The sequence below is a fragment of the Streptomyces roseifaciens genome, from assembly GCF_001445655.1.
GTDB classification, from domain to species: Bacteria; Actinomycetota; Actinomycetes; order Streptomycetales; family Streptomycetaceae; genus Streptomyces; species Streptomyces aureoversilis.
The window spans coordinates 1-57,384 of the sequence record NZ_LNBE01000008.1; the positions used below are offsets into that span (position 1 = coordinate 1).

Genomic DNA, 57,384 nt, shown 5'->3' on the forward strand with positions numbered 1-57,384 from the left:
CTTTCCTCCGGGCGCTTCCCTTCGTTGTGTTTCACACTCTATCAGGAGTTTTTCCGCTCTCCCGCCACCCTGTTTTCCGTAGCCATAAAGACATACGGGCACAGCAGTGGAACCGAGAAAGGATCACTTCCGATAGGTGCCGCCCTCACCTCGCCGGCAGTTGTCTGCGGGCCTCGGTCGTGGGCAGGGATCTGACAGTACATGCCCTCCTCATGCGAGGCAAATCGATTACGCACCGCACACGCCAAGGCCCCGATCACTCGTGCGGAACCGTCAGTTCCTATGACTTAGGCTTCCGACCAGTGCGCCGTCCAGGACAGGTAGTGACGGCGCGTGACCAATCTCCATCTGGGAGGCTTCCCATGACCACCGTGACGTCCCCGATTGCCGGACGCGCCATCGGACTCGCGGCAGTGCCCGATCCGGTCTTCTCCGGCGCGATGGTGGGACCCGGTACCGCTGTCGACCCCGTACGTGAGCCCCACGCCGCGGTCTCCCCCGTCGACGGCGTCATTGTCTCGCTGCACCCGCACGCCTTCGTCGTCGTCGACGCCGAGGGCCACGGTGTACTGACGCACCTCGGCATCGACACCGTCCAGCTCAATGGCGAGGGCTTCGAGCTGCTCGTCAACAAGGGCGACACCGTGACGCGCGGCCAGGATGTCGTGCGCTGGAACCCGGTCGCCGTCGAAGAGGCCGGCAAGTCGCCGATCTGCCCGATCGTCGCGCTGGAGGCCACCGCCGACTCGCTCGGCGACGTCCGCGAGGACGGCGACGTCAAGGCCGGCGACCAGCTCTTCAGCTGGAAGTAGCCGATACCGCTCCCTATGAAGGGGAGCGGCACGTACGACATCCACCGCGGCGGCCCGAGCCGCCGCATCAACCGGAGACGGGTGAAATGGAGACAACGCTGCGAGGCGTCGGCGTGAGCCACGGTGTGGCCATCGGCGAGGTCCGGCACATGGGCACGGCGGTTCTGGAGCCGCCGGCCAAGCAGATTCCGACGGACGAGGCGCCGCGCGAGCAGAGCCGCGCGCGCCAGGCCGTGGAAGCTGTGGCCGCCGACCTCATCGCGCGCGGCAACCTGGCCGGTGGCGAGGCCCAGCACGTGCTGGAGGCCCAGGCCATGATGGCCCAGGACCCCGAGCTGATGGCCGACGTCGAACGGCGCATCACCGTCGGCAGCACCGCGGAGCGCGCGGTGTACGACGCCTTCGCCGCCTACCGCGCGCTGCTCGCCAACGCCGGCGAGTACCTGGCCGGCCGCGTGGCCGACCTGGACGACGTGCGCAACCGCATCGTCGCGCGCCTGCTGGGCGTGCCGATGCCGGGCGTGCCGGACAGCGACGAGCCCTACGTGCTGATCGCCCGGGACCTCGCTCCCGCCGACACCGCCCTGCTCGACCCGACCCTGGTACTGGGCTTCGTGACCGAGGAGGGCGGGCCGACCAGCCACAGCGCCATCCTGGCGCGTGCGCTCGGGGTGCCGGCGGTCGTGGCGCTGCCGGGTGCGGGTGAGCTTGCCGAGGGCACGGTGGTGGCCGTGGACGGCAGCACGGGCGACATCTTCGTCGACCCGAGCCCGGAGAAGCGCGCGGAGCTGATCAAGACGGCCGAGGAGCGCAAGGCCGCGCTGTCGGCGTCGTCCGGCCCGGGTGCCACGTCGGACGGGCACAAGGTGCCGCTGCTGGCGAACGTCGGCGGTCCGGGGGACGTGCCGGCGGCCGTCGAGGCGGGCGCCGAGGGCGTCGGTCTGTTCCGTACCGAGTTCCTGTTCCTGGACGACAGCAAGAAGGCGCCGTCCGAGGCCAAGCAGGTCGAGGCGTACCGCAAGGTGCTGGAGGCGTTCCCCGAGGGCCGTGTGGTCGTGCGGGTGCTGGACGCGGGCGCGGACAAGCCGCTGGAGTTCCTGACGCCGGCCGACGAGCCCAACCCGGCGCTGGGCGTGCGGGGTCTGCGCACCCTGCTCGACCACCCGGACGTGCTGCGCACGCAGCTCACCGCGCTGGCCAAGGCCGCCCAGGGGCTGCCGGTCTACCTCGAGGTCATGGCCCCGATGGTGGCCGACCGCACGGACGCCAAGGCGTTCGCGGACGCGTGCCGCGAGGCCGGGCTGCAGGCGAAGTTCGGGGCGATGGTGGAGATCCCCTCCGCCGCGCTGCGGGCCCGCTCGATCCTGCAGGAGGTCGAGTTCCTTTCGCTGGGCACCAACGACCTGGCGCAGTACACCTTCGCCGCCGACCGTCAGGTCGGTGCGGTGTCGCGGCTGCAGGACCCGTGGCAGCCGGCGCTGCTCGACCTGGTCGCCGCTTCCGCCGAGGCCGCCAAGGCCGAGGGCAAGAGCTGCGGCGTGTGCGGTGAGGCCGCGTCCGACCCGCTGCTGGCCTGTGTGCTGACCGGTCTGGGCGTGACGAGCCTGTCCATGGGTGCGGCGTCGATTCCGTACGTCCGCGCGACCCTGGCCAAGCACACGCTGGCCCAGTGCGAGCGCGCTGCCGCTGCGGCCCGCGCGACGGACTCCGCCGAGGAGGCCCGTCTGGCCGCGCAGGCGGTGCTGTCCGGCGAGTGAGCCGGGCCGTCACCGTCGCGGTGATGTGAGCTGAGAGGTGAAGGGTGTCCCGCCGGGTGGCGGGGCACCCTTCACTCGTTTCCTGCCCGGCGGCCGTCGGCCCGCTCAGACTTCCAGTTGCTCAGTCCTCCAAGGGCAGCCCGGCGCAGTAGTCGACGTCGGGCTCGGGTGGTACGGGCTCGCCGGAGCGGGCGTCGGTGCAGTAGGCGGCGAAGACTTCCGCTTCGGTCAGCGGGTGAAGCCGACCGCCGTCCTTGAGGTTCCAGCCGCGGACGGTGTCGCGGTGATCGGGCCGGATGCTGCGCATGACCACTCCGCCCGGCCGTTCCGTGGCGATGCCCGCCGCGAGGACGGTGCAGAAGAGGAGGGCGGCCGCCTCGCCGAGGTGGAGCAGGCCGTCGTCACGGCTCTCCGTGTGCAGCACGGCCACGAGCGGAGTCCGCCCTTCGGCCGGGATACTGCAGACGAGGTGGTGGGTGCCGGGTCCCGCCGCCTCGATGATCCTCCGCAGGAGGGCGGTGGCCCTGGCGAAGGCGGCGCGGCCGATGTCCTCACCGCAGGAGTCGCAGTCGCCGCGGGTGAGCAGGCCCGAGGCGTACTCCCACGTCGCCTGCTGTTCCGCCTCGGCGACGAGCCGGGGCAGCAGGCGGGCGAGGGGCTCGCCCTCGTAGGCGACCTTGGTGCCGGCGGCTGCGACCTCCGCGGTGTAGCGCGTGCGGCTGGCCGGGGCGTCGGGGTCGAGGTGGGATTCGGTGCAGAACTCCGCGTAGGCGACGGGGTCGAAGAGGGCGACGCTCGTGTGCGTGCCGCGGGCGGCCAAGTCACGCAGCAGGCCCTCCACCTGCCGGATGTAGGTGGCGTGGTCGTCGAAGGTGAAGCTCGTGTAGCCCTGCATGGCCGCGAAGTCGTCCGCTCCGGCCAGGACGGCCACGGTGCTGGGGACTTCGCGGCGCAGCAGGCGCCGTGCGCTGGGCTTGCGCCGCGCGGTGAGCGATCTCTTCCTGCCGTCCCGCTGCTTGGTGTGCGGGCGCTTGCCGCCCGCCGGTCGCTTCCCCTCCTCCGTCAGGCGTTTCCCCGTCAGACGTTTCCCCGACAGGCGGTTCCCCGTCGGTCGCTCGCCCGTCAGCCGTTTCCCCGTGGGCCGCTTCCCGCCTGCCCGCCGTCCTCCGCCGTCACGTGAGTGCGCCATTTCCTCTCCCCCTGAGCGCGTGCGATCAATGCTCACTCACCGTAACGGGAGGCACTGACAATGCGGTCTCGCCCTCGTCGCGGGTGAGTCTGCGCTGGGCGAGGCACATGACGGCGAGTCCGGCGCCGAAGCCGAGCCAGCCGAGGGGTCCGGCCGCGATGGTGCCGGTCACGGCCACGGGGCCGATGCTGCGCTGGACCGCCGATGAGAGGCCGTGGACGCCGAGGTAGGCGCCCTGGGCGGTGGGCGGTGCGAGGGTGACGGACAGTTCCCAGGAGACGGTGGCGTGGAGCATCTCGGCGACGGTGAAGGCGGTCGCGGCCAGGGTCAGGGCGGTGACGGCGATCCAGCGGGTGTCGGTGGCCGATACGGCGAGGGCCGCTCCGCCTGCGAAGAAGGCCGCGGCCAGGGGGAACAGTGAGGTCCGCGCCTTCTCGGAGGTGGTCCCGAAGCGGGCGAAGGGGACCTGGAAGCACACCACGAGCACGTTGTTGAGGACGAGGAGGAGGGGGACGATGCCGTGCGGGACGGGTGTGGCCGTGACGGCCCACAGGGCGAGGCCGACCTTGAAGACGGAGTCGTCGAGGCAGAGGAAGGCTTCGGTGGCGGTGTAGGCGAGGTAACGGCGGTCGCGCCAGGGGTTGGTGACGCGGGCGGCCCCGGCTTCCGCGGCCGCTCGGTCCTTTGCGGCTCCGGCCGCCGGGCCGCCCGCCGTCACCACGCGCGAGGCCGACGGCGGTTCGCCGCAGCGCAGGGTGAGCAGGGCGACGGCGACGAAGGACAGGGCGTCGCCGACGAGCAGCCAGCGGTAGACGGCGGTGGTGCCGACGGCGAGGGCTCCGGCCGCCGCGAGGCCGCCGACGGCCCAGCCCACGTTGGAGACGGTGCGGTTGACAGCCTGGTAGCGGCTGCGGTCGGGGCCGGCGATGCGGGTCGCGTAGAGCCTGGTGAGGACGGAGGAGGCTCGGTCGCCGAGGCTGCCGACCGCGGTGAAGGCGAGCAGCAGCCGCAGGTCCGTGGTCGTGAGGAGGGCGAGCGAGGCGACGGCGCGGAGGGCCTGGACGCCGGCGAGCAGGGTCCGCAGGGGGAGGCGGTCTGCGAGGAGGCCGCCGAGGGGCGGGCCGGCGATGCCGATGGCGCCGGAGACGCCGAGCAGCAGGCCGATCTGGGCGGTGCCGAGCCCGGCGACGTAGGTGAAGTACAGGACGGCCGTGGCGCCCCAGAGGCCGGAGCCCGTCCTGTCGACGAAGGTGACGGCGAGCATGCGGCGGCCGTCCGGTCCCCCCAGTATCTGCATGTGGTGATCCCCCTTGACCCGAATATTGTATTGATACATACTCAGTTCTGTGGTGACACAATATGAGATCACTGGTACGAACGCCAAGGGGATTGCCGCGTCCATCGAGCGCGGCGTGGCCGACGGCGTGCTCGCTCCCGGCAGTTCGCTCCCCCCGGTGCGCACGCTCGCCGAGCGCCTCGGCGTGAGCCCGGGGACGGTCGCCACCACGTACAAGGAGCTGCGCCGCCGGGGCATCGTCGTCACCCGCGGGCGCGGCGGGACCGTCGTCGCCGAGGCCCCCGCCGTCGCCTCCCGGCGCCCGCCGAAGGTGCCCGAAGGGCTGCGCGACCTGGCCGGCGGCCACCCCGATCCGGCGTTCCTGCCCGAGCTGGTGCCGCCCGTGCAGGTGGCCCAGGGCGCGCGCTCGCACCGGGCGGCGCCGCGGCTGGCCCGGCTGGAGGAGCTCACCCGCGCCTGGTACGAGCGCGACGGCGTCCCGTCCGCGCACGTGACCTTCGCGCACAGCGCGCTCGACTGCGTGGCCCGGCTGCTCTCCACCGAACTGCGGCCCGGTGACGCGGTGGCGATGGAGGACCCCGGCTACCACCACCTGCTCGACCTCGTGCCGGCGCTGGGCCTGCGGATCGTTCCGGTCGGGGTGGACGACGAGGGTATGCGGCCGGAGGAGCTGCGGGCCGCGGTGCGCGGAGGCGTACGGGCCGTCATCTGCAGCCCGCGGGCGCAGAATCCGTACGGCGGGTGCTTCTCCGCCGCCCGGCGCGACGCGCTGGCCGCGGTGCTCGCGGAGGCGCCGGAAGTACTGGTCGTCGAGAACGACTACACCGCGGAGATCTGCGGCGCCCCCCTGCACAGCCTGACCGCCGGGGGCCGGCTCGCCCGCTGGGCCCAGGTCCGCACCGTCACCAAGCACCTGGGGCCGGACCTGCGGTGGGCCGCGCTGGCCTGCGACGCGACGACGCTGGCGCGGCACGACGGGCGGCTGCTGCTGACCTCGGGCTGGGTCAGCCACGTGCTGCAGGAGGCCGTGGCCGGGCTGCTCGCCGACCCCGGGGCGCGGGCGCTGGTCGACGAGGCCCGCGCCGCGTACGCCGTGCGGCGCGAGGCGCTCATCGGGGAGCTGGCCCGGCGGGGGATCTCCGCGCACGGGGGTGGCGGGCTGAACGTGTGGGTGCCGGTGCGGGACGAAGCCGCCGTCGTCAACGGGTTGCGGTCCTGTGGGTGGTGGGTGGCTGCGGGGGCGCGGTTTCGGATCGGGACCGCGCCGGGGGTGCGGATCACTACGGCGGATCTGCGACCGTCCGAGGCGGGGCGGCTTGCCGCGGACTTTGCTTCTGTACTGGGTGAGGCTCAGGAGACGTACGGGGGGTAGGGCGGTTTTTCTCCCCTACCCGCCCCTTCCCGTAACTGGGGGCTCCGCCCCCACCCCCCCGTATCGCGCTGAACGCGCTCGTCCTCGAACGCCGGACGGGCTGAAATGGTGCTCGGACGAGCCGGTGAGTGGCCGGACTAGCGCTTTCGGCCCAGGTCCTCGTAGAACTTCAGCAGGTCCGCGTTGTCCACCGAGCCCGGGTTCACCGCCTTCTCCAGTGGCGTGCCCTGGAGGAGGCGCTTGACCGGGACCTCGATGCGCTTGCCGGTGAGGGTGTGCGGGACCGCCGGGACCTCGATGACCTCGTCGGGGACGTGGCGGGGCGAGAGGTTCTCGCGGATGGTGCGCTTGATGCGGTCGAGCAGGCCGTCGTCCAGTTGCGCGCCCGGCGCGAGGTGGACGAAGAGGGGCATCCAGTAGCCGCCGTCCGGCTGTTCGACGCCGATGACGAGGGACTCGCGGATCTCGGGGAGGCGTTCGACGACCTCGTAGATGTCGGCGGAGCCCATGCGGACGCCCTGCCGGTTGAGGGTGGAGTCGGAGCGGCCGTGGATGACGACGCTGCCGTGCGGGGTGAGGGTGATCCAGTCGCCGTGGCGCCAGACGCCGGGGAACATCTCGAAGTAGCTCTCGCGGTAGCGGGTGTCTTCGGGGTCGTTCCAGAAGTGGATGGGCATCGACGGCATGGGGTTGGTGACGACGAGCTCGCCGACCTCGCCGACGACGGGCTTGCCGTGCGGGTCCCAGGCCTGCAGGTCGGTGCCGAGGCAGGGGGCCTGGAGCTCGCCGATGTGGACGGGCAGGGTCGGTACGGCGCCCGCGAAGCAGCTGCAGACGTCCGTGCCGCCGCTCACCGAGGCGATCCACATGTCTTCCGCGACCTCGTCGTGGATCCAGCGGAAGCCGTCCGGCGGCAGCGGCGAGCCCGTCGTGGCGACGCACTTCACGCGCGAGAGGTCGAAGTCCCGGCCGGGGCGGACCTCCGCCTTGCGGCAGGCCATGACGTAGGCGGCCGAGGTGCCGTAGAGGGTCGCGCCGGTGCGTTCGGCGACGCGCCACTGGGCGGCGGTGTCGGGGTGGCCGGGGCTGCCGTCGTAGAGGACGACGGTGGAGCCCACCAGGAGGCCGGAGACGAGGAAGTTCCACATCATCCAGCCGGTGGAGGTGTACCAGAAGAAGCGGTCGCCGGGGCCGAGGTCGCAGTGCAGGGAGAGCTGCTTTAGGTGTTCGAGGAGGATGCCGCCCTGGGACTGGACGATGGCCTTGGGCAGGCCGGTGGTGCCGGAGGAGTACAGCACCCACAGCGGGTGGTCGAAGGGGACCTGTTCGAAGACGGGTTCCACGTCCTCGGCCACCAGTGCGTCCCACTCCAGGGCGCCTTCGGGGGCCGGGGTGCCCAGCAGCGGGATGTGGACGACGGCGCGCAGGGTGGGCAGGCCTGTGCGGAGTTCGGCGACGGTGCCGGTGCGCTCGTGTTCCTTGCCGCCGTAGCGGTAGCCGTCGACGGTGAACAGGACGACGGGTTCGACCTGCTGGAAGCGGTCCAGGACGCTGCGGGCACCGAAGTCGGGCGCGCAGGAGGTCCACACGGCGCCGACGGCCGCGGTGGCGAGGAGGGCGACGACGGCCTGCGGGACGTTGGGCAGGTAGCCGGAGATGCGGTCGCCGGGGCGCACGCCCAGGCGGCGCAGCGCGGCGGCGAGCGAGCCGACCTGGCGGCGCAGCTCGGTCCAGGTGACCGGGCTCGGGTCGTGGATCTCGTCGACGGCGAGCAGGGCCGGTTCGCCGGCCCGTGCGGGGTCCTCGGCGGCGCGCAGCGCGTGCTCGGCGTAGTTGAGGGTCGCGCCGGGGAACCAGGTGGCGCCGGGCATCGATCGGTCGGCGAGGACGCGCTCGTAGGGGTGGGAGAAACGGACGTCGCACCATTCGGCGAGGGCCTGCCAGAAGGTCTCGAGCTCGCCGACGGACCAGCGGTGCAGGGCGGCGTAGCTCGCGGCGGGGTCGCCGGGGACCGCGGCCGGGGCGCCGTGGCGCTCCGCAGCCCACGCCTGGAAGCGGGTGACCTGGGCGCGGGCGACGCGGTCGGCGCCGGGGGTCCACAGGGGCTCCGGCGTTTCGGCGGGCTGCGGTGCGGTGGTCATCTGGCGGCTCCCGGGCTTCTGCGCGTCGTGGGCATCGCGTGGTGGCATCGTCCTCGTGCGCCGCGCGCACGGCGGGGTGTGCGCGTGCCACGGCTGACCAGGACGATGCCACGTGATCGACTCCCGCACCAGAGCCGATGGCACAGTGCGGCGCGCATCGCACCGGCCGCGGGTGGGGGCCGTGCCCCGTCCGTCTCACGCGTGCCGGGTTCCTCCGGCACCCCGCCCTTGTCCCTGCGGGGGTGAACGGCGTCTGAACGGCGGGCGCCGGCGATCGTGCGGGTGGCAGTCTGAGCAGCATGGATGCGCATGATCTGCTGCGGTTAGTGAGGACGGTCCGTACGGCGCGGGGGGTACGGTCCCTGCGGTCGGCGCTGCGGCGGCGGAGCGCGGACAGAGCGGGGCTGCCGCGGCCGGGTGCGGAGCGGGCGCGGGTGCCGGGTGCGGCGCAGGGGGCGGATCCGCTGCCGGGCGGCGGGGTGGTGCGCTTCGCGCGGTCGTCCCTGCGCGTGCGGGTGGCGGCGGGCGGCGCGGTGTTCTGCGGCTGGGACGGGGCCGGGCCGGAGCCGTCGTACGCCCTGAACGGGCCGGGGCCCGAGGTCGACGAGCGGGCGGTGCTGGAGCCGGACACCGACGGCGGCTGGCGGGTGGTGTCGGAGCGCGTGCTGGTGGTGGTGGGCCGGCACGGGACGGTGGAGGTGCGGACGCCCGGGGGCGTGCTGCTGCGGCGTGATCTGCCGCCGCGCTGGTGGGAGCCGGTGGATGCGGAGGGGCGTGAGCGGCCGGGGGCCGGTGAGGCGCGGTGGGCGCTGCGGTCGGAGGTGGCGGCGGATGCGCGCTTCTTCGGGCTGGGCGGCCGGTCGGCGGGCCCGCGGCTGCGGGACGGCTCGTACCGGCTGTGGAACACCGACCCGGACGGTGCCTTCGTGCCGGGTGACGATCCGCTGTACATCACGATGCCGGTGCAGCTGGTGGTGGCGGACGCGGGCACGCACCTGGTGTTCCACGACGACTCGTGGGACGGGCGGGTGACGCTGGCGGAGGGCGAGGAGGGCGCGGGCTCGGGCCACGACCGGCCGGGCCGCTGCGAGGTGCGGATGGACGGCGGGCCGCTGCGCTACTGGGTGCTGGTGGGGACGCCGGCGCGGGTGCTGCACGGCTGGGCGTCCCTGACGGGGGCCGCCGCGCTGCCGCCCGCGTGGGCGCTCGGTCACCATCACGCGCGCTGGGGGTTCGGCAGTGAGCGCGAGGTGCGGCGGGTGGTGGAGGGGTACGCCGAGCGCGGGCTGCCGCTGTCCGCCCTGCACCTGGACATCGACCACTACCGGGGGCACCGCGTCTTCACGGTGGACCGGGAGCGGTTCCCCGATCTGCCGGGGCTGGCGGCGGAGCTGCGGGAGAGGGGGGTGCGGCTGGTGTCGATCGTGGATCCGGCGGTGAAGGCGGAGCCGGGTCAGTGGGTGTTCGACAGCGGGGCGGCGGCCGATGCGTTCGTACGGGATGCGCGGGGGCGCCGGGTGCGGGGGGAGGTGTGGCCGGGCGAGTCGGTCTACCCCGACTTCACCGATCCGCGGGTGCGCAAGTGGTGGGGCGGGCTCTACGGGGAGCGGCTGGCGCAGGGGTTCTCGGGCGTGTGGCACGACATGAACGAGCCGGTGTCGTTCGCTCCGTTCGGGGATCCGTCGCTGCCGCTGTCGGCGCGGCACTCGCTGGAGGGCCGCGGCGGCGACCACCGGGAGGCTCACAACGTCTACGGCCTGGCCATGGCCCGGGCCGGCTACGAGGCGCTGTGCGAGCTGCGGCCGGGTGAGCGCCCGTTCCTCTTCTCGCGCTCGGGCTGGGCGGGCATGCAGCGCTACGGCGGTACGTGGTCGGGCGATGTGGCCACGGGCTGGCCGGGGCTGCGGGCGTCGCTGTCGCTGGTGCTGGGGCTGGGGCTGTGCGGGGTGCCGTACTCGGGCCCGGACGTCGGGGGCTTCTCCGGGTTCCCTTCGCCCGAGCTGTACGTGCGCTGGTTCCAGCTGGGCTCCTATCTGCCGCTGTTCCGCACGCATTCGGCGATCACGGCGGGGCGCCGGGAGCCGTGGGAGTTCGGCGGGGAGGCGCTGGAGCACGCCGGAGCGGCGCTGCGGGAGCGGATGCGGCTGCTGCCGTACTTCGTGACGCTCGCGCACCTGGCGCGGCGCACGGGGGCGCCCTACGTGCGTCCGGTGTGGTGGCGTTCGCCGGAGGACCGTGCGCTGCGGGACTGCGAGGACGCGTTCCTGCTGGGCGATTCGCTGCTGGTGGCGCCGGTGCTGGAGCAGGGGGCGGACCGGCGGGCGGTGCGGCTGCCGCGCGGGCTGTGGTACGACACGGCGACGGGCAAGGCGTACGAGGGGCCGGGGCAGGTGCTGCTGGACGCGCCGCTGTCGCGGATCCCGGTGCTGGCGCGGGCGGGTTCGGTGATTCCGGTGCAGAGGACCGCGGAGAGCGCTTCCGGTCCGTCCGGGCCATCCGGGCTCTCGGGGCTCGCCGGGCTCTCCGGTCCGGTGGAACTGGAGGTGTGGGCTCCGGCTCCGGGCCGCACGGGCGGCGGTGTGCTGGTCCCGGACGGGGGTGACGGGTGGGAGCCGCAGGAGGCCGTGCGGTTCACCACGCGCCGGCGGGACGGTGCGGTGGTCGTGGAGCAGGAGGGTGCGGAGGAGGTGGGGTATCCGGTCCGCGTGCGGGGAGAGGGCGCGTGATGCAGCGAAGGGGAGCGCAGTGAAGTGAGAGGGCGGGCGCCCTTCCCCGGGGGCCCGCCCGGCTGCTATCCGGTTGGCATGAGCAGACCCCGATTCCGGGCCGTCCTGCGGGCCTTCGTCCTGCCCGCCGCGGCCCTCCTGACACTCCTGTCCCTTCCGGCCGCCGCGCCGCCGGCGCAGGCCGCCTCCCCGGAGCCGCGCCCGCCCCGCGGGTTCGTGGCCCTCGCCGACGTGGATCCGACGATCCTGCAGGAGATGCGGTACGTGACCGTGCACAACTTCACGGCCCACCGCGTCGACGGCTACCTGCGCCCCATGTGCGTCCTGACGCGGGAGGCCGCCGACGCCCTGCACCGGGCGCAGCGCTCGCTGCTGCGCCGGGGCTACGGGCTGAAGGTGTACGACTGCTACCGGCCGCAGCGGGCGGTGAACGACTTCGTGGAGTGGGCGAAGGACCTCGCGGACACCCGGATGAAGGCGGAGTTCTACCCGCGCGTGGAGAAGACCCGGCTGTTCGAGGACGGGTACATCGCGGCGAAGTCCGGGCACAGCCGGGGCAGCACGCTGGACGTGACGATAGTGAAGCTGCCGGCCTGGCCGACGCGGCCGTACGTGCCCGGGGAGCCGCTCGTGCCGTGCTACGCGCCGCGGGGGCAGCGCTTCCCCGACAACTCCGTGGACATGGGCACGGGCTTCGACTGCTTCGACACCCTGTCGCACACCCTGGACCCGCGGATCACGGGCGTGCAGCGGGCGAACCGGCTGCTGCTGAAGTCGGCGCTGGAGCGGGAGGGGTTCGTCAATCTGCCGGAGGAGTGGTGGCACTACACCTTCAAGCCGGAGCCGTTCCCCGACACGTACTTCGACTTCCCCGTGCTGCGCCGCCCGGCGCCGTGATGCTCCGCGCCGTGATGCTCCGCACCTGAGTACCCAGGACCGTGATGCTCCGGGCTGCTTGACGCTCCGTCACGGCGGGAGAACACTTCCCGTCCTGACAGGTCCGGACAGGTTCCGAGGTCAGGAGACGCCATGACGGGTCCGTACGTCGCCGCGATCGACCAGGGCACCACCTCCAGCCGCTGCATCGTCTTCGACCGGGACGGCCGGCCCGTCGGCGCGGACCAGCGCGAGCACCGGCAGATCTTCCCCAAGCCGGGCTGGGTGGAGCACGACGCCGCCGAGATCTGGGCGAAGGTGCAGGCGGTGGTGGCGGGTGCGCTGGCCGCGGCGGGCCTGGAGGCCGGCGGGCTGAGCGGCCTGGGCATCACCAACCAGCGCGAGACGACGGTCCTGTGGGACCGCTCGACGGGCAAGCCGGTGCACAACGCCGTCGTCTGGCAGGACACCCGCACGGATGGACTCTGCCGCGAGCTGGGCGGCACGGACGGGCAGGACCGGTTCCGGGCGGCGACGGGCCTGCCGCTGGCGAGCTACTTCTCCGGCCCCAAGGTCGCCTGGCTGCTGGAGCACGTGCCGGGGCTGCGGCGGCGTGCCGAGAACGGCGAGATAGCGTTCGGCACGGTCGACTCCTGGCTGATCTGGAACCTGACGGGCGGTCCGGACGGCGGGGTGCACGTCACGGACGTGACGAACGCGTCGCGCACCCTGCTGATGGATCTCGGCACGCTCCAGTGGGACGCCGGGATCCTGGCCGCGATGGGCGTCCCCGAGGCGGTGCTGCCGGAGATCCGGTCCTCCTGCGAGGTGTACGGGAGGGCCGTGGGGCCGCTGGCCGGGGTGCCGGTGGCGGCGGCGCTCGGCGACCAGCAGGCCGCGGTGTTCGGGCAGACCTGCTACGGGGTGGGCGAGGCCAAGAACACCTACGGCACGGGCAGCTTCCTGCTGCTGAACACCGGGACGCGGCCCGTGCCGTCCAAGAACGGCCTGCTGACGACGGTGGGCTACCGGCTGGGCGGCGAGCCGGCCGTCTACTGCCTGGAGGGGTCGATCGCCGTCACGGGCGCGCTCGTGCAGTGGTTCCGCGACCAGCTGGGGCTGATCCGCTCGGCCGACGAGATCGAGGCGCTGGCGGCGAGCGTCCCCGACAACGGCGGCGCGTACATCGTGCCCGCCTTCTCCGGCCTGTACGCGCCGTACTGGCGCTCGGACGCCCGCGGCGTGATCACCGGGCTGACCGGCTACGTGAAGCGGGCGCACCTGGCCCGGGCGGTGCTGGAGGCCACGAGCTGGCAGACGCGGGAGGTGGTGGACGCGATGTTCCAGGACTCCGGCGTGCGGATCAGCTCGCTGAAGGTGGACGGCGGGATGACGGCCAACGGGCTGCTGATGCAGCACCAGGCCGACGTGCTGGGCGTGCCGGTGATCCGGCCGGTGGTCTCCGAGACCACGAGCCTGGGCGCGGCGTACGCGGCGGGTCTCGCGACCGGCGTGTGGCGCGATCCGGACGAGCTGCGGGCGCACTGGCAGCGGGACGCGGAGTGGACGCCCCGGCGGGCGCCGGAGGAGCGGGAGGCCGAGTACCGGGTGTGGCGCAAGGCGGTGGAGCGGAGCTTCGGCTGGGTGGAGCCGCCCGCTCAGGGCGAGCCGGCCTAGCCCGCCTGCTGGGCGAGCGCGGTGAACCGCTGCTGCACCACGGACACCAGCACCCCCTTCACCGACTCCTTCTCCCGTGCGTCGCACAGGATCACCGGGACGCCCGGGTCGAGGTCGAGGGCGTCGCGGACGTCCTCCTCGGGGTAGCGCTCGGCGCCGTCGAAGCAGTTGACGGCGAGGGTGAAGGGGATGCCGCGGCGTTCGAAGTAGTCGACGGCGGCGAAGCAGTCCTGCAGCCGCCGGGTGTCGGCGAGGACGACGGCGCCGAGCGCGCCGCGGGCCAGTTCGTCCCACAGGAACCAGAAGCGGTCCTGGCCGGGGGTGCCGAAGAGGTAGAGGACCAGGTCGTCGCGGAGGGTGATGCGGCCGAAGTCCATGGCGACGGTGGTGGTGCGCTTGCCCTCCACGCCGGAGGTGTCGTCGACGGGCCGGCCCGCCTCGGTGAGCAGCTCCTCCGTGCGCAGCGGCCGGATCTCGCTGACCGCGCCGACGAGGGTGGTCTTGCCGGCCCCGAAGCCCCCGGCGACCAGGAGCTTGAGGGCCACCGGGGCCGTCGCGGAGCGCGTGCGGCCGCGGTCGGAGCGCAGGGACCTCATGGTTGTTCGTCCTCCGGTCGTGGGGGCGTTCGCGGTGTCCCGCTCCCCCGGTGGAAGGTGATCGTTCTGTAGAGACCATGGTCACGACAAGTCTCTTCCGGTGCGCGGGCCCCGGGCGGGCCGGGCCGGGGCCCGTACGCCGCGCCCGGAACGCCCGTAGGCGATGCCGGGAGCCGCCCGTGCACCGCGTCTCAGAGGGCCCGCAGCGCGTCGATCACCTCGCGCAGAATGCTTTCGTCGGGCAGTTCGGCCGGGGGCACCGGACGGGTGACCCGGACGAGCCCGGAGTCGAGCAGGTCGCCGACGAGCACCCGCACCACGCCGACGGGCAGGTCGAGCCCCGCGGCCAGCTCCGCGACCGAGCGCGGCATGTCCCGGGTGAGCTCCGCTATGTCGAGGTGTTCCGGGGACAGCGTCTGGTCGGCGAGGGCGTGGGCGGCTCCGGGGTGCTCCGCCGGGTCCTCGGCGACGACGACCGCGATGAGGTCGAGGCCGGCGCCGTCCGCGCTGCGGGTGCGCCCGCGGGTCATGGCGTACGGGCGGACCACCGGGCCCGCCGCGTCGTCGTACCAGCGCACGTCCCCGTCGCCGGAGCCGTCCCCGGTCAGGCCGGCGGTCACCCGTCGGCGGCTACGCCGGTGCGCGGAGCGGTGGCCAGGTGCGCGCCCACCCGCTTGACGAGCAGCGTCATCTCGTAGGCGACCTGGCCTATGTCGGAGTCGGCGTCGGCGAGCACGGCCAGACAGGTGCCGTCGCCGGCGGCGGTGACGAAGAGGAAGGCCTCGTCCAGCTCGACGACGGTCTGGCGGACCTTGCCCGCGTCGAAGTGGCGGCCGACGCCCTTGGCGAGGCTGTGGAAGCCGGAGGCCACGGCCGCCAGGTGCTCGCCGTCCTCGCGCGAGAGGTCCTTGGAGGTCCCGGTCGCCAGCCCGTCCCCGGAGAGCACGAGCGCCTTGCGGATGCTGCCGACGCGCTCGACGAGTTCGTCGAGGAGCCAGTTCAGCTCGCCCGTGCCGGCCGGTGCGCCGTCCGCTGCGGTGGTTGTCCCGTTCTCGGCCTTCGGTGCGGTCATCGACCGTCCCCCTCAGATGTGGTTCCTGGTGCGGTTTTTCTCGGTGGTCTGTTCGGTGCGTCCGCCTCATTGTGCTCCCGGCCGCGCTGCCATCCGCGCTGGAGGGCGGCCATCCTGGACCGCACCTCGTCGGCGTCGCGCTCGGGTTCCGGACCGGCGGGGTCCGGGTCGGCGGGCCCGCTGTGGGTGCGGGTGGCCGCCGCGTCCTGCTTGAGCTGGGGGGCGAGGCTCGCCTGGCGTACGCGCCTGGGCAGCCCGCCGGGGGGCGTCCGCTCGGCCCCGGGCCTCTCCGGGCGGTCCGCCGGGGCGGAGGCCGGGCCGGCGGCCGGCGCGGAGGGCCTGCGGCGCGGCAGCGGGAGCGGCGCGTCGCCCGCCTGGTGGTGCTCCTCGCCCTCGTCCGGGCGCGGTTCGAACGGGCAGAGCACGGGGTCGTCGGCCGGTGCGCCGGCGGACGCGGGGAGCCGTTCGCGGGAGAGTCCGGCCCGCGCCGGCGGCACCGGGGCCCGGCCCTTGGTGAGCGTCTGCTCGCCCGTGTCCTCGTCCCCGGACCGGGGGTCGGTCTCGGTGAGCAGGTCCAGGGGGATGAGGACGACGGCAGTGGTCCCGCCGTACGGGGAGGTCTGGAGCGAGACGCGCACGTCGTGGCGGCGGGCGAGCCGGCTGACGACGAACAGCCCGAGCCGGTCGGTGTCGGAGAGCTCGAACTCGGGGGTCTCGGCGAGCCGGAGGTTGGCCTCCAGCAGGGCGTCCGGGGACATGCCGAGGCCCCGGTCGTGGATCTCCAGGGTGAAGCCGTTGGCGACGCGCTGGCCGTGCACCTGCACGGCGGTGTGCGGCGGGGAGAAGACGGTGGCGTTCTCCAGGAGTTCGGCGACGAGGTGGGTGAGGTCGCCGACGGCGGGGCCGCGCACGGCCAGCCGGGGCAGGCGGCGCACCTCGATCCGTTCGTAGGCCTCGACCTCGGCGACGGCGCCGCGGACGACGTCCATGAGGCGGACGGGCTTGCGCCACTGCCGGGCGGGGGCCGCGCCGGAGAGGATCACCAGACCCTCGGCGTGGCGGCGCATGCGGGTGGTGAGGTGGTCGAGGCGGAAGAGGTCGGCGAGCTCCTCGGTGTCCTCGGTGCGGCGCTCCATGGCGTCGAGGAGGGTGAGCTGACGGTGCAGCAGGACCTGGCTGCGGCGGGCGAGGTTGACGAAGACGTCGGCTACGCCGCGGCGCATCTCGGCCTGTTTGACGGCGGCCTCGACGGCGGCCCGCTGCAGCGTGTCGAGGGCCTTGCCGACCTGGCCGAGCTCGTCGGGCCCGAACTCCCGCGGCGGGGCCTCGGCGGCGAGGTCGATCCGCTCGCCCGCGGCCAGGCGGCGCATGACGGCGGGCAGCCGCACGCCGGAGGCCTCGTGGGCCTCCTTGCGCAGCCGGCGCAGGTCCCGCACCAGGCCGCGGCCGATGCGCAGGGAGATGACGAGGGAGCAGACGAGCGCGGCGGCGCCCAGGACGCCGGCGACGGCGGCCTTGGTCAGGACGCGGACGGCGATCGGCTCGACGCGGTCCGCGTAGCGGTCGGTGGCCTCGGTGTTCATCCGGGCGAGCTCGTCGAGCACGGCGCCGGCGGCCCGCTCCCAGCGCATCGGGTCGATGGTCTGCGGGGCGCGGGAGGAGCCGGCGAGGATCGCGGTGTCCTCGGCCGCGCGCAGGGCGTGCGGGCCGGCGCCGCGCCAGTACTCCTCGAAGATCTTCTGGTCGCCGGCGGGCAGCACGGAGAGGTTGGTGCTGTAGAGGATCTGCCGCTCGGCGACGCGGTCGGAGACGGCCCGCAGGTCCTGGCGGCTCATGGTGCCGGTGGTGAGGGCGGCGGCGAGGAGGGCGTCCTCGCGGGCGAGCGCCTCGCGGGCGCGGGCCACGCCGATGAGGGCGCGGGCCTGCTTGTCCATCTCGGCGTCCTCGAAGGCGCCGAGGCTGCCGAGGAAGGCGTAGTAGGGCTCCACCAGGTCGTTGTAGGCCTGGAAGGCGCCGTGGCGGCTGATGCCGCCGGCCCCGACCTTGCCGCGCAGGACCTCGAGGTCGCCCAGGGCCTTCTCGATGCGCCGGTGGCGGACGTCGGTGGCGGGGCTCATGTCGTCGCGGACCTTGCCGGCGCCGCGGCGGAAGCCGGCGGCCGCCTTGTCGGTGGCGTCCTGCTGCTCGCGCAGGACGGCGAGGTTGTCGGCGCGGCGCGGGTCGGCGAGGTGGACGAGGGTCTGGCGGCGTTCCTTCTGCAGCGCGCGGACGAGCTCCTCGGCGGGCAGGCCCGCGGTGCGGATGGCCTCGGCGGCGGAGAGCAGCCGGGCGGCCTCCGTGCCGGTGATGACGGTGGCGAAGACCCACAGGCCCGTGAGGGACACCAGCGGCACCAGCAGCAGCGCCACGATCTTCCGGCGGATCGATTTCCCGCGAAAGCGCATGGCCTCCCCAACGTCAACCCCGCTCTGGTGGGGTGGTGTTCCGACAACAATGCGGCGTGAGCCTACTACTGCGGGGTACGGGACTCGAAGGCCAGTACGGTGATCGGACCGTCGTGGCGGCCACCCGTATGGCGGTAATTCCCTGCCCATGGGAACTATCGGGCACCGTCCATCGCTCTTGTGGAGGGAGCCGGACCGGTGCGGCCGGCCTCGGCACGGACGGCGGCGGGGCCGCCGACACGAGGGGGTGAGCCGTCGTGGAGCGGGTTCATGACGAGCCGTCGCGCCGGGCGCGACCGCCGCTGTGGGTGGAGCAGCCCGCACGCCGGCGCCGGATGCCGGATCCGGTGCGCACCGCCGCGGTGCGCGCGGTCCTCTTCGTCGCCGTGACGCTGGTGCAGGCGATGGTCGCGGCGCTGTTCGCGTTCGCCGGTTCGTGGCTGGCCCTGCCGGCGCTGCTGTGCACCCTGGCGAGCGTCGTGGCGACGACCTGGGCGGTGCTGGACGTGTGGGTCACGCGGCAGGTGTGGCGGCAGAGACACGGAGTGGTGTCCGTGCCCAGCAGTTCGGCGCGCGCGGGCAGACGGGCGCGGCGCCCCGGCTTCCCCTGATCGTCAAGCGCCGGGTAGGTTCGGCGGTTGACGGTGTCGTACACCGGGCACGGGCGGGCGGACGGGCCATGGGGGGGATGTACGGATGGCTGAGCGCGATCAGGCGGTGCATCGCATTCCGGAAGTGCTCCGGGATGCCGGCTGGACGGTGTGTCTGGTCGGTGAGGAACAGTCCGGCAAGCTGGCGCAGGTGACCGCGGGGTTACGGCGCGGCCCGGATCCCTCGGGCTCGGGAAAGCTGATCACCTCCGGCTTCTCCTACTGGGGCCTGGAGTCCACCGTGGCCTGGGCCCACGCCTGCAACGACCTGTACTACCCCGTGATGCGCGAGAGCATCGCCTCCTTCAGCCGCCGCTGGCGGGGCCTGAGCGAGAGACTCCCGGACGGGCCGCTGCACTACGTGAGCCTCGGCCCCGGCACCGGCCAGAAGGACCAGGCCCTGCTGCGCTCCCTCGACAGCCGCGGCCGCTGCGGCTGCTACATACCGGTGGACGTCAGCGCCGAGATGCTGCGCCTCGCCCAGCGCGAAGCGCTGCAGCACCTGCACGTGCCCGCGGCGGACGTGCTCCCCGTCCAGCTGGACTTCTCGATGCCCGCCAACCTCGACCGGCTGGGCACCCTCATCCGCCGCACGGTCGGCAGCGAGCCCGTCGTGTACTCCCTGCTCGGCAACACCCTCGCCAACTTCGACAGCGACACCCAGCTGCTGGCGCTGCTGGCCGAGAAGCTGCTGCGCCCGCAGGACCGCTTCCTGCTGGAGGTGGCCAGCACGGCCGGGCAGGACGAGGCCGCGGCCCGCGCCGCCGCGCAGGAGTACGAGAACAGCCCGCGCTTCCGGGAGTTCGTCACCAGCGCCCTGCTGCAGTACACGGACCTGCAGATCGACATGAACAGCCTCACCTGCGAGGGCCTGGTCGAGGACGACCGGGCCCTGAAGATCAAGGTGATCTACCGCAACCGCACGGGGTCCGAGCTGCAGCTCACGCTGCCCGACCGCAGCACCGTCCGCTTCCCCGACCAGGACACCATCCGCCTCCTCCTCAGCCGCAAGTACACCCGCACCGGGCTGGAGAAGATGCTGGTGGACGCGCGGGTCACCACGGTGGGCGAGACCCACGAGGCCGGGCACACGGCCTTCGACGGGCCCGCGTTCGGGATGACGCTGCTGCTCCTCGCCCCCGGCGACGGGACCCGGCCCGCCGGCCCCAACCCGTTCGACTGACGGCCCGGCGCCGTGGGGCTCCTCGGCCGGCTCAGCCGGCAGTTCTTCGCCGCCGCCACCATCGCCTGCCTGCTGGCCGCCCTCGGCATCTGCGTGTGGTGGCTGACCGTCGCCCGGGGGCGCGACGACCACTTCGAGCCCGCGGCCTCCGGGCTCGCGCTCGTCGCCGCCATCACCGGGGTCTACGCCGAGCGCCGGGCGGCGGCCCGCGAGCGGCGCGCCCAGGCGCTGTACGCCCTCGCCGACGAGCTGGTGAAGAACACCGAGCTGCTCGGCACGGGCTTCGCTCCCCTGGACCGGTTCGCGCCCCGGGCGCGCGTCTACCCCCGCCTGATGCAGTCGGCGACGGACGCCGCGCTGGTGTCCGGGGTGTTCTCCGAACCCGGGCACGGCGAGCTCGTCGCCCTGCTGCACCGCTGGCGCGACGCCGTCCACGACTTCAACCGGCGGCTGGACCTCACCGAGCTGCGCACGTACGTCTCGCGCGTGCCGCCGGAGGAGCTGCTGGCCATCGACGAGGCCATGCACCGGCCCGGCGGGCAGCTCGACGGGCTGCGGCGGCTGCGGAGCAGTGTGGAGGAGCTGCTGCGGGGGCGGTACGCGGAGCCCGGGGTCGCGGTGCGGTTGCAGCAGCCCGGCTGACTGCGGCCTGACGGCACGGGGCTCCGCCCCGGACCCCGGTCCTCGAACGCCGGACGGGCTGATTCTGGTCGGGGCTGCGCCTCCGGCCTAAGCCCCGGTCGGTACCTCCTCCGCCGGGCGCCGGTACATCCGCGTCGCCGTGATCTCGCCGTGGACGGCCTCGGCGCTCTCCTCACGCTGCGGCAGGCCCGGACGCAGGTGCTCCTCCACGCTGATGTACTTCAGGCCCGCCCTCAGGTCGGCGTCGTTGCGCAGCCGGATGACCAGCGGGAACTCGGCCAGGGCCGTGGTGTCGAACAGGCCGGTGGTGTAGAGCAGCTGGACGCCGAGCGCGTCGGCGACGGCCCGCTGGAGCTCCAGCAGGTACGTGGCGTTGGCGCGGCCGATGGGGTTGTCGAGGAACAGGGTGCCCGCGTGGCGCTGCTTGTCGCGGCCGCGGTCGTTGCTGCGCAGCGCGGCCATGGTGCAGTACAGGGCGATGGCCGCGGTGAGCAGCTGGCCGCCGGAGAAGACGTCGCCCATCTGCCGGACCGGCACCCGCTCGGCGCGCAGCACCGCGTCGGGCTTGAGGATCTCGACGGCGACGCCGCGCGGCTGCAGGGCCGCCTGGACGCCGCGCAGGAGCAGGGACATGCCGTCGCGGCGCAGGTCGGAGTTCTTCTTGACCGCCGAGCGGGTCGCCTCGTCGATGACCTCGCCGAGGCGCTCGGTGAGGGTGCTCTGGTCGGGGTCGTCGAAGCGGATGCGCAGGAACTCCTGGCCCGACCACTCCCCCAGGCCCTCGGGCAGGCGCGAGAGGCGCTGGGCGGAGCGCAGGGTGGTCAGGGAGGACTCCACGAGGCCGCGCAGCCGGTCCACGATGCTGTCGCGGTTGCGCTCCAGCTGCTCCAGCTCGTCGGTCAGCACCCGCAGGCGGGGGGCGAATGCCTCGGCCCAGGCGGCGGCGTGCTCGGGCAGGGCCGCCGCGGGCAGCTCGCGGATCTGCTGGCGGGCGGGGGTGCGCACCTGCTCGTAGCGGGTGGAGTTGGCGTGCCGGACGAGGACGTCGCTCGCCTCGCGGACCGCGGACTCGGCGGCCGACAGGTCGCCGGCGCAGCCGCGCAGGGAGCGGCGGGCCTCGGCCGCGGCCTGGCGGGCCTCCTCCAGGCCGCCGGCGTACGGCTCGGGCTGCTCGGCGTCGTCCTCGGGGGAGTTGTCGCGCAGGAGGTCGCGCAGGAGGGCCGCGGTGTCGTCGAAGCCGGTGGCGGCGTCCTCGGCGGCGCGGTGGGCGCGCAGCAGGTCGCTGTGGGCGGTGCGGGCGCGCTCCAGGGCGTCGGTGCGGGCGGCGAGTTCGCCGGTGGCGGTGCGCAGGAGCTCCTTGGCGCGGTCGGCGTCGCCGGGGACGAGCTCCTCGGGGAGCTCGGTGTGGGCGTCGCCGTCGGCGGGGGCGAGGCGCTCGGCCTCGCCGCGCAGCCGGCCCAGCTGCTCGCTGGCCGCGGAGGCGCGGCTCTCCAGCATCTGGACGAGCTCCTCGGCGCGGGCCGCGGCGGCCTGCCGGGAGGGCCCGTCGGCGCCCTCGGTGCCCTCCAGGAGCTGGGCGGCGCGGGTGCGCACCTTGTTGGTGAGGCGGTCGAGCTCGTTGCGGGCGGCGCTCTCGTCGCTCTCGGCGCGGGCCTGCTCGGCGCGCAGGTCGGCGCCGACGCCGACCTTCTCGTAGACCTGGGAGGCGGCGCGGTAGGCCTCGCGCAGGGCGGGCAGGGAGGCGGTGGGGGGCTCGCTCGCCTCGGGGACCTCGTCGGGGGCGCCGGCGATCTCCGCGCGCTCGGCGCGCAGGGCGCGAGCGGTGCGGCGGGCGTCGTCGGCGGCGCGCTGGGCGGCGCGGCGGTCCTCGTCGGCGGCGCGGGCGCGGGCGGCCTCGCCGGCCAGCTCGGCGAGGCGGCCGGCGGGGCAGCCGGCGCGCCAGGAGGCGAGGCGGGCGGCGAGGGTGCGGTCACCGGCGAGGCGGGCCGCTATGGCACGGATCTCCTCGTCGCGGGCGAGGGAGCGCTCGCGCAGGGTGTGCCGCTCCTCGTCGGCCGCGCGCTCGTCGTGCATGGCGGGGTTGGGGGCCACGAGGAAGACGCCGGCGTCCTGGCGGCCCGCCTCCGGTACGGGGGCGAGCAGGGCCTCGGACGTGCCGACGGCGAGGGCGGAGCGGGGCAGCAGGGAGGCCGCGTCCAGCACCTCGCGGGCCCGGGCGTGGGAGTCGGTGTCGGTGATGACGACGCCGTCGACGAGCTCGGGGCGGGCCGCGAGGACGGCGGCGTGCCGGGCCGGGTCGACGGCCTGGGCGAGGTAGCGCCAGCCGGGCAGCGCGGGGATGCCGTGCTCGCCGAGGTACTCCACGGCCGCGAGGACGTCGGGGCGGGGCGGCAGCAGGCCGCCGTCGCCGAGGGCGCCGAGGATGCGGGAGTCGTCGGCGGCGGCGGTGCGCAGGTCGAACAGGTGCCGCTCGGAGGAAGCGACGCTGTCGTCGAGCAGCTCGCGCAGCGCGTCGGCGTTGCGGTCGAGTTCCTCGGCGGTCAGCGGGCCGGACCCGGCGCGGCGGGGGGCGGGCGCCCGGTCGTCGGCGTCGCGGCGGCGGGCGGCCGCCCGGACGGCGCCGGGGTAGTACGGGGCCTCGTCGTCCGGCGCGTCCTCGGCGGAGCGGCGGGGGGCGGGCGGGCGGCCGTGGCCGGTCTCGGTGCGCTGGCCGGGCACCTGGCCGGAGGCGGCCGGCTCGGGCAGGCCCAGCAGCTCGATGAGGCGCTGCTCGGCGCCGATGGACTCGGCGGCGCGGCGCTCGGCGTCGTGGGCGGATTCGGCGGCGGTGGCGGCGTCCGCGGCGCGGGCGGCGGCCAGCTCGGCGCGGCTCTCGGCGGCGGCCGTCTCCTTGGCCGCGTCGGCGGCCTGACGGGCGGTCTCCCGCGCGGACTCGTACGCGGCGACGGCCGGCTTCTCGGCGTCGCTGGCGGCGAGGGCGGCGCGGGCCGGGTCGGCGTCGTCGTCGATCCAGCCGGCGCGGACGGCCTCGGCGGTCTCCTGCTCGACCTCGGCCAGGCGCTGGCGCAGGTGGCCGGATTCGCTGCGGGCGCGCTGGGCCTCGGTGGCGGCCGCGGTGGCGTCGCGGTGGGCGGCCTCGCTCGCCTCCTGGAGGGCGGCGGAGCGCTCCTCCTCCTCGTTGGCGCGCTGCTCGCCGGTCCCGGCGGCGGTGTTGAGGGCCCGTACGAGCTCGGTGGCGGCCTGGGCGCGGGCGGCCAGCGCCGGGGCGGCGTCGCGCTCGGCCTCGCGGATGGCGGCGGCGACGCGCGCGGAGCGGTCGGCGGCGGCGCGGTGGCGCAGGACGGTCTCGGCGGCCTGCCAGGCGGAGTGCAGGGTGCGGGCGTCGTTGAGCTCGCGGCGCTGGGCGGCGGCGGCCTTCTCGGCCGCGGCCAGGGCCAGGGAGGCGTGCCGGTAGGCGATCTCGGCGGCGACCAGGGAGCTGCGGCCGCGCCCGGTCTCGGCGTCGGTGACGGCGTGGGCCGCGGCGGCGACCTGCTCGGCCAGCTCGCCGGCCCGGCCGCGCTCCTCGAAGGCACGGGCGGACAGGCGGCGGGCGAGGCCGCGGGTGCGGCGCTCGGAGCCGGCGTGCACGCCGCGGGCCTGCTCGCGCTTGACGGCCGCGTCGGCGATGCGCGACAGCAGGTCGAGGGAGCCGGCGGTGAAGTCCCGCTCGGCGGTGAGCTCGGCGCGGCGGCCGAGCTTGTGGGCGAAGCCGTGCACGAGGTCGGCGAGGCCGTCGGTGTCGCGGGTGTCGGTGACCGCGCGCAGCAGCAGGTCGGTGAAGTCCGAGTCGTTCTTGACGGCGAAGAGGCCGGCGGCCTCGCCCTCGTCGGCGTTCATCTCGCGCTGGTAGCGGAAGAGTTCGGGGTCCAGGCCGAGCTCGCCCAGGTGCTCGTTCCAGCGCTCGTGGATCTCCTCCCAGACCACGTCCAGGTGGGGGTAGGCCTTGCCGGCCTCGGTGAGGGCGTCGCGGAAGCCCTTCATCGTGCGGCGGCGGCCGCGTGCACCGGAGGTGCCGTCGGCGGCGGAGCGCATCGCGCTGGACTCGGCGACGGGCAGCGCGTCCAGGCTCAGGCCCGGGCCGGGGCGGAAGGAGTACCAGGCCTCGGCGAACTTGCGCGGGTCGTTGGAGACCTGGCGGCCGCGCCACTCGCTGACCTTGCCGACGACGATGGTCTCGCCCGTCAGGACGTGCTGCCACTCCAGGGCCACGTGCCCGCAGTCGTCCGCCAGCAGGAACTTGCGCAGCACGCCGGAGCTGGCGCCGCCCAGGGTGTTGCGGTGGCCGGGCAGCATGACCGAGAAGATGAGCTTGAGGAGGACGGACTTGCCGCCGCCGTTCTCCAGGAAGAGCACGCCGGCCGGGGCGGGGCGGCGCGGCGGGCCGACGGGCTCCTCCTCGAAGAACTCCGCCTGCGTCGGCGCGGGCGTGGGCACGGGCGCGCCCACGCCCCGGAGGTCCAGCACGGTGTCGGCGTAGCGCGCACCGGCGGGCCCGATGGAGTAGAGGCGGACCCGGGACAGCTCGTACATGGCGGACTCTCGTGTGTGGCGGGACGGTGGTCAGGCGGAGTGGCTGTGCTGGTTCTCGAAGAAGGGCAGGCCGGCGTCGGCGACGAGGTCGAGGGCGTCGGCCCCGTCCGGCGGGAGGAGGGTCGCGCTGCCGTCGCCCACGGGCACGATGCCGAGCTCCAGCAGCTCGGCCATGGCGGCGGTGCCGGCCATGTCGCGGACCTGGAGCTGGTAGCGGGCCGTGGTGCGGTAGGCGCCGCCGGCGTCGTCGCCGGTGCGCTGCAGGAAGCCGGAGTCGACGAGGAAGGCGACGGCCTTGGCGATGATGCCGGTGGTGGATCCGGCGAGGCGGCGGGCGTCCTTGGTGGCGCCGGTCGCGCTGCGGCGGGCGTAGACCCGCCAGGCGGCCTCCAGGCCGGGGGCGTCCGTCGTCGGGTCGGTGTTCTCGCCCTGCTCGGCGGCGCGCTCCTCCAGGCGGCGGCACGCCTGCCGGACGAACGCGTCCACGCCGTTGACCGTGAGCCGGCCGATGTAGCCGTCGTCGGCCAGGTCCTCCGGGCGCGGGAAGGCAAGGGCGGCGACCGCGAGGTGGGCGAGGCCGTGCAGGAAGCGGTCGCCGGAGTCGACGGTGGCGCGGCGGGCGTAGTCGCCCATGCGGACGGCGAAGACGGAGTCCTCCGCGGCGGTCACGGCCATGCCGGCGCGCGTGGACACCTCCAGGACGATCAAACCGAGACCGGCCGCGACGGCGTCCGCGAGGCGCGCGAACGCGGGGTCGTCGCGGTGGCGGCGGAGCAGCTCGGCGTACTCGGCGTCCCGCGCGGGCACGAGCTTGGGCTGCAGCCCGAAGGCGATGAGGCGCGCGGCGTCGGCGGCGTCCGCCGGGGTCACGGTGCCGGTGCCGCCGGTGGCGGGTGCCTCGCCGCTCTCGGGTTCGCCCGTGCCGGGCTCGTCGGCCGGGGCCTCGGCGTCGTACTCAGTCACGGTGTGCTTCTCCTGCGGAAGAGGTCGTGCGGTGGGTTCGGCACCGCCGGGATGCGCCGTCGCGGCTGGTCGCCATCGCGGCGGAGGGGCAAGCCCGGCTTCCCGGGAAGGCGTCGTCGACCGTTGCGGCCGCGAGGCTCTCCGTGCCGGTACGGCTGCCGGTGCCTTCTTTCCCGCCGCAACGGCGAGGAGACGTACGGTGCGGCCCGGCGGTGCCGGGACGGCTGCAAGCCGTCGGCGTCGCCCACGGGCGAGCCGCGATGCCGAGCCGGGCGCAACCCCGGGCCGCACGCCGCAGGCGCCCCGTCATGACGCCTCCGCGCGGTCCGCCGCCATGCCGGCCGCGTCCAGGAGGGCCGTGCCGACGATGAGGTCGGCGCCGCCGAATTCGGGGTCGTCGAGGACCGTGCCGTCGTCGACGGCGAAGAGCAGGGACTGCTCGCCCTGGCGGTAGGCCGTGCCGACCGCGGGGCTCGCGGCGTGGACGGCGAGGAGGGCGACGAGGTAGGGCAGTTCGGGGTCGCGGCGGCGGGCCTCGGCGAGGAGGCCGGAGAGGCGCCGCGGGGCGTCGGGCGGCAGGGTGAGCAGCTCCATGGCGCTCGCCAGCTGCTCCTCGCTGAAGCGGCTGTCGTCCGGCGTGGCGATGAGGTCCGGCTCGGGCATCTCCGCCCCGAGGTGCTCCCGCTCGGCGGGCGGGGTGAGCAGCATGTCGACGAGGTCGCCGACGCGGACGGAGACGGGCGTGCGCAGGCCCGTGCCGCGGGCGAAGAAGGCGTCGGTGACGCGCCCGGCCTGCTCCAGCGGCAGCGGCAGCACGGGGGCGAGGAGCTGCCCGTAGAGGTCGAGGCCGGCCCGGCCGGCGGAGGTGGCGAACGCCTGCCGGTCCTGCTCGGCGCGGAACAGCGGCCCGGCCTCCAGCAGGCGGGACTGCAGCTGGGTGTGGCGGCGGATGCAGTCCTTGACGATGTCGACGAGCTCGGCGGCGCGCCGCTTGTTCTCGGGCTCCTCGGCCTCGTCGCGCGCCTTGCGGATGTTGGTGAGGATCGCGTTCTCGTGGCGGTAGCGGTCGGCGACGTGGTCGAGCGCTTCGGCGATCATGTCGGGAACGGCCCGCAGCCAGTCGACGGCGCGGACGTTGCGCCGGGTGGCGTCGAGGGTCTTGCGGAGGGTCTCCGCGTACTGCACGGTCCGGTAGCGGGCCTGCTCGGCGGCGAGCTGGGCGTCGGCGAGGCGGCCCCGGCTGATGAGGACCTCCAGCTTCACCTCGGCGGCGATCTGGGCGCTGGTGACGTCGGTGTCGAGGGCGCCGACGAGGACGTTGACGGCCTCGTCGGTGGTGCGGAGGAAGACGGTGCCGCCGGGCCCGGGCACCTCCTCGACGAGCTTGAAGTCGTAGTCGCGCCGGACGTAGACGCCGTCGGCCCCGAAGGTGCCGTAGACGGCGCGGAAGCCGCGGTCGACGCTGCCGACGTTGATGAGGTTCTCCAGGACCCAGCGGGCCACCCGCTCGTGCTCGGCCTGCGGGCGCCCGGGGGCCTGTGCGGCGACGCGCGGCTGCAGCCGGGCCACTATCTGCTCGTGGTCGGCGCCGGTGTCGAAGTCCATGTTGAGCGTGACCAGGTCGATGGCGGCGAGCGCCACCTCCGCCATGGCGTAGACGCCGTACTCGCCCGCGAGGTTGGCCTTGCGCGCGTCCAGGTCGTGCAGCGGCGCGGTGCAGGCGAGCGCGCGCAGGCGGCGGGCCAGGCCCTCGTCGGCGGCCGGGCCCGGTGCCGGCCGCGACGGCCCGTTGAGCTGGGGCGGAGCGGCCGCCGGGGCTGGAGAAGTCACGTCGCACAGAGTAGGCGGTCGCACGGACAACGGACGAAACGGCACGGGCGGAATGTCCGCCACGTCCCTAGTGTGTGGCTCCGCCTTCCGCACGGATGTCCGTGGTGCGCCCGGCAGCGGTGACGGCGATCACACAGAGTGCCTCCGCGACGGCGGAAACGGGCAGGGAGGGCAGGGCCCGGTCGGTGACCTGTCCGGGGGCGTAGGGGACGTGGACGAATCCGCCCCGCAGCCCGGGGCGTTCGGTGGCGGCGAGGTGCATCAGGCCGTAGAAGACGTGGTTGCAGACGAAGGTCCCGGCGGTCTGGGAGACCGAGGCGGGCAGGCCGGCGTCCCGTACGGCGGCGACGCACGCCTTGACGGGCAGGGTGGAGAAGTAGGCGGCGGGGCCGCCGGGGACGACGGGCTCGTCGACGGGCTGCGCGCCTGCGTTGTCCGGGATGCGGGCGTCGTCGATGTTGACGGCGATGCGCTCGACGGTGACGTCGGGGCGGCCGCCCGCCTGCCCCACGCACAGCACGACGTCGGGCGCGGTGCGCTCGACGGCCTCCCGCAGGGCGTCGAGGGAGGTGCCGAAGGCGCAGGGCAGCCGGGCGGTGGAGAGGACGAGCCCCTCCGGCGGGTGCGCTGCGGCCGCGCGTACGGCCTCCCAGGACGGGTTGAGGGCCTCTCCGTCGAAGGGCTCGAAGCCGGTGAGCAGGACGCGGGTCATGGTGGTCGTTCCCTTCCCGGGGCCGTCAGACGGCGAAGAGGTACATGATGGCGATGTTGCAGCCGAGCAGGGCGACGGCCGTGGGAAGTTGCGCCTTGATGGGGCCGTACTGGTCCTTCAGTTCGAGCAGGGCCGCGGGGACGACGTTGAAGTTGGCGGCCATGGGCGTCACGAGTGTGCCGCAGAAGCCGGCGAGCATGCCGATGGCGAGGACGGCCGGGCCGTTGCCGTGTTCCTGGACGACGAGGACCGGCCAGCCGACGGCCGCGGTCATGACGGGGAAGGCGGCGAAGCCGTTGCCCATGACGACGGTGAACAGGAACATCCCGACGCAGTAGACGACAACGGCCAGGAAGAGGGAGCCGTCGGGCAGCACCGCGGTGGTCATCCTGCGGACCTGGTCGCCGACGCCGGCGACGGAGAAGATGGTGCCGAGGGTGGCCAGGAGCTGGGGCAGCAGCATGGCCCAGCCCATCGACTCCAGCATGGACCGCCCGGCGTGCACGGGCGTCGAGAGCCGCTTCTCGCGGAGCATCACCATGCCCACCACGAGGGCGACGACGGCGCCGATGCCGAGTCCGAGGATGGTCTCGCTGCCCTTCTGCAGGACGGGTTCGCCGTCCACGGAGAGCTTCTTGACGCCGACCGCGCAGACCAGGGCGACGACGGGGATGGTGAGCGCGGGGACGAAGAGGCGGCTGCCCCACCGCGCGGCCCGCGCCTCCCGCTGCTTGGGCGTCGCCGCGCTCCCCTTGCCTCGGCCGGTGAAGCCGAAGCCCGCCAGGCAGACCATGACGAGGACGGCCGCGCCCAGGGGTTCGGCGGGGGCCGACTTGTCGGCGACCCAGGTGCCGTAGACGAACCCGAGGCCGAGCAGGCCCCAGAAGGCGGCGGTGCCGACGCGCTTGGGGTTGGTGCGGTCGGTGAGCATCTGCGCGGCCATCACGAGGAAGATGCCGCCGACCAGCCAGTAGAACCACTCGGCCTTGATCACTTGACGCTCTCCCCGAGCTCGGCGTTCCGGCCGGGGCCCGTGGCCCCCGCGAGCAGCTGACGGTCGAGCCGCAGCAGCCGCCAGCCGTGGATGGCGAGGGCGCACAGGGCCGTGGGGATGGCCCACAGCGCGAGCTGCAGCGGTTCGAGGTGCGTGTGGTACGTGGTGTTGACGAAGCCGGTGATCAGCAGGATCGAGCCGACGGCCAGGAAGACGTCCTCGCCGAAGAAGAGCCCGACGTTGTCCGCGCTCGCGGCGAACGAGCGCACCTTCTCGCGGGCCTTCTCGCCCAGCGGCCCGTGGCGGCGCTCGGCGGCGCCCTCGGCCATGGGCGCGGCGAGCGGCCGCACGGTCTGGGCGTGCCCGAAGACGTTGTTCAGGCCGACGGCGGCCGCGATCTGGCGCAGCAGGAGGTAGAGCGCGAGGAAGCGGCCCGCGGTGAGCCCGGCGAAGCGGGTGATCAGGCGGCGGGCCTGTTCCTGGAGGCCGTGGTGTTCGAGCAGGCCGATGACGGGCAGCGTGATCACGAAGATCGTCACCGAGCGACTGGAGGCGAACCCGGTACCGAAGGCGGCCAGGACGCGCTGGGGGGAGAGGCCGCCGAGGAGGCCGGTGACGATGCCGGCGGCTCCGACCACCAGCAGGGGGTTGCGTCTCGTGGCGAAGCCGAGCACGACCACGAGGACGCCCAGGAGAACGATCATGCGCTCCGCCTTCCGGGTTCCCGGACGGACCTCACTCGGTCAGGTGAGGGGGATTGGCGAGGAGGCTAAGATATTGTTCAACAATTCTCAATAGGTATTGGGGATGACGATGGCCCTGTCCACTGCGCAGCGCGTGGCCGACGTGCTCCGCGACCGCATCGAGGGCGGCGGTCTGCCGCCCGGCACCCGGCTCTCGGAAGAGGCCCTCGGCCGGGACCTCGGGGTCTCGCGCAACACGCTGCGCGAGGCGTTCCGCCTGCTCATCCACGAGAGCCTGGTCGTGCACCGGCTCAACCGCGGCGTCTTCGTCCGCGTCGTCGACCCCGCCGACGTCACCGACATCTACCGCGTGCGCGCCGCCCTGGAGTGCGCCGGCGTCCGGGCCGCCGCGGGGGCCGGGCGGCCGCTGCGCGAGGCCGTGACCGCGGCCGTGGACGAGGCCGAGCGCGCGGCCGCCGGGGGCGACTGGCAGGGGGGGGGGGCGCGCCCGGGGGGGCGGGCCCGAATCCGGCCGCCGGGCCGCGGACTATGCGGAGCAGCGCACGGAGCGGCCCACGGTCAAGGCGCCCGTACGGGCGCCGGCGCCCGGCGGCCCGCGCATCGACGCCGCGATGGACCGGCTGATGGCCGAACTGCGCCTGGCCTTCCACGCGATGCCCTCGGCGCACCGCTTCCACGAGCCCTTCCTGGCGCGCAACCGCGCCCTTGCGACGCTCCTGGAGGACGGCGAGTACGGGCGCGCGGAGAGCGAGCTGACCACCTATCTGGACGACGCCCTGCTGTCCCTGTTGCCCTTGCTGTCCCGGCTGGTCGCTCCGCGAGACCGAAGGCACCCGCTGCAGCCCGTCCGTGTTCCGCTCAGGACCCTGGCAGCCCTGCGCGACGGCGATGCCCAGCGCGACCAGCAGCGTCACCACCACGAAGACGGTCAGCCGCTGCCGCAGCAGCCGCGGGTCCCGCGCCGGCCGCTGCGCGAGGCCGTGACCGCGGCCGTGGACGAGGTCGAGCACGGCGGTGCCGTGGGCGTTCATGCGTTCTCCCCTTCCCGCTCCCGCAGAGCGCCCAGGATGAGCTCCAGGGCGTCGTCCAGATAGGTGGTCAGCTCGCTCTCCGCGCGCCCGTACTCGCCGTCCTCCAGGAGCGTCGCAAGGGCGCGGTTGCGCGCCAGGAAGGGCTCGTGGAAGCGGTGCGCCGAGGGCATCGCGTGGAAGGCCAGGCGCAGTTCGGCCATCAGCCGGTCCATCGCGGCGTCGATGCGCGGGCCGCCGGGGGCGACTGGCAGGAGGTCGGCTCGGCCGACCTGCGCTTCCACCGCGCGCTGGCCGCCCTGTCCGGCAGCCCGCGCATCGACGCCGCGATGGACCGGCTGATGGCCGAACTGCGCCTGGCCTTCCACGCGATGCCCTCGGCGCACCGCTTCCACGAGCCCTTCCTGGCGCGCAACCGCGCCCTTGCGACGCTCCTGGAGGACGGCGAGTACGGGCGCGCGGAGAGCGAGCTGACCACCTATCTGGACGACGCCCTGGAGCTCATCCTGGGCGCTCTGCGGGAGCGGGAAGGGGAGAACGCATGAACGCCCACGGCACCGCCGTGCTCGACCTCAACGCCGACCTCGGGGAGGGCTTCGGGCGCTGGCGCCTGACCGACGACGACGCCCTGCTGTCCGTGGTGACGAGCGCGAACGTCGCCTGCGGCTTCCACGCCGGCGACCCCTCCACCATGCGCCGGGTCTGCGAGCGCGCCGCCGAGCGGGACGTGCGCATCGGCGCACAGGTCTCCTACCGCGACCTGGCCGGCTTCGGGCGCCGCGCCATGGACGTGCCCCCGGACGAACTCGCCGACGAGATCACCTATCAGATCGGCGCCCTGCGCGCCTTCGCGCGCGCGGCCGGCTCGGACGTCGCCTACGTCAAGCCGCACGGGGCGCTCTACAACCGCACGGTGGCCGACGCCGAGCAGGCCGCGGCCGTCGTCGCCGGGGTGCTGCGCGCAGGCGGGGCAGCCCTGCCCGTGCTGGGCCTGCCGGGCTCCCGGCTGCACGAGGCCGCCGCCGGGGCCGGACTGCCGGTGGTCACCGAGGCGTTCGCCGACCGCGCCTACACGGCCGCCGGCACCCTGGTGCCGCGCCGGACCCCCGGTGCGGTCGTCCTCGACCCGGAGGCCGTCGTCGCCCGTTCCGTGCGGATGGCCCGGGAGGGGGCCGTCACGTCCCTGACGGGCGAGGAGGTCACGGTCCGGGCCCGCTCCCTGTGTCTCCACGGCGACACCCCGGGCGCCGCGGACCTCGCGCGCCGGGTCCGCGCCGCGCTGGAGGCCGCGGGCGTCCGTCTCGAGGCCTTCGCGTGACCGCGCACCGCACGGACGCCCCGTCGCCCTGCCGCCCCCTGCGCGTCGGCCCGCACGCCCTGCTCGTCGAGGTGGCGGGCACCGAGGAGGCGCAGGCGCTGCACGCCGAGCTGCTGCGGCGCCGCGCCGCCGGGACCCTGCCGCCCGTGACCGAGATCGTGCCGGCCGCGCGGACCGTCCTCCTCGACGGCCTGGCCGACCCGCAAGCCCTCGCCGCCGACATCGTGCACTGGGACGTACCGCCGCTCGCGGCCGTCGGCAGCGAGCCCGTCGTCCTGCCCGTCCGCTACGACGGGGCGGACCTCGCGGAGGTCGCCGCCCTGTGGGGGGTCGCCGAGGACGAGGTCGCCCGCCTGCACTCCGGCCTCGAATTCCGCGTCGCGTTCTGCGGGTTCGCCCCCGGCTTCGGCTATCTGACCGGCCTGCCGGAGCACCTGCACGTGCCGCGCCGGGCCACGCCCCGCACCTCCGTGCCCGCGGGCGCGGTCGGCCTGGCAGGCCCGTACACCGGCGTCTACCCCCGCTCCTCCCCCGGCGGATGGCAGCTCATCGGCCGTACGGACGCGGTCCTGTGGGACGTGGCGCGGGAACCGGCGGCGCTGCTGGCCCCCGGCACCCGTGTGCGGTTCGAGGTGAGCACATGACCGGGACCGGAACGGACGGCAGAACGCCCGGAACGGACAGCCGCCTGTCCGGAACGGACAACCGCCCGGCCGGCGGCGCGCCCGCCCTGGCCGTCGTCCGGCCCGGCGCCCTGACGACCGTGCAGGACCTCGGCCGGCCCGGCCACGCTCACCTGGGCGTCGGCCGCTCCGGCGCCCTGGACCCACCCGCGCACGCGCTCGCCAACCGTCTCGTCGGCAACCCGGCCGGCCACGCCACACTGGAGACCACCGTCGACGGCTGCGCCGTGCGCACCACGGCGGCCGTGACCGTCGCGGTGACCGGCGCCCCCTGCCCGGTGCGGGTCGACGGCCGCCCGGTGGCGTGGGGCGCCGCGGTGCGGGTCCCGGCGGGCGCGGTGCTCGACGTGGGCCGGGCCTCCTGGGGGCTGCGCAGCTACGTGGCGTTCGCGGGCGGTCTCGCCGTGCCGCCCGTCCTCGGCAGCCGCTCCCGCGACCTGCTGTCGGGGCTGGGGCCGGAACCGCCGGCCGCGGGCGCGCGACTGCCGCTCGGCGCGCCCTGCGGGCCGTCCACGGGCGCCGACGCCGTCCCGTGGCCGGGCCCGCCGGTCGGCGCTCTGGTGCTGCCGGTCGTGCTCGGTCCGCGCGACGACTGGTTCACGCCCGCCGCGCTGCGCACCCTGGCCGGCGGCGGCTTCCGGGTGGCGGCCGCGAGCAACCGGATCGGACTGCGCACGGAAGGGCCGGCCCTGGAGCGCGCTGCGCAGGGCGAACTCCCGAGCGAGGGGATGGTCCTGGGCTCGGTCCAAGTGCCCCCGGACGGCCGCCCCGTCGTCTTCCTCGCCGACCACCCCACGACCGGCGGCTATCCCGTCGTCGGCGTGGTGCCCGAGGCGGAACTGGCCGCCGTGGCGCAGGCCGTGCCCGGCACGCCGGTGCGGTTCGTGCCCGTGCGGGGCTGACGCCGCCGCGACGGCCGCGGTCCCGGGGCCCGGCGGATTCCGGTGCCCGGGAGCCTCGCCACCCGGCGGCCGGCCGCCGCCCGGGGCCTGCGCCCCGGGCCTGCGGCCCCCGCGTTCAGTCCAGACCGCGGATGATGTGCGACTCCGCGTCGGGGTCCTCGCCGGTGCGTTCCGGCGTCTCGCCCGGGACCGGACGGCGGGCCCGCGCGGTCTCCTCCCGCGTCTCGCCCCGGTGCTGCATCCGCTCGCCCTGTCCCTTGAGCTGCTCCACGGCCGCCTCCTCGCATCGCCGAACCCCCGGGAACCGACTGGCCGGGTTCCCCCAGGGTGACGGGCCGAAACCGGCCCCCAACACAGGGGAAATCGCCAGATATGACAACCCCCATTCAGGTGAAAATCCCTCCAATCAGGTTAAAATGCAGGCAGGTCCGACCTGACACTGAAAGAAGGTGGCCGACGTGACCGCTCCTACGTCGCCCCGGATAGAACAGCACCCGGACATCCTGGCGCTCCGCGCCCACTCCGAAGCGGCGACGAGCACGCCCGTCGCCCAGGCCGTCGAAGCACTCGCCCTTCTCTGCGGTGTCTACCTGGCCGCCTCTCCATGGATTGTGGGCTTCAGCGGCGCCTCCACTCTTGCCATCCATAACCTGATCGTGGGAGTCGCCTTTGCTTGCCTGGTCGGTGGTTTCGGCTCCGCCTACGAGCGCACCCACGCGATGAGCTGGGCCGCCCTGGGCCTCGGCGCCTGGACGATCATTTCCCCCTGGGTCGTCTCCGGGCACGCGTTCATCACCCATGCCGTCGTCAGCAACGTCGTCACCGGCGCGGTGGCCTGCCTGCTGGCCCTCGCCCTGGCACGCATGGGGATGGCGAGGTCACGGCACTGACCGCCGCACGGTCTGAGAAAGGCTGAATTTCGCCGTTCTCACCGTTCACTCCGCTGCCTTCCGGCGGTCTCCCCCCTTCCGGCCCCGCCGCCCGCACACCGGGCGGCGGGGCCGGAGCACGTCCCGGACGGCGAACGCCGGGCCGCGAACATCCGGTTGCAAACACCGGGCGACAACAACAACCGCCCGATTCACCCCGGGGGGTGAAAACTCGGGTGATCTTCGTACCTGATGACTCCGCCGGACGGGAAGTGGCAATGCTCCCCCTCCCACTGATCACTCCAACCTCATGAGGTCCGACGCATGACGATCGAGGCGCTGCCCGAGGGGCCGCGCAACCGGGGGAAGGCCCAGGGATGAGTCACCTCTACAGCTACAGCGCGCCCGGGGTCGGTACGGGCCGGGGGACGGCACTGCCCGCCGCGTCCGCGGGTGAGAACCTCCGGCTCACCCTCGTCTACTTCCTCCCCAACTACCTCAAGGGCGTCTTCCGCTCCCGGCCCCGGATCGCCGCCCTCCTCGCCCGGGCGGACACGTCCCGGCGCGGCCTGGAGGCCATGCGCCGCATGCGGCGCCGGTACGGCCGCGGCCCGGTCATGGTGCGCGGCGCCGCCGGCCCCACGCTCCTCGTGCTGGACGCCGACGACGCCCGGCAGGTCCTCTCCGGGCCGGTGGGGGTGTACGCGGTCGACACCTGGGAGAAGGTGAGCGGGTTCGCGGCGGTCCAGCCCGAGACGCTGGTGGCCTCGCACGGCCGGCAGCGCGTGGTGCGCCGGATGTTCAACGACGCGGTCCTGGACGCCGGCTGCCCGGTGCACCGGCTCGCCGACCGCTTCCTGCGGGTCGCCGGCGAGGAGGCCGCGGCCCTGCTGGGCCCCGAGGCGGTGGCCGGGCTGCGCCCGGAGACGCTGCGCGAGGGCTTCGAGCGCGTGGGGCGGCGCTGCTTCCTGGGCGAGGCGGCCGCCGACGACGAGGAGTTCTCCCGGCTCCTGGCCGTGCTGCTCGCCGAGGCCAACTGGATGGGGGCGCGCCGCTGGCGGGCCCGCCGCACCCGCCGGCTCCGCCGCAGGATGATGCAGCGTCAGGCCCGCTATCTGTACGAGGCCGACCCGCGCAGCCTGGCGGGGTTGTTCGCGGCCGCTCCCCGCGGCCCCGAGACCGCCCCCGAGTGCCAGGTCAGCCACTGGTTCATGGCGCTCGGTGCGCTGAGCGCCGTCACCGCGCAGACCCTCGCCCTGCTCGCCACGCACCCGCGCCACCACGAGCGCGCGATGGAGGAGATCCGGGCGGCGGACCGCACCCACGGGCCGCGCACCGTCCCCGGGTTCCTCGGCATGCCCTACCTGCGCGCCTGCGTGCAGGAGGCGGCCCGGCTGTGGCCGCCCGTGACCGGCCTCGCCCGCCGGACCACCGGCGAGACCCGCTGGCGGGACTCGGTCGCGCCGGGCGGGGTCAACATCCTCGTGCCCGCCGCGTTCCACGCCCGCGACGGCGAACGGATCGGGTACGCGCACCGGTTCGCGCCCGAGAAGTGGCTGGACGGCACCGCCGAGCGCGACTGGGCGGTCAGCCCGTTCAGCCGGGGCGAGGCCCAGTGCAGCGGCATGGAGCTCAGCCTGCAGCTGGCCACGGCGTTCGTCGCCGAGCTGCTGCGCGGCGGCGAGCTGGCCGTCGCCGGGATCCGGCTCGGCCCCGGCCACCCGCTTCCGTACACCTTCGACACCTCGCGGCTGCGGATCGGGATCCGCGCCGCCCGTACGCCGGAGGAGGGCGCATGACGGCCGAGGGCAAGACGGGTTCCCGGGACACGGGGACCGGCGCGGAGGATGCGGCGGCCGCCCGGCTCGCCGCCGTGGCCCGCGAGCTGGGCGAGGCCGCGGGAGCCGTCCGCGCGGCCGGGCTCGCGGTCACGGCCGTCGCCACCGACCCCGCACTGCTCGCCTCGCTCGGCCGCTCGCCCCGCCGCGGGCTGCGGGCGGCGCAGGCCCTGGCCCACGGCCTCACCGACGCCGCGGGGCTCGGCTACGCCCCCGACGGGGGACGGGCCGGCCGGATCGCCCGGCTGGCCGGAGCGGCCGCCGTCCGCAGGAGCCTCGCCGCCGACCTGGCGGCCACCGCGCTGCGGCTGCGGATCCGGCTGTGCGCGACGCGGCACGCGGAGTACGCCGCGCAGAGCCCGGTGCGGCGGCTGCTCGTCGCCGTCGAGGCCGGGCTGCCCGAGCTGGCCCTGCGCATCCTCCGGGAGCGCGTGCGCGTCCGCGGCGCCGGGCACACCCTGGCCGCGCTCGCCCCCGCGCTCGGCGACGTGAGCGCCTGGAGCGCGCTGACGGACGGCAACCCGTTCAACGACGCGGCGGCCTGGCACACCGTCACGGGCGCCCCGGACGGGCCGGGCTCCGTGCCCCACCCCCGCGCCGAGATCCGGCCCGGGCTCCTCCGGAGCCGGGAGAAGGCCGTCGCCGAGCCGCCGGACCCGGCGTTCCTCGACGGCCTGGACGACGGCGGCGGCATCACCGCCCACCTGCGCAACCTGGCGGCCCTCGGCCACGGCAGGATGCTCACCCGGCACGTCACCGGCCCGGACGGCGTCGCCCGCTGCCTGGTGCTGCTGCCCGGCCCGGGGTTCGTCCTGCCGCGCACGGCCTCCCCGCAGGAGCTGGTCGGGGCCGTCGCCGAGCTGAACCGCGGCGACTCCCCGTACACCCGGGCCGTCCACGAGGCCCTGCTGCGCACGGTGCCCGAAGGGATGCCGGTCGCGCTCGTCGGGCACGGCCACGGCGGCGTGACGGCCGGGCACCTGGCCCGTGCCCCGGAGGCGGGCACCCGCCTGCGGTTGACGCACGTCGTCGCCATCGGCTCCCCGGCCGGCCCCCGGCGCCCGCACGACCCCCGCACCCGCGTCGTGACCCTCGCCGAGGAGCACGACCTGACGCCCCGCCTGGGAGGCCACGGCCCCGTACCGGCCCTCCCCCCGCCCCCGGCCCTGCTGGAGATCACCTGGGCGGACCCCTCGTACGACGTCCCCCAGTGCCACGGCGCGGAGGCCTACGCCCAGAGCCTCGACAAGACCGCCCCCGAGGCCCGCGACCGGGTGGACGAGCTGCTCGCCCCGTACCGGGGCCGGGCCGGGCGGAGCGTCGTCCACCGCCTCCCGGCCGGGTAGGCCGGCGCGCCCGAGTGTCCGAAGCACCTTCTGCAAACCCTCACGGAGAACTGTCGATGACGCCGGTACCGCGCCGCCGCGAGTGGCACTCCCTTCCCTTTCCCCTGGCGCTGCTGGAGCTCAGGAGACAGCGGCAAGTGCTGCGGACGCACAACCTGCACGACACCTACGGGGCCGGCGGGGAGCGCCCCCGTACGCCCACCGCCGCGCTGCTCCCCCACCGCAGCTACGACGGCTCGGGGTACGACCCCGCGGATGCCGACATGGGCCGGGCGGGCACCCGGTTCGACCGCAACTGTGCCCTGCCGGAGACCTTCCCCGAGCCCGAGGACGACGGCCTGCTCTCGCCCAGCCCCCGGGAGGTCAGCCGGCAGCTGCTGCGCCGCCGCTCCGGCTTCCGCCCGGCCACGGGGCTGAACCTGCTGGCCGCGGCCTGGATCCAGTTCCAGAACCACGGCTGGTTCAGCCACGGGGAGAACAAGACCGACGGCCCGCTGGACGTGCCCCTGGCCGCCGACGACGACTGGCCGCAGTGCCCGATGCTCGTACGCCGCTCCCGCCCCGACCCCGCCCGCCGCCCCGGCTCCACCGGCCCGGCGCGCCCGCCCACGTACGAGAACACCGTCAGCCACTGGTGGGACGGCTCCCAGCTCTACGGTTCGAGCGAGGAGCGCTGCCGGGCCCTGCGCACGGGCGAGCGGGGCAAGCTCGCCCTGACGGACGGACGGCTGCCCGACGAGACCGCGCCGGGGCTGTCCGGCATCGACCTCACGGGCTTCAACGACAACTACTGGGTCGGGCTGTCCCTGCTGCACACGCTCTTCGCCAAGGAGCACAACGCCATCTGCGACAGGATCGCCGCCGCCCACCCCACGTGGGGGGACGAGCGGCTCTTCCAGACGGCCCGGCTCGTCAACGCCGCCGTCATGGCGAAGATCCACACCGTGGAGTGGACCCCGGGGGTGGTCTCCCACCCCGTCACCCGGGCGGCCATGCACATGAACTGGTACGGCGTGCTGCCCGCCCGGGTGCGGCGCCGGGTCGGCCGGTTCGGCACCGGCGAGTCGCTGTTCGGCATCCCCGGCTCCCCGACGGACCACCACACCGCGCCGTATTCGATGACCGAGGAGTTCGTCGCCGCCTACCGGCTGCACCCCCTCATCCGCGACGAGTACGCGATCCACTCGCACCGCACGGGCGCGCTGATCGAGCGGACGGGCTTCGACGGGCTGCAGGCGCTGGCCACCCGGCCCGCGGTGGACGAGTTCGGCCTCGCCGACCTGCTGTACTCCTTCGGCGTGATGAACCCCGGTGACATCACGCTGCACAACCACCCCGACTGCCTGCGCGACCTCGCGCGAATCTCCGGCGAACACGTGGACGTCGGCGCGGTGGACATCCTGCGCGACCGGGAGCGGGGCGTCCCGCGCTACACCGCGCTGCGGGCGGCGCTGCACCGCCCGCCGGTCTCCGGCTTCGAGGAGCTGACAGGGGGTGACGTGGGGCTCGCGGCCGAACTGCGCGAGGTCTACGACGGCCGGCTGGACCGCGTCGACACCATGGTCGGCATGTACGCCGAACAGCGGCCGCGGGGGTTCGCGTTCAGCGACACGGCGTTCCGGGTGTTCGTCCTGATGGCGTCCCGGCGGCTGAAGAGCGACCGCTTCTTCACCCGGGACTACCGCCCGGAGATCTACACCCCCGAGGGCATGGAGTGGATCGACCGCACCGGCATGACCGACGTGCTGATGCGCCACCACCCGGAGCTCGCCCCGGCGCTGCGGGGGGTGCGCAACGCGTTCGCGCCCTGGCGGATGCTGCGGCCCGGGGGGATCCGGTGATGGGCGCCGGCGCGGAGCACGCGCCCTGGTCGCGGCCCGTCCGGGCGCAGGCCTGCTCGCTGCGGGAGCAGGCGGCGCGGCTGCGGTCGAGCGCCGAGGAGGTGGCCCCGCTCGGCGCGGAGGGCGCGGCCCTGCACAAACGGATGATCGCCCATGCGGACCGCGCCGAGACGGCCGCGCGCTCGCTGGAGCGCGCGGCCGATGCCCTGGCCCGGCACGAGGCGGTTCTCGCCGCCTTGGACCGCCGCCTGGCGGACGACGGCTTCGGCGACCGGGGCGGCCCGGGCCTGCCCTGGCGCTAGCCCGTGCCCGGGCCGGCCCGGGCACGGGCGACGGCGCCGCCGTTCCGATTCCGCCGGACCCTCGCCGCCGCGGTCACGCGCTGCGGCGGCGAGGACGTTCCCGGCCACAGCGGCCGAAGCCGGCACCACAGCGGTCGTGCCCGGACCCCGGATTCCGCCGGACCCACACCACCGTGGTCGCGCACCGCTGCGGCGGCAGCTCCTTCCGCCGCAGCGGGCCGCGGGCACCGTCGCCGCAGCGGCGGCGTGAGAAGGTGCCCCGCGCCCTTTCGGCCGTCGTCGTGGTGGGCGGCCACAGGCGTGGGGCCCGGCGGTGGCGACGCTGTGTCAGTCCGGGGCGGCTCTAACGGGCCGCCAGCGCGCCGGCCGGCTCGCGGGCGTACCAGCGGTCGTCGCGGAGCTCGGCCAGGCCCTGGTCCGCGAGGCCCTGGACGTGCTTGGTGACGGTGCGCGGCTGATATCCGGCGGCCGCGCAGAGCTCCTCCAGGGACGCCCCGGCGGTGCCGTACGTCCGCAGGCTCTCCCACGTGCGCACGATGTGGCGGCCGAGCTCGGGGGCGGCGGCAGGCCGGGCGGCGCGCTCCGGCACTGCGGGCCGCCGGGCCGCCGCCCGCTCCAGGGGCTGCTCCGGCGCCTTCTGCGCCACCGGCTGCCGGACGGCCGACGCAGCGGGCTGCGCGGCCGTGTGCGCGACGGCCGGCTGCGGGGCCGCGGCCGTGGAACGGCGGCGGACGGCCGCGCCGACCGGGCGCGGAGTGCGGTTGACCCTGCGGTGCCTGCGGCCCTTCTGGCGTTTGCTCATGGATGTACCACTGCTCCGTCCTGTGGCGGGGTGCGTTGCTGCGTGCTATCCCCCGGGTCAACCCGGCGGTCATCAGGCGGTTACGGCCATGTCTTCGAGTGTGCGGGACATCACGCGCGAGCCCGGCAGGGCACGCCGCAAGTGCTTCTGGTGGCATATGTGACGCTTGGGGCGTGCGCATTCTGATAGTCGAGGACGAGACGAGGCTGGCCGATTCCCTGCGGCAGGGGCTGGCCGCCGAGGGCCATCTGGTGGACGCCGTCCACGACGGCCACCGCGGCCTGGAGGCGGCGCTCACCGGCGTGTACGACGTGATCGTGCTCGACGTGATGCTGCCGGGCCCGAGCGGCTACGAGATCTGCCGGCGGCTGCGCGGGCTCGGCCAGTGGACGCCGGTGCTGATGCTGACCGCCAAGGACGGCGAGTACGACGAGGCGGAGGGGCTGGACGCGGGGGCCGACGACTACCTGTCGAAGCCGTTCTCGTTCGTGGTGCTCCTCGCCCGGCTGCGCGCGCTGGGCCGCCGCCGGGGCGGCGGGGGCACTCCCCCGCTGCGCGCCGGGGACCTGGTGCTGGACCCCGCGGCGCGGCGCTGCCTGCGTGGCGACGTGGAGATCGAGCTGACCGCGCGCGAGCTGACCGTCCTGCGGTACCTGATGGCGAACGCCGGGCAGGCGGTGGCCAAGCGCGACATCCTCGACGAGGTCTGGGACTTCCCCGGCGACACCGACCCGAACATCGTGGAGGTGTACGTCTCCTCGCTGCGCAGGAAGATCGACGCGCCGTTCGGCCGGCGCACGATCGTGACCGTGCACGGCACCGGCTACCGCATCGCCGCGGACGGCGGCGGCCCGTGACCGCTGCGCGCCGGCCGAGGCTGCCGCGCACGCTGCGGGGCAGGTGCGCGGCCGCGGCGGCCCTGGCGATGGCCGTGGTGCTCGGCGTGGGCGGCACCTGGCTGTACACGGTGCTGCGCGCCAACCTGCTGGACACCACGACCGGCCGCACCGAGCTGGCCGCCCGCGAGGTGGCCGCGCAGGCGGACGCCGGGGAGCTGCCCTCGCTGCTGGCCTCGCCCCGCACGGGCGTGGACGTCGTGCTCGTCCTCGACGCGCACGGGGCGGTGGTCGCCACCACGCGGCCGTCGGCGGAGGCCCTCGCGCGGGAAGTCGCCCCGCTGCGCCCGGAGGCCGGGCACGACGCGGCGCACCGCATCCTGTCCGGCGGCCCGGCGAAGGGCGGCGACCGCGGCGACGTCGTGGTGGTGCGGGCCGCGGCGCCGCCGGGGCCGGACGGGGAGCGGCACGAGCGGTACGTCTACGCGCTGACGGTGCTCAACGACGTCGACGGCGCCACGCACGCGATCGCGATCGGCCTCCTCGCGGGCGCCCCGCCGCTGATCGGCCTGGCCGCGGCCATCGCCTGGGCGGTGACGGGGGCGGCGCTGCGGCCGGTGACCACGATCCGTACGGAGCTGGCGGCCGTCACCGCGAGCGCGCTGGACCGGCGGGTACCGGTGCCGGCGGCCGGCGACGAGGTGGCGCAGCTGGCCCGTACGGTCAACGCCACGCTGGACCGGCTGGAGCTCGCGGTGGGCCGGCAGCGGCAGTTCGTCGCCGACGCCTCGCACGAGCTGCGCAACCCCGTGGCCGCGGTGCGCTCCCGGCTGGAGGTGGCGCTGGCCGCGCCCGGCGGGCCGTCGCCCGAGGCCGTGCGGGCCGCGCTGGAGGACACCGTGCGGCTGCAGCACGTGGCGGCGGACCTGCTGCTCCTGGCCCGCTTCGACGCGCGGGCGCCGATGGCGGCCGGGGAGCCCGCGGACCTCGCGCTGCTGGCGGCCGAGGAGGCGGCCCGCCGCCCGGCTCCCCGGGTGCCGCTGGTGGTGCGCGCCGCGGCTCCGGTGCCGTTGCGCGGCCGGACGGGGCAGCTGGAGCGCCTGCTGGCGAACCTGGTCGACAACGCGCTGCGGCACGCCGCCTCGCGCGTGGTGATCACGGCGTCGCTCGACGGGGCCGCGGGGCGGGCGGTGCTGGAGGTGGCCGACGATGGGCCGGGGATCCCGGAGGAGGAGCGCGAGCGCGTCTTCGAGCGCTTCGTCCGGCTGGACGCCGCGCGGGCCAGGGAGAGCGGCGGCAGCGGGCTGGGGCTGGCCATCGCCCGGGAGATCGCGCGCGCTCACGGCGGGGGCCTCGACGTGGCGCCGGGCAGGAAGGGGGCCCGTCTGGTGGCGTGGTTCCCGCTGCCCGGGGGCGCACCGCCCGGACGGCCCGGTTCCGGAGAGCTTGATTCCGGACCACTTGATTCCGGAAAGCCCGATTCCTGAAGGTTCGCTCAGGAATCTCAGGATTCCTTCAGGCGGGGCCGACGATAGTGATCGGTGTGACCGTGGATTCCGTGCACCTCTCTGGCCGTGACGAGCACCGTGCGCAGGCGCGGGACCCGTCCGCCGCGGTACGGCGCAACCGGGAGGCGCTGCTGCTCGGCCTGGCCGTCCTGATCAGCTGTTCCGGCTACGCGTACACCGGCCTGGCGACGACCGGCCGGATACCCGGCGGATTCGCCGGGTTCGCGGGCGCGATGGCCTGCCTGGCGCTGGTGCCGCACCTGGCCGCGCGCCGCTGGGCCCCGTACGCCGATCCGCTGATCCTCCCCCTGGCCGTCCTGCTGTCCGGGATCGGCCTGGTGCTGCTGTACCGGCTGGACTTCTCCTACGGCGAGCGCTACTCCTCGGACCCGACGGCCTCCAACCAGCTGATGTGGACGGTCATCGGCGTGGGCCTGTGCGTGGGCGTGCTGGTCGCGCTCAAGGACCACCGCCGGCTCCAGCGGTACATCTACCTGACGATGGCCGTGGCGCTGGTGCTGCTGATGGCCCCGGCGTTCTTCCCCGACGACACCTACGGCGCCAAGCGGTGGATCTACCTCGGTTCGCTGTCGTTCCAGCCGGGCGAGTTCGTCAAGACCATGATCACGGTGTTCTTCGCGGGCTACCTGGTCATCCACCGGAACGCGCTGGCCCTCACCGGCCGCAAGGTGCTGGGCGTGCGGCTGCCGCCGGGCCGGCAGCTCGCGCCGATCCTGACGGTGTGGGTGCTGAGCCTGCTGGTCCTGGTCCTCGAGCGGGACCTGGGCACCTCGCTGATCTTCTTCGGGCTGTTCGTGGTGATGCTGTACGCGGCCACCGAGCGGTTCAGCTGGGTGCTGTGCGGCCTGCTCATGGCATCGGCGGGCGCCGTCGTGGTCGGCTCGGCGGAGCCGCACGTCAAGGGCCGGATCGACGCCTGGCAGCACCCGTTCGAGGCGCTGCACAGCCAGCAGGCGGGATCGGACCAGCTCGCGAAGGCCCTGTTCGGCTTCGGCAGCGGCGGGATCACCGGCACCGGGCTCGGTCAGGGCCACCCCGAGCTGATCGGCTTCGCAGGCCGCAGCGACTTCATCCTCACCACGGTCGGCGAGGAGTTGGGCCTGGCCGGCACGATGGTCGTCCTCGTGCTCTACGCGCTGCTCGCCCAGCGCGGCCTGAGCACCGCGGTGGCCGCGCGCGACCCCTTCGGGAAGCTGCTGGCCGTCGGGCTCGCGGCGGCCCTGGCCCTGCAGGTCTTCGTCGTGGCGGGCGGGGTGATGGGCCTGATCCCGCTGACCGGCAAGGCGCTGCCGTTCCTCGCCAAGAGCGGCTCCTCGCTCGTCGCCAACTGGCTGATGGTGGCGCTGCTGATCCGCATCAGCGACAGCGCGGGCCGGACCCGGGCGGCGCGGGAGCAGGCGGACCGGACCCGGGCCGCGCAAGAGTGACGCCTTGTTGACTGAGGCACCCATCTCTGCCGACGCTTGCCTCAAGCAGGGACACTCAGGAAAGAGGCGCGCGGATGTCCATCACCCACGACGAGCCCACTGCCTACCCCTTCAACGACCCCGCCGGACTGGCCCTGTCCGGGAAGTACGCACAGGCGCGCCGCGGCGAGGGGCTGCTGCGCGTCCGCATGGAGTACGGCGAGCCCGCCTGGCTCGTCACCCGCTACGCCGACGCCCGGCTCGTCCTGGGCGACCGGCGGTTCAGCCGGGCCGAGAGCGTCCACCACGACGAGCCGCGCCGGGGCGACGGGCCGCGCGACACCGGTCTGCTGAGCATGGACCCGCCCGACCACACCCGGCTGCGGACCCTGGTGACGAAGGCGTTCACCACCCCGCGGGTGGAGAAGCTGCGCCCGGGCGTGCGCGCGCTCGCCGAGAGCCTGGTGGACGCGATGGTTGCCGCGGGCCCGCCCGCCGACCTGGTGGAGGACTACGCGCTGCCGATCCCCGTCGCCGTGATCTGCCGACTGCTCGGGGTGCCGGAGGAGGACCGCCCGCGCTTCCGCAAGTGGAGCGACGCCGCGCTGTCGACCAGTTCGCTGACCGCCGAGGAGAAGACGGTGAACCGGGACGAGCTGCGGGCCTACATGGCCGGGCTCGTCGAGGAGCACCGCGCCCGCCCCGCCGACGATCTGATGACCGCCCTGATCGAGGCGCGCGACGTGGGCGACCGGCTCTCCGAGAGCGAGCTGATCGACCTGTGCGTGGGCATCCTCGTCGCCGGCCACGAGACCACCGCGACGCAGGTTCCCAACTTCGTGCTCACCCTCTTCGACCACCCCGGAGCGCTGGAGCGGCTGCACGCCGACCCGGCCCTGCTGCCGGGCGCCGTCGAGGAGCTGATGCGCTTCGTCCCGCTGGGCGCGGGGGCGTCGTTCGCCCGCTACGCACTGGAGGACACCGAGGTGGGCGGCACGCTCGTGCGCAAGGGCGACGCCGTCCTGGTGGCCGTCGGCGCGGCCAACCGGGACGCCCGGCGGTTCGGCGACCCCGAGACCTTCGACATCGGCCGGGAGGCCAACCAGCACCTGGGCTTCGGCCACGGCGTGCACCACTGCCTCGGTGCCCCGCTGGCCCGGCTGGAGCTCCAGGAGGCGCTGCGGGCGCTGATCCTGCGGCTGCCCGGGCTCCGGCCGGCCGGCGACATCGTCTGGAAGACGGGAATGCTGGTCCGCGGGCCGCGCTCGATGCCGGTGGGGTGGTGAGCCCGGTGACGGACCCGGCGGAGGCCGCGGCGGACGGCACGGCGGCGTGGCGGGTGACGGTGGACCGCGGCGCGTGCATCGGCTCGGGGATCTGCGCGGCCCTGGCACCGGGGCAGTTCGCGCTGGACGGCGAACGCTCCCGGCCCTTGAGAGGGGCGACGGAGCCCGATGAGACGGTGCTGGACGCGGCGGACTCCTGTCCCGCGGCGGCCATCACCGTGGCCGAGGGAACGGAGGTCGTCGGGCCACGGCCATGACGTGACGCCAGGTAATGGTGGGCGACGGAGATACCCCTGGTCCGGGATGGGTACTACCCGGGGTGCCCGGGCCGACCGCGCGCCCGCCTGCCGAAAGGACATACGCATGCAGCATGTCCGGCTCCCCCGCCGCCGGGGCGGGGCTCTCCTCGCCCTGCTCCTGGCCCTGATGTCCGTCACCTCCGTGGCCGCCGCCGCACCGCCGGGTCAGGAACCCGGCACGCCGGACCGGCCCGTCGTCGGCACGGACCACGGCCAGGTGCGCGGCAGAGCGCACGGCACGTACGCCACGTACGAGGGCATCCCCTTCGCCGCGCCGCCGACCGGCCCGCTGCGCTGGCGCGCCCCGCAGCCGGCCGAGCCCTGGAAGGGCGTACGGGACGCGGGGAAGCCCGGCTCCCAGTGCCTGCAGACGCCGATCTTCGGCACCGGGCCCGCGACCGGCTCCGAGGACTGCCTGTACCTCAACGTCACCACGCCGACGGGCCGCGCGCCCGGCCACGGCAGGCCCGTCATGGTGTGGGTGCACGGCGGCGGGTTCGTCGGCGGCACCGGCAGCGAGTACGACACCGGACGCATGGCCACGCGCGGCGACGCCGTCGTCGTCACGCTCAACTACCGGCTGGGCGCCCTCGGCTTCTTCGGCCACCCCGAGCTCGGGAACGCGCCTGCCTTCGGCCTCGCCGACCAGCAGGCCGCCCTGCGCTGGGTGCGGGCCAACGCCGCCCGCTTCGGGGGCGACCCGCACAACGTGACCCTGTTCGGCGAGTCGGCCGGGGCCATCAGCACCTGCGCCCAGCTCACCTCGCCCACCGCGGCCGGCCTCTTCCACAAGGCGATCCTGCAGAGCGGGTCGTGCATGACGTCCTTCCCCCGCGGCACCGTCGCCCCGGGCACGCCCGGGGCCGGGTTCTCCGTATCGCAGCGGACCCTCCAGGACGCGGGTACCGCCGCGGCCGGGCAGCTCGGCTGCCCGCAGGGGGCCGGGGCGCTGGACTGCCTGCGCGGGCTGAGCGCGGAGAAGCTGGCGACGCCCGAGCTGGCGCAGGCGTTCAGCAAGCCGGTCTACGGCAACGCCCTGCTGCCCGCGGAGCCGGGGAAGGCCCTCACCGCAGGCCGCTTCCACCGGGTGCCGGTGATCCAGGGCACGAACCTCGACGAGATGCGGCTGTTCGTCGGCCTGACCCTGCAGCAGTTCCCCCTGCGGGACGAGCGGGACTACCGGGCCCGCCTGACGGACTCCTTCGGCTCCGCCGCGGGTGCCGTCGAGGCGGAGTACCCGCTGTCGCGCTACGCCTCGCCGGCGCTGGCCTGGTCCGCGGTGCTCACCGACACCACGTTCGTCTGCTCGGCGGTGCGGGCCGACCGCGCGCTGGCCGGGCGGGTGCCGACGTACGCCTACGAGTTCGCCGACCGTGACGCGCCCGTCCTGGACGGCCTGCCGGTGGTGCCCGGCTTCCCCTACGGAGCCTCGCACGCCTTCGAACTGCCCTACCTGTTCACCTCCTTCCAGACCCGGCCGCCCCTGAACAGCGAGCAGCGCGTCCTGTCGGACCGGATGGTCGACTACTGGACGCACTTCGCCCGCACGGGCGACCCGAACGCGCACGGCGCCCCGCACTGGCCCGCTCTCCACGAGCGGGGACTGACGCAGTCCCTCGCGCCGGGCGCGGACGGCATCCGGCAGGTCCGCCTGAGCGAGGAGCACCACTGCGGGTTCTGGGCGCGGCAGCAGGGCTGAGCCGGACTGCGCAACGGGCACACCCGTTGCACGATGAAGGCATGCTCCTGGCCGATGTCGCCCGCGTGTCCGCCGAGGTGGCCGCGACCTCCGCGCGGTCGGAGAAGACCGCCCTGCTGGCCGGCCTCTTCCGCGGCGCGGACCCGCGGGAGGCACCCGTCGCCCTGACCTATCTGTCGGGGCGGCTGCCGCAGGGCAGGGTCGGCATCGGCTGGAGCGTGCTGCGCTCCTCCCCGGCCCCGGCGGGCGCGCCCACGCTGACCGTCGCGGAGGTGGACCGGGCGGTCGACGGGATCGCCGCCGTGGCCGGCAAGGGCGCGCAGGCCGAACGCAAGCGCCGCGTGGACGCGCTGATGGGCGCGGCCACGGAACAGGAGCAGCACTTCCTGCGGGGGCTGCTCGGCGGGGAGCTGCGGCAGGGCGCCCTCGACGCGCTCGCGGCCGAAGGGCTCGCGGCCGCCGCCGGCGCGGACCCCGCGGAGGTGCGCCGCGCCGTGATGCTGGGCGGCTCCCTGGCGGCGGTCGCGCGCGAGCTGCTGGCCCGGGGCCCGGCGGCGCTGGCGGACTTCCGGCTGGAGGTGGGCCGGCCGGTGCTGCCGATGCTGGCGCACACCGCCAAGGACGTCGAGGAGGCGCTGGACCGGCTCGGGCCGTGCGCCGTCGAGGAGAAGCTCGACGGGATCCGGGTGCAGGTGCACCGCGCGGGCGACGAGGTGCGGATCTGGACGCGCAAGCTGGAGGAGATCACCGAGCGGCTCCCCGAGCTGTGCCGCGTGGCGCGGGAGCTGCCGGTGTCCTCCGCGGTGCTGGACGGCGAGGTGATCGCCCTGGACGCGGAGGGGCGGCCGCGCCCGTTCCAGGAGACGGCGGGCCGGGTGGGTTCGCGGCTGGACGTGGCCGGGGCCGCGGTGACGGTGCCCCTGTCCCCGGTGTTCTTCGACCTGCTGGCCGTGGACGGCCGCGATCTGCTGGCGCTGCCGGTGGCGGAGCGCCACGCGGAGCTGGCGCGGGTGGTGCCGGGGCCGATGCGGGTGCGGCGCCTGGTGGTCGCGGACCCGGCGGAGGCCGGAGCGCGCGCCGCGGCGCGGGACTTCGCGGAGGCGGTGCTGCGGCGCGGCCACGAGGGCGTGGTCGTCAAGGCGCTGAACGCGCCGTACACGGCGGGCCGCCGGGGTGCCGCGTGGCTGAAGGTGAAGCCGGTGCACACGCTGGACCTGGTGGTGCTGGCGGTGGAGTGGGGTCACGGGCGGCGCACGGGGAAGCTGTCGAACCTTCACCTGGGGGCGCGGCGGCCGGACGGCTCGTTCGCGATGCTGGGCAAGACGTTCAAGGGCATGACGGACGCGATGCTGGCGTGGCAGACGGAGCGGCTGCAGGGACTGGCCGTCAGCGACGACGGCTTCGTGGTGACCGTACGGCCGGAGCTGGTGGTGGAGGTCGCCTTCGACGGTCTCCAGCGGTCCTCCCGGTACCCGGCGGGGGTGACGCTGCGGTTCGCGCGCGTGGTGCGGTACCGGGAGGACAAGCGGGCGGAGGAGGCCGACACGGTGGAGGCCGTGCTGGCCCTCGGTGCTACGGGTTGACGTTCACGGTGGCGGGGCAGAGGCGCCGCGGCTTCTTGTCACCCTTCAGCTTGGCGTCGACGCAGCCGCCGGGCAGGCCCTCGTACGCCTTCGTGCCGAAGTTGGCGGTGACGGTGAGGGTGCCGTCGCCGAAGGCGGTGCGCTGGACGGTGCGGTCGCCGGTGAGGGTGCGGAAGTCCGTCATGGGCTCGGTGCCGGCCGCCTTGTGCAGGGGTGAGAAGTACTTCTGCAGGGCGGCGAGCTCGCTTCCCTGCTTCTCCAGGGAGTCGCCGCCGATGACGAAGTTGAGCGGGGTGTTGTAGAGCATCGCCAGCAGGGCGCGGTCCGTCTTCTGCTTCGGCAGCTTGTCGTAGGACAGCTCCCAGCGCTCGACGTTGACGAGGGAATCGTGGAGGGCCGTCTCGTACAGCGGGACGCGGTAGGCGGGGTCGTACATGGCCTTGGCGACGTCGGCCGGGAGCTCGGCGGGCTTGAAGAAGATGCCGGGCGCCTTTGCGGGGGTGTAGCCGCCCCACTTCTCCTTGTCGCGCTGGGCCGCCCACAGGCCGTCGTGGACGGGGGTGCCGGAGCCGTGGTCGTACGAGAGCACCTCGTTGGCCCAGGCGCCCGCGGACTCCGAGCCGAGGGCGAGGCGGTCGCCGTCGGCGAGGCGCTTCATGCGGGCGAGGCGGTTGGCGCGGTCGCGGGCCTTGGTCTGGGGGTGGGCCGCGCTGTGGTCGCGGAAGAGCTCGCCGGCCGCGTCGACGTCGAGGAAGTAGCTGTCGGCTCCGTTGGCGGTCATCTTGCGGGTGCGGTCGGCGAGGTAGTGGCGGGTGGGCTCGGCCTTCTCGAACGCCTCGGTGCTGAGGTAGCAGCCGCGGTCGTGGAAGCCGGGCTCGGGCGAGCCGTCGGCCCGCTGGACGCAGAAGTCGGGGTAGACCTTGTCCGGCCAGACGGAGGTGGGCGCGTCGGACTTCTGCGGGTCCTGGCCGTTGGCGAAGGAGTCGTAGGGGCCGACGAGGTAGCCGGCCTCCTTGGCGGCCTTGACGGCGGCCGGGGTCATGGGCTGGTCGTCGGCGTCGTAGCCGAGCCACATGCGGTCCACGCCGAGCGCGCGCAGCTTGCGGACGCCGTCGGCGGTGCGGGCCGGGCCCCAGGTGTAGGCGTGGAAGGCGCCGAGGAGCTTCTCGTTCGCGGGGACGGCCGCGATCTTGCGCTTGAGGCTGCTGAGCTGCCCGTGCTCCTTCAGCCAGGCGCGGTAGTCGAGGGCGGGGGCGACCGGGGAGCCGTCGGTCAGGCTGAAGGCGACGGTGTAGTCGGTGGTGTCCTCGCCGCGGGAGAACGCGTGGGCGGCGGTGGCGCGCAGCGTGCCCTGCTCGGAGGTCACGCCGAGCGTGGTGCCGATGTCGGTGGGCACGAGGTAGCTGACGCCGGTCCGGCCCGCGGACCAGCCCCACAGGGGCAGCGAGAGGCCGGAGTCCATGGGGGTCTCGCTGCCGGCGAGCCCGGCCGCGGGAGAGTTCCAGAAGGCGTCCCGGGCGGGGATCGACAGCCCTTCGCCGCGCGGCAGCTGCAGCGCGGCGGAGGCGGAACCGGCGCCCGTGACGGGCCACTTCAGGGTGCGGTCGGCGGCGCCGGTGGAGCGGACGGTGACGAGAAGCCGGCCCTTGTCGGCGCGGGCGGTGACCTCCAGGCCGGTGCCGGGGTACGTCCAGCGGGCGCCGTCCGCGGTGGCGGTGACGGCGCCCGGGGCGCCGGGGGCGGTCGCGGCCGGTGCGGAGAGCTCCACGGTGCCGCCCGCGGCCGTGCGGGCGGTGACGCGCAGGGTGGCGGTGTCGACGGTGGCGGTGCCGCCGCGGACGGGGATGTCGACGGACTGGCCGTGGACGCGGACCGTCTGCGCGGGCGCGGCGGCGTGGGCGGGCTCGGCGAGGGTGATGCACGGGAGGGCGGCCGCCAGCACGACGGCGGCGGCGCGGGCGGTGCGGCAGGAGGTGAAGAGGTGCATGGGGAGTTGATAACGAACGGAGGTAAGAGGGTTCTAAGAACCCGGCGTTGCCGCGACCTCCCGGCCCCGCGCCGCGTCACCGGTCCTGGGACAGTTTGTACAGCTCTGCGAAGAGTCCTCCCCCGACGGCGAGTTCCTCGAAGGTGCCCTCCTCCACGACGCGGCCCGCGGCGAGGACGACGATGCGGTCGGCGATGCGGGTGTTGGTCAGATTGTGCGTGACGAACACGGCGGCGCGTCCCGCGGCGAGCTCCTTGAAGCGGCTGATGACGGTGTGCTCGGCGCGCGGGTCCATCGCGGACGTGGGTTCGTCGAGGACGAGGACGGCGGCCTCGCGGTAGAAGGCGCGCGCCACGGCGAAGCGCTGCCACTGGCCGCCGGAGAGGTCGTGGCCGCCCCAGAACGACTTGGCGAGGAGGGCGTCCAGGCCGCCCGGGAGGCCGTCGAGGACGCTGTCGGCGCCCGCGGCGCGGGCCGCGGCGTGCACCAGGTCGTCGCCGCCGCGGGGCTGGCCCAGGGTGATGTTCTCGCGGGCCGCCATCGGCCAGCGCGTGTAGTCCTGCGGGACCAGCCCGACCCGCGACCAGACGTCGTGGGGGTCGGTCTCGGCGAGGTCGGTGCCGTCCCAGGTGACCCGTCCGGCTGTGGGCAGGTACAGCCCCGTCAGCAGCCGGGAGAGGGTGGTCTTCCCGGAGCCGTTCTCCCCGACCAGCGCGACGAGTTCGCCCGAGCGCAGGGTGACGCTGACGCCGTCGAGGGCGGGCCTTCCGGGCGGGGCGCCGGGGTGACGGTAGGAGACGTCGTGGGCGCGGATCTCCCGGGGGCCGCCGGCTCCGAGCCGCAGCGGGCCGCGTACGGCCCTGAGCTCCTCGGCCAGGTCCAGGAACGCCTGCCAGTCCTGGAGGTAGAGCGAGGTGCGGAAGAGCCGGGCCCCCGCCATGACCAGGGAGGTCAGCGCGGCCGTGGAGGCCCGTACGGCGACGACCGCGGTGGCGGCGACCGCCAGGCCCATGGCGCCGCCGAGGACGAGCGCGCCGACGGTCAGCCAGGTGAGGGCGAGCATGGTGCCGGATCCGGCCGCGCCGCAGAGGGTCACCAGCAGCACGCGGGGGGCGGCGGCGCGGTGCCGGGTGCGGATCCGGTCGGTGAGGTGGGCGTACCACTGGCGCAGGTACGGGGCCATGGTGCCGGCCCGGATCTCGGCGGCCGTGCGCGGCTCGGTGCTGAAGCGGCGCAGGAGGTAGCGCAGCCGGTTGTCGGCGAGGCTGGTGTGGGCGGCGCGGTGGGCGATGCGGGCCGCGGCGACGGCGGCGGCTCCCTTGGGCAGCACGGCGAGGACCAGCAGGGGCAGGAGCAGGGGGTGCAGGGCGGTGAGCACGACCGCCGCGGCGATGAGCTGGGCGACGGCGGAGAGCAGCACCTGGGCGTCGGTGATCAGGTCCTGGGTGGCCTGGGCGCCCGTGCCAGCGGCCTGCAGGGCGTCGTTGAAGTCGGGCCGGTCGTAGGCGGTCAGCTCGACCTCGGGGGTGTCGGCCAGGATGCGCTCGTCGGCCAGGGCGGTGACCTCGGGGGCCAGCCGCAGGGCGGCGTACTGGGCCGTGGCGTCCGCGCAGGCGCGCACGGCGGCGGCCGCGGCGGCGACGGTGAGCGCGGGCAGCACCGCGTACAGGTGCTGGGCGGCCGTGCCGGAGCCGAAGAGCCCGGTCATGACGCGCGCGGTGGCGGCGAGCGCGACCGCCGCGGCCGCGGCCGCCACGCACTGGGCGACCAGTATCTGCACCGTGGCCGCCCGGTCCGCCGCCCACCCCAGCCGGGCCGCCCGGCCGAGGACCGCCGGCAGCCGGCCCGCCATCTGCCGCAGGCTCGCGGAGGCCACGCGGTGGAAGTGCGGGTCGTCCCAGCCGAGGTCGAGTTCCTGCTGCGCGGCGGGGGCGGGGGTGCGCGGGGCGGCGGCGTTCGTCACCGGGTCATGGTGCCGTCACACCGGCCGCCGCGTGGCGGAACTCTCCGGCCCGTGGCCCTTTAGGGGATGCAGGACCGCTTCAGCGGGGCAGGAGGTCCAGCGGATTCGTCCTGGTGTGCGGGAAGGGCACGGCCGGGGTCCGCCGGCCGAGGAAGGGCGCGAGCTTCTCCCAGCCCTCGCCGCCGCAGACGTCGAGGACCAGCAGGTCGCCGGGGCGGCGCGCGAAGTACGCGCGGACGCGGGCGGCCTGGGCGTCGTACACCTGGGCCAGCCGCTCCCGGTCGAAGCCGTGCCCGCCGCAGACGCGCTCCTGGAACAGCCGTCGGGCCTCGCGCTGCGCGGCCCGCTCCGCGGCGGGTGCACCCTCGGGCCAGCCGGTGTCCCACAAGCGCTCGGCGGCGCGCAGCCAGCCCTCCTTGTCGCGCACGGTCAGCACGAACCGGGCACCGGGGTGGAGGGCGTCCAGCTCGGCGAGGTGCGGCAGGGCGAAGACGTCGGCCAGCCCGTCGTAGTGGCGCAGGGCGGGGAAGCGGCCGTCGCCGCGGCGCAGGGCGGCAGCGTCCCCCGCGCCGAAGGGGAACGAGGCGAGGTCGAAGCCCAGTTCGTGCAGCGCGGTGGTGAGGCTGCGGGTCCCCGTGCCGGGCAGGCCGAGCCCGAAGACCTTGGCCCGCTCCTCGCGCGGGAAGGCCTCGGCGGCCGCGTACACGTCGGCCATGGCCGGGGGCGGCAGCGGCGGCAGTCCGAGGGCCGCGGTCTCGCGCGCCGCGACGGCGGGCAGCTCTTCGATGCGGGCGGCGAGCTGATCGGGCGTCACGTCGTGCGGCACGCGCTCGCGGCTGTGCCGGACCGCCTCCCGCGCGACCGTGAAGTCGGGGCCGTCGCCCCACTGCGCCATGGCGGCCTCCAGGCGCGCCCGGGAGCCCTCGTCGCGGCTGCGCAGCTCGCGCAGCGCGTATTTGGCGTAGATGTCGGCGTGGTCCTGGAGGTGGTCGTGGAGGATGCGGAACCCCTTGAGCTGGACGCCGGGCTGGAGCTCCCGGCGGGCGAGGTGGCGGCGGAAGGCCTCGGGGCGCAGCACGGGGCCCAGCCAGTCCCGCGCGAACGCTCCGACGTCCGCCCGGCGCATGCCCCGCACCAGGTCCGCCCGGGTGATGTGCACGCCGCAGTGGACCCGGCCGCGGAAGCGGTCGTGCACGAAGCAGTCGGTGTAGGCCAGTTCGTTGGCGTCCAGGAACGGCCGCATGTCCTCCAGGACGAGGCAGTCGGCGTCCAAGTGGACGACGTGCGAGGCCTCGTGGTGGTCGATGGCGAGGATCCGGTCCACGGCCGCGGACAACGGCCGGATGTTTTCGGCGATGTGGACGCGGTTCGGGCGGATGTTCTCGAGGGCGAGGCGCAGGGCGAGTTCGGTGGTGCGCTCGCCGACCGTCCGCAGGACCAGGTCGACGGGGCGCCCGCCGGGCGGGGAGAAGTCCCCGGGGAGGGTCCGGATCCGGCCGGACGCGCTCACCGCGCACCCCCGGCGGACGCGGCGGGCCCGGCGGTGCCGCCGGCTGCGGCGCCCTCGGCCGGGACCCTCGCGTAGGCGTTGGTGTGCGGGAAGGGTCCGCCGGGGACGGGGACGCCGAGGAAGGGCGCCAGCCGCTCGTAGCCCTGTCCGGCGGTGATGTCGAGGACCAGCAGGTCGCCGGGGCGGCCGGCGAAGTGGCGGAGCACCTCGGCGGTGTGGCGGCGCGCGACCGTACGGAACCGCTCGGGGTCGAACTCGTGGCTCGCGTAGACGGCGGCCCGCAGGAAGCGCTGCAGCTGCGGGTAGACGTCGCTCCGGCCGGCCTTGCCGTCGATCGCCGGCTTCCAGTGGGTGCGGCAGGAGGCCAGCCAGCCCTCCTCCTCGCGGACGGTGAGGATGAACTTGGCGCCCGGCCAGGCCCGGTCCAGGTCCTGGTAGTACGGCACGACGGTGATGTCGGTGATGCCGTCGCGGTGGTCGAGCAGCGGGAAGCGGGCGGTGCCGGCGAGGAGCGCCGCGTAGGTGCCCGGGTCGGCCGGGTAGTGGGCCACGTCGAAGCCGAGCGTGCGCAGGGCGACGGTCAGGGACCGGGTTCCGGTGCGCGACAGGCCGATGCCGAAGACCTTCGGCCGGGCGGCGGGGGACGGCGGTCCGGGGCGGGGGACGGGACCCGGGCCCGGGCGGGGAACGGATCCGGGGCGGACTGCGCGGTCGGTTGTCATGTGTTCGCGGCCTCCTCGCGGGGTGGCGGGACGGTGCGGGGCCGGGCGGCCCGTGCGCCGTCGCCACCGTGCCGGATCGCACGGAATTGTCAACGGCGCGCCGGGCGGCCGGAATTCACTGCCGCGACGCCGGTTGCGCCGGGTGCCGTTGTGCTGACGCTGCGCCTTTGGTCCAATCGAGGGCGATGACCACACCTCACCCGGACGCCCCGGGAGACGCGCCGTCCCCGGACGGCTCCGGACGTGCGCCGCGCTGGCGGCCCGAGGTGTTCGCCCCGTTCGCCGAGGGCCCGGGCGTGGTCTTCGCGCGCACGGCCGCGCGGTCACCGGAATTCGGCCGGACGAGCGCGAGCGGCGCGGGCCGGGTCCTCATCGGCAGCGCCGCCGGCGACGACCGCGCCGACGTCGCGCTGCGTGCCCGGGGCGAGTTGCTGGAGCGCATGGGCAACGTGCTGGCCGGACGGGCCGCCGAGAGCGCGGCGCGCTGGGTGGGCGACCACGACGGCTGGCGGCGGCGCGGGGTGCCCGCCCTGGACCCGGCGGAGCTCGGCGACGGCTCGGGCGGGACGGCCGGGCGTGCGGTGCGCCAGCTGTGGGTCCCGGCCCGCTCCGCGCTCACCGGCGCCGAACTGCTCGTCCCGGCGGGCGAGGTGTTCCTCCAGCACCGCCCGCCGCCCGGCTGCGGCACGACGTCGGGGGCGGGCTCGACGGGCCTGGGAGCCCGGCCCGACCGGGCGGCCGCGGCCGCTCACGCCGCCCTCGAACTCCTCGAACGGGACCTGATCCGGCGCAGCTGGTACGGGCCCGGTGCGCCCCCGCCGCGCACCGTCCCCGCCGACGACCTGATACCCGGGCCCGTACGGCTCCTCCTCACCGCCCTGGGCCTGCGGGCCACGCTCCTGACGCTGCCCGCACCCGCCGGCACGGAGTGCGTCGTGGTCTGCGTCCACGGCGGGGCGCCGCCCGGCAGCCCCGGCCAGAGCTTCGGCGCCCGCTGCGCGCGGGCGGGCGACCGCGCGGGCACGGTGGCCAGGGCCGCCTACGAGGCCCTGATGGTGCGCTGGAGCATGACCAGCCCCGTGGCCCTGCGCACCTGGGAAGGCTGGGGCGGCCGCACCCCACCCCGCACGGCCCTGGAACACGCCCTGTGGGCCTTCCACGGGCACGACGCGCTGGGGCACTGGACGGGGCGAGGGCGTGGCGGGGCGGGGGATGCGCTTGACGGCGGGCGGAGCGACGCGACCGGGGCGCGGCCGGACCGGTCCGGGCCGGAGAACCGGACGGACGGGGCGACGGATGGGCACGGCGACGCCACGACGCCCCGGCCGGGACGGAAGGGCCCCGCAACGCAACCGGACGGGCACAGCGACGCCACACCGCCCCGGCCGCGGCGGGAAGGGCCGGGGACGCGACCAGGCGACCCTGT

At 75.0% G+C, this 57,384-nt stretch carries 46 protein-coding genes and 2 pseudogenes (1 of these 48 only partly in view); 28 read left to right on the forward strand and 20 right to left on the reverse strand.

Translation table 11 applies throughout. From position 1 onward, the window contains the following. The first annotated feature begins 362 nt into the window (after positions 1-362). Both AS857_RS35815 and ptsP read left to right on the forward strand, forming a co-directional pair. The gene (locus AS857_RS35815) at positions 363-812 is read left to right on the forward strand and encodes a PTS sugar transporter subunit IIA (RefSeq protein ID WP_058047664.1); all 450 of its coding nucleotides are present in this window, start codon (positions 363-365) and stop codon (positions 810-812) included. Positions 813-898: 86 nt separating this feature from the next. After that, the gene (gene ptsP / locus AS857_RS35820) at positions 899-2,569 is read left to right on the forward strand and encodes a phosphoenolpyruvate--protein phosphotransferase (protein WP_058047665.1); all 1,671 of its coding nucleotides are present in this window, start codon (positions 899-901) and stop codon (positions 2,567-2,569) included. Between the two features lie 121 nt (positions 2,570-2,690). Here ptsP and AS857_RS35825 read toward each other — a convergent pair whose 3' ends face one another. Continuing rightward, positions 2,691-3,758, reverse strand: coding sequence for a hypothetical protein (locus AS857_RS35825; RefSeq protein ID WP_338058298.1), 1,068 nt, complete (start codon positions 3,756-3,758; stop codon positions 2,691-2,693). A gap of 25 nt (positions 3,759-3,783) precedes the next feature. Further along, a complete protein-coding gene (locus AS857_RS35830) occupies positions 3,784-5,055 on the reverse strand; it encodes an MFS transporter (protein WP_275477396.1) in 1,272 nt (423 codons plus the stop codon). 49 nt (positions 5,056-5,104) lie between these two features. Between AS857_RS35830 and AS857_RS35835 the strand changes: the two genes are divergently transcribed. Beyond that, on the forward strand, positions 5,105-6,427 hold the full coding sequence (locus tag AS857_RS35835) for an aminotransferase class I/II-fold pyridoxal phosphate-dependent enzyme (protein ID WP_058047666.1): 1,323 nt from the start codon (positions 5,105-5,107) through the stop codon (positions 6,425-6,427). A gap of 137 nt (positions 6,428-6,564) precedes the next feature. Here the strand turns inward: AS857_RS35835 and AS857_RS35840 are convergent, their stop codons facing one another. Further along, on the reverse strand, positions 6,565-8,568 hold the full coding sequence (locus AS857_RS35840; RefSeq protein WP_058047667.1) for an acetoacetate--CoA ligase: 2,004 nt from the start codon (positions 8,566-8,568) through the stop codon (positions 6,565-6,567). Positions 8,569-8,867: 299 nt separating this feature from the next. Between AS857_RS35840 and AS857_RS35845 the strand changes: the two genes are divergently transcribed. From AS857_RS35845 to glpK, 3 genes are all read left to right on the forward strand, one after another. Continuing rightward, complete coding sequence (locus AS857_RS35845; protein WP_058047668.1) at positions 8,868-11,294, forward strand: glycoside hydrolase family 31 protein; 2,427 nt, start codon at positions 8,868-8,870, stop codon at positions 11,292-11,294. Positions 11,295-11,372: 78 nt separating this feature from the next. Then, a complete protein-coding gene (locus AS857_RS35850) occupies positions 11,373-12,191 on the forward strand; it encodes a M15 family metallopeptidase (protein ID WP_058047669.1) in 819 nt (272 codons plus the stop codon). A 132-nt stretch (positions 12,192-12,323) separates the two neighbouring features. Further along, positions 12,324-13,847 (forward strand): glycerol kinase GlpK, encoded by a 1,524-nt coding sequence (glpK, locus tag AS857_RS35855; RefSeq protein ID WP_058047670.1) that lies wholly within the window; start codon positions 12,324-12,326, stop codon positions 13,845-13,847. Here glpK and AS857_RS35860 read toward each other — a convergent pair. The 4 genes from AS857_RS35860 to AS857_RS35875 form a co-directional block, all read right to left on the reverse strand. After that, entirely contained in the window at positions 13,844-14,443 is a 600-nt protein-coding gene (locus tag AS857_RS35860) for a GTP-binding protein (RefSeq protein ID WP_058047671.1), read from the reverse strand. The two genes, glpK and AS857_RS35860, sit on opposite strands and share 4 nt — an antisense overlap. A 191-nt stretch (positions 14,444-14,634) precedes the next feature. Next, positions 14,635-15,063, reverse strand: coding sequence for a DUF742 domain-containing protein (locus tag AS857_RS35865; RefSeq protein ID WP_245700784.1), 429 nt, complete (start codon positions 15,061-15,063; stop codon positions 14,635-14,637). Continuing rightward, positions 15,060-15,515, reverse strand: a complete 456-nt coding sequence (locus AS857_RS35870; RefSeq protein ID WP_058047672.1) for a roadblock/LC7 domain-containing protein — start codon at positions 15,513-15,515, stop codon at positions 15,060-15,062. The genes AS857_RS35865 and AS857_RS35870 overlap by 4 nt, the downstream gene beginning before the upstream one ends. Next, positions 15,512-17,959, reverse strand: a complete 2,448-nt coding sequence (locus AS857_RS35875; protein WP_058047673.1) for a sensor histidine kinase — start codon at positions 17,957-17,959, stop codon at positions 15,512-15,514. The genes AS857_RS35870 and AS857_RS35875 overlap by 4 nt, the downstream gene beginning before the upstream one ends. A gap of 257 nt (positions 17,960-18,216) precedes the next feature. On the opposite strand from AS857_RS35875, the pseudogene AS857_RS35880 reads away from it, so the two are divergent. The 3 genes and pseudogenes from AS857_RS35880 to AS857_RS35890 form a co-directional block, all read left to right on the forward strand. Continuing rightward, positions 18,217-18,555, forward strand: a pseudogene (locus AS857_RS35880) (hypothetical protein); the annotation flags it as partial. Positions 18,556-18,655: 100 nt separating this feature from the next. Next, entirely contained in the window at positions 18,656-19,792 is a 1,137-nt protein-coding gene (locus tag AS857_RS35885; RefSeq protein WP_144440930.1) for an L-histidine N(alpha)-methyltransferase, read from the forward strand. Positions 19,793-19,804: 12 nt separating this feature from the next. Then, positions 19,805-20,434: a hypothetical protein gene (locus AS857_RS35890; protein WP_058047676.1), complete on the forward strand. Its 630-nt coding sequence runs from the start codon at positions 19,805-19,807 to the stop codon at positions 20,432-20,434. Positions 20,435-20,521: 87 nt separating this feature from the next. Here the strand turns inward: AS857_RS35890 and AS857_RS35895 are convergent, their stop codons facing one another. The 6 genes from AS857_RS35895 to AS857_RS35920 all read right to left on the reverse strand — a co-directional run bounded on the left by AS857_RS35895 (position 20,522) and on the right by AS857_RS35920 (position 30,209). Continuing rightward, positions 20,522-25,006 (reverse strand): coiled-coil domain-containing protein, encoded by a 4,485-nt coding sequence (locus AS857_RS35895; RefSeq protein ID WP_058047677.1) that lies wholly within the window; start codon positions 25,004-25,006, stop codon positions 20,522-20,524. Between the two features lie 30 nt (positions 25,007-25,036). Beyond that, positions 25,037-25,876 carry a hypothetical protein gene (locus tag AS857_RS35900; RefSeq protein WP_107105773.1) on the reverse strand — a complete coding sequence of 280 codons (840 nt, stop codon included), beginning with the start codon at positions 25,874-25,876 and terminating at the stop codon, positions 25,037-25,039. Positions 25,877-26,275: 399 nt separating this feature from the next. Further along, positions 26,276-27,799: a hypothetical protein gene (locus tag AS857_RS35905; protein ID WP_058047679.1), complete on the reverse strand. Its 1,524-nt coding sequence runs from the start codon at positions 27,797-27,799 to the stop codon at positions 26,276-26,278. A 67-nt stretch (positions 27,800-27,866) separates the two neighbouring features. Next, positions 27,867-28,511 carry a pyroglutamyl-peptidase I gene (gene pcp / locus AS857_RS35910; RefSeq protein ID WP_058047680.1) on the reverse strand — a complete coding sequence of 215 codons (645 nt, stop codon included), beginning with the start codon at positions 28,509-28,511 and terminating at the stop codon, positions 27,867-27,869. Positions 28,512-28,536: 25 nt separating this feature from the next. After that, complete coding sequence (locus AS857_RS35915; RefSeq protein WP_058047681.1) at positions 28,537-29,505, reverse strand: DUF979 domain-containing protein; 969 nt, start codon at positions 29,503-29,505, stop codon at positions 28,537-28,539. Next, a complete protein-coding gene (locus AS857_RS35920) occupies positions 29,502-30,209 on the reverse strand; it encodes a DUF969 domain-containing protein (RefSeq protein ID WP_058047682.1) in 708 nt (235 codons plus the stop codon). The genes AS857_RS35915 and AS857_RS35920 overlap by 4 nt, the downstream gene beginning before the upstream one ends. 109 nt (positions 30,210-30,318) lie before the next feature. Between AS857_RS35920 and AS857_RS42490 the strand changes: the two are divergent. Both AS857_RS42490 and AS857_RS42495 read left to right on the forward strand, forming a co-directional pair. Continuing rightward, a pseudogene (locus AS857_RS42490) lies at positions 30,319-30,459 on the forward strand (GntR family transcriptional regulator); the annotation flags it as partial. A gap of 361 nt (positions 30,460-30,820) precedes the next feature. Next, positions 30,821-31,303 (forward strand): hypothetical protein, encoded by a 483-nt coding sequence (locus AS857_RS42495; protein WP_420824011.1) that lies wholly within the window; start codon positions 30,821-30,823, stop codon positions 31,301-31,303. On the opposite strand, the gene AS857_RS41740 is transcribed toward AS857_RS42495, so the two are convergent. After that, the gene (locus AS857_RS41740; protein ID WP_245700796.1) at positions 31,237-31,440 is read right to left on the reverse strand and encodes a hypothetical protein; all 204 of its coding nucleotides are present in this window, start codon (positions 31,438-31,440) and stop codon (positions 31,237-31,239) included. The genes AS857_RS42495 and AS857_RS41740 overlap by 67 nt on opposite strands. On the opposite strand from AS857_RS41740, the gene AS857_RS41745 reads away from it, so the two are divergent. The 4 genes from AS857_RS41745 to AS857_RS35940 are packed head-to-tail and all read left to right on the forward strand — an operon-like array spanning position 31,414 to position 34,140. Beyond that, positions 31,414-31,782: an FCD domain-containing protein gene (locus tag AS857_RS41745; protein ID WP_245700792.1), complete on the forward strand. Its 369-nt coding sequence runs from the start codon at positions 31,414-31,416 to the stop codon at positions 31,780-31,782. The two genes, AS857_RS41740 and AS857_RS41745, sit on opposite strands and share 27 nt — an antisense overlap. Beyond that, positions 31,779-32,555, forward strand: coding sequence for a LamB/YcsF family protein (locus AS857_RS35930; RefSeq protein WP_058047683.1), 777 nt, complete (start codon positions 31,779-31,781; stop codon positions 32,553-32,555). Before AS857_RS41745 ends, AS857_RS35930 begins: the two co-directional genes overlap by 4 nt. Continuing rightward, on the forward strand, positions 32,552-33,199 hold the full coding sequence (gene pxpB, locus AS857_RS35935; RefSeq protein WP_058047684.1) for a 5-oxoprolinase subunit PxpB: 648 nt from the start codon (positions 32,552-32,554) through the stop codon (positions 33,197-33,199). Before AS857_RS35930 ends, pxpB begins: the two co-directional genes overlap by 4 nt. Next, on the forward strand, positions 33,196-34,140 hold the full coding sequence (locus tag AS857_RS35940) for a 5-oxoprolinase subunit C family protein (RefSeq protein WP_079110958.1): 945 nt from the start codon (positions 33,196-33,198) through the stop codon (positions 34,138-34,140). The genes pxpB and AS857_RS35940 overlap by 4 nt, the downstream gene beginning before the upstream one ends. 115 nt (positions 34,141-34,255) lie before the next feature. Here the strand turns inward: AS857_RS35940 and AS857_RS40190 are convergent, their stop codons facing one another. Next, positions 34,256-34,411 carry a hypothetical protein gene (locus AS857_RS40190; RefSeq protein WP_160330291.1) on the reverse strand — a complete coding sequence of 52 codons (156 nt, stop codon included), beginning with the start codon at positions 34,409-34,411 and terminating at the stop codon, positions 34,256-34,258. Between the two features lie 187 nt (positions 34,412-34,598). Between AS857_RS40190 and AS857_RS35945 the strand changes: the two genes are divergently transcribed. The 5 genes from AS857_RS35945 to AS857_RS35965 all read left to right on the forward strand — a co-directional run bounded on the left by AS857_RS35945 (position 34,599) and on the right by AS857_RS35965 (position 40,336). Further along, positions 34,599-35,030: an SPW repeat protein gene (locus tag AS857_RS35945; protein WP_058047783.1), complete on the forward strand. Its 432-nt coding sequence runs from the start codon at positions 34,599-34,601 to the stop codon at positions 35,028-35,030. Positions 35,031-35,386: 356 nt separating this feature from the next. Continuing rightward, on the forward strand, positions 35,387-36,808 hold the full coding sequence (locus AS857_RS35950) for a cytochrome P450 (RefSeq protein ID WP_058047685.1): 1,422 nt from the start codon (positions 35,387-35,389) through the stop codon (positions 36,806-36,808). Continuing rightward, the gene (locus tag AS857_RS35955) at positions 36,805-38,193 is read left to right on the forward strand and encodes a hypothetical protein (RefSeq protein WP_058047686.1); all 1,389 of its coding nucleotides are present in this window, start codon (positions 36,805-36,807) and stop codon (positions 38,191-38,193) included. Before AS857_RS35950 ends, AS857_RS35955 begins: the two co-directional genes overlap by 4 nt. 56 nt (positions 38,194-38,249) lie before the next feature. Next, entirely contained in the window at positions 38,250-40,034 is a 1,785-nt protein-coding gene (locus tag AS857_RS35960; protein WP_058047687.1) for a peroxidase family protein, read from the forward strand. Next, positions 40,034-40,336, forward strand: a complete 303-nt coding sequence (locus tag AS857_RS35965) for a hypothetical protein (protein ID WP_058047688.1) — start codon at positions 40,034-40,036, stop codon at positions 40,334-40,336. The genes AS857_RS35960 and AS857_RS35965 overlap by 1 nt, the downstream gene beginning before the upstream one ends. Before the next feature lie 343 nt (positions 40,337-40,679). Here AS857_RS35965 and AS857_RS35970 read toward each other — a convergent pair whose 3' ends face one another. Continuing rightward, a complete protein-coding gene (locus AS857_RS35970) occupies positions 40,680-41,138 on the reverse strand; it encodes a hypothetical protein (RefSeq protein WP_058047689.1) in 459 nt (152 codons plus the stop codon). 173 nt (positions 41,139-41,311) lie between these two features. Here AS857_RS35970 and AS857_RS35975 point away from each other — a divergent pair, with 173 nt between their 5' ends. The 7 genes from AS857_RS35975 (at position 41,312) to AS857_RS36005 (ending at position 49,776) form a co-directional block, all read left to right on the forward strand. Next, entirely contained in the window at positions 41,312-41,995 is a 684-nt protein-coding gene (locus AS857_RS35975; protein ID WP_058047690.1) for a response regulator transcription factor, read from the forward strand. After that, positions 41,992-43,461 (forward strand): sensor histidine kinase, encoded by a 1,470-nt coding sequence (locus AS857_RS35980; protein WP_058047691.1) that lies wholly within the window; start codon positions 41,992-41,994, stop codon positions 43,459-43,461. Before AS857_RS35975 ends, AS857_RS35980 begins: the two co-directional genes overlap by 4 nt. Positions 43,462-43,532: 71 nt before the next feature. Then, positions 43,533-44,930 carry an FtsW/RodA/SpoVE family cell cycle protein gene (locus AS857_RS35985; RefSeq protein ID WP_058047784.1) on the forward strand — a complete coding sequence of 466 codons (1,398 nt, stop codon included), beginning with the start codon at positions 43,533-43,535 and terminating at the stop codon, positions 44,928-44,930. Positions 44,931-45,004: 74 nt separating this feature from the next. Further along, a complete protein-coding gene (locus AS857_RS35990) occupies positions 45,005-46,195 on the forward strand; it encodes a cytochrome P450 (protein ID WP_058047692.1) in 1,191 nt (396 codons plus the stop codon). 5 nt (positions 46,196-46,200) lie between these two features. Continuing rightward, on the forward strand, positions 46,201-46,452 hold the full coding sequence (locus AS857_RS35995) for a ferredoxin (RefSeq protein ID WP_058047785.1): 252 nt from the start codon (positions 46,201-46,203) through the stop codon (positions 46,450-46,452). Between the two features lie 106 nt (positions 46,453-46,558). Further along, positions 46,559-48,193, forward strand: coding sequence for a carboxylesterase/lipase family protein (locus tag AS857_RS36000; protein ID WP_079110959.1), 1,635 nt, complete (start codon positions 46,559-46,561; stop codon positions 48,191-48,193). A gap of 41 nt (positions 48,194-48,234) precedes the next feature. After that, on the forward strand, positions 48,235-49,776 hold the full coding sequence (locus AS857_RS36005; protein WP_058047693.1) for an ATP-dependent DNA ligase: 1,542 nt from the start codon (positions 48,235-48,237) through the stop codon (positions 49,774-49,776). On the opposite strand, the gene AS857_RS36010 is transcribed toward AS857_RS36005, so the two are convergent. The 4 genes from AS857_RS36010 to AS857_RS40200 form a co-directional block, all read right to left on the reverse strand. After that, positions 49,766-51,763: a glycoside hydrolase gene (locus AS857_RS36010; protein WP_058047694.1), complete on the reverse strand. Its 1,998-nt coding sequence runs from the start codon at positions 51,761-51,763 to the stop codon at positions 49,766-49,768. The genes AS857_RS36005 and AS857_RS36010 overlap by 11 nt on opposite strands. A gap of 76 nt (positions 51,764-51,839) precedes the next feature. Then, positions 51,840-53,726, reverse strand: coding sequence for an ATP-binding cassette domain-containing protein (locus tag AS857_RS36015; protein ID WP_058047695.1), 1,887 nt, complete (start codon positions 53,724-53,726; stop codon positions 51,840-51,842). A gap of 79 nt (positions 53,727-53,805) precedes the next feature. Then, the gene (locus AS857_RS40195; protein ID WP_058047696.1) at positions 53,806-55,236 is read right to left on the reverse strand and encodes a sulfotransferase family protein; all 1,431 of its coding nucleotides are present in this window, start codon (positions 55,234-55,236) and stop codon (positions 53,806-53,808) included. Next, complete coding sequence (locus tag AS857_RS40200; RefSeq protein ID WP_058047697.1) at positions 55,233-55,958, reverse strand: sulfotransferase family protein; 726 nt, start codon at positions 55,956-55,958, stop codon at positions 55,233-55,235. The genes AS857_RS40195 and AS857_RS40200 overlap by 4 nt, the downstream gene beginning before the upstream one ends. Positions 55,959-56,143: 185 nt before the next feature. Here AS857_RS40200 and AS857_RS36030 point away from each other — a divergent pair, with 185 nt between their 5' ends. Next, a protein-coding gene (locus tag AS857_RS36030; protein ID WP_107105767.1) for a YcaO-like family protein crosses the window boundary here: on the forward strand, positions 56,144-57,384 show its 5' portion. Its footprint extends 271 nt past the window's final position; the window shows 1,241 of its 1,512 coding nt (coding positions 1-1,241); it begins with the start codon at positions 56,144-56,146; the stop codon falls past the right edge of the window.

Coding starts and splice junctions, on each gene's coding strand:
- AS857_RS35815 (WP_058047664.1), top strand. CDS start 363: ATGACCACCGTGACGTCCCCGATTGCCGGACGCGCCATCGGACTCGCG.
- ptsP (WP_058047665.1), top strand. CDS start 899: ATGGAGACAACGCTGCGAGGCGTCGGCGTGAGCCACGGTGTGGCCATC.
- AS857_RS35825 (WP_338058298.1), bottom strand. CDS start 3,758: ATGGCGCACTCACGTGACGGCGGAGGACGGCGGGCAGGCGGGAAGCGG.
- AS857_RS35830 (WP_275477396.1), bottom strand. CDS start 5,055: ATGCAGATACTGGGGGGACCGGACGGCCGCCGCATGCTCGCCGTCACC.
- AS857_RS35840 (WP_058047667.1), bottom strand. CDS start 8,568: ATGACCACCGCACCGCAGCCCGCCGAAACGCCGGAGCCCCTGTGGACC.
- AS857_RS35845 (WP_058047668.1), top strand. CDS start 8,868: ATGGATGCGCATGATCTGCTGCGGTTAGTGAGGACGGTCCGTACGGCG.
- AS857_RS35850 (WP_058047669.1), top strand. CDS start 11,373: ATGAGCAGACCCCGATTCCGGGCCGTCCTGCGGGCCTTCGTCCTGCCC.
- glpK (WP_058047670.1), top strand. CDS start 12,324: ATGACGGGTCCGTACGTCGCCGCGATCGACCAGGGCACCACCTCCAGC.
- AS857_RS35860 (WP_058047671.1), bottom strand. CDS start 14,443: ATGAGGTCCCTGCGCTCCGACCGCGGCCGCACGCGCTCCGCGACGGCC.
- AS857_RS35870 (WP_058047672.1), bottom strand. CDS start 15,515: ATGACCGCACCGAAGGCCGAGAACGGGACAACCACCGCAGCGGACGGC.
- AS857_RS35875 (WP_058047673.1), bottom strand. CDS start 17,959: ATGCGCTTTCGCGGGAAATCGATCCGCCGGAAGATCGTGGCGCTGCTG.
- AS857_RS35885 (WP_144440930.1), top strand. CDS start 18,656: ATGGCTGAGCGCGATCAGGCGGTGCATCGCATTCCGGAAGTGCTCCGG.
- AS857_RS35895 (WP_058047677.1), bottom strand. CDS start 25,006: ATGTACGAGCTGTCCCGGGTCCGCCTCTACTCCATCGGGCCCGCCGGT.
- pcp (WP_058047680.1), bottom strand. CDS start 28,511: ATGACCCGCGTCCTGCTCACCGGCTTCGAGCCCTTCGACGGAGAGGCC.
- AS857_RS35920 (WP_058047682.1), bottom strand. CDS start 30,209: ATGATCGTTCTCCTGGGCGTCCTCGTGGTCGTGCTCGGCTTCGCCACG.
- AS857_RS42495 (WP_420824011.1), top strand. CDS start 30,821: ATGGACCGGCTGATGGCCGAACTGCGCCTGGCCTTCCACGCGATGCCC.
- AS857_RS41740 (WP_245700796.1), bottom strand. CDS start 31,440: ATGGCCGAACTGCGCCTGGCCTTCCACGCGATGCCCTCGGCGCACCGC.
- AS857_RS35930 (WP_058047683.1), top strand. CDS start 31,779: ATGAACGCCCACGGCACCGCCGTGCTCGACCTCAACGCCGACCTCGGG.
- AS857_RS35940 (WP_079110958.1), top strand. CDS start 33,196: ATGACCGGGACCGGAACGGACGGCAGAACGCCCGGAACGGACAGCCGC.
- AS857_RS35950 (WP_058047685.1), top strand. CDS start 35,387: ATGAGTCACCTCTACAGCTACAGCGCGCCCGGGGTCGGTACGGGCCGG.
- AS857_RS35955 (WP_058047686.1), top strand. CDS start 36,805: ATGACGGCCGAGGGCAAGACGGGTTCCCGGGACACGGGGACCGGCGCG.
- AS857_RS35960 (WP_058047687.1), top strand. CDS start 38,250: ATGACGCCGGTACCGCGCCGCCGCGAGTGGCACTCCCTTCCCTTTCCC.
- AS857_RS35965 (WP_058047688.1), top strand. CDS start 40,034: ATGGGCGCCGGCGCGGAGCACGCGCCCTGGTCGCGGCCCGTCCGGGCG.
- AS857_RS35970 (WP_058047689.1), bottom strand. CDS start 41,138: ATGAGCAAACGCCAGAAGGGCCGCAGGCACCGCAGGGTCAACCGCACT.
- AS857_RS35990 (WP_058047692.1), top strand. CDS start 45,005: ATGTCCATCACCCACGACGAGCCCACTGCCTACCCCTTCAACGACCCC.
- AS857_RS36000 (WP_079110959.1), top strand. CDS start 46,559: ATGCAGCATGTCCGGCTCCCCCGCCGCCGGGGCGGGGCTCTCCTCGCC.
- AS857_RS36005 (WP_058047693.1), top strand. CDS start 48,235: ATGCTCCTGGCCGATGTCGCCCGCGTGTCCGCCGAGGTGGCCGCGACC.
- AS857_RS36010 (WP_058047694.1), bottom strand. CDS start 51,763: ATGCACCTCTTCACCTCCTGCCGCACCGCCCGCGCCGCCGCCGTCGTG.
- AS857_RS40200 (WP_058047697.1), bottom strand. CDS start 55,958: ATGACAACCGACCGCGCAGTCCGCCCCGGATCCGTTCCCCGCCCGGGC.